Below are 56,640 nucleotides of genomic sequence, written 5' to 3'. Positions count from 1 at the left end.
TTGTCCGATCAAGGCGGTCTGCAGCTCATGCAGCATACCAGTCAACGCCACAACACGGTTACGCAGGTACAGATGCATGTCTGTAGCCACCTGATCGTTGCGGCTGCGGCCTGTGTGCAGTTTGCCGCCGACAGGTCCGACTTCGTCGATCAGATTTTTCTCGATATTCATATGAATATCCTCATCCGATACAGAGAACGCAATGCTGCCTTCACGAATGCGCTCCAGCACCTTGTTCAAGCCTGCCTTGATCGTCTCCACATCCTCTGCCGGCACGATGCCGCATTTGCCCAGCATGGACACATGCGCAAGGCTTCCCTGAATGTCCTCCTCAGCCAGCTGTTTGTCAAAACCGATGGATGCCGTATACTCCTCCACCAATGCGTTGGTCTGCTTCGTAAAGCGTCCGCCCCATAACTTGCTCACAACACTTGCCCCTCTCTGTTTAAGGCAGAGGGCCGCTTCCCGCTAGAAAGCTCCCTGTTTCCCGGTAGTCACGAGAAACATCGGAGCTCCCAAGCATGAAAACGGCCTTCAGCCTGTTCATTACTTCTCGATCCATACATCTGTACTTGGTCTATTGCCAAATCCATGAACAAACCATGCTGTATGCTTCAAGTCGCATGTCCCAGCCCGCGTGCTTAGTGCAAGCATTCTGTCTACACGGGCCCTTGCTTGCGAGTCTTATTGATTCTGGTTCACACCGGTTGCCACTTTCAAACGCAGCGCGTTCAAGCGAATAAAGCCGGTTGCATCGCCTTGATCATACGCTTGCGTTGGATCGGCTTCCATCGTTGCGATATCCGGATTGTACAAGCTGACCGGACTCTTCACGCCTGCTCCGATGATGTTGCCTTTGTACAGCTTCACGCGCACCGTACCGGATACGTTCTTCTGGCTTTCGGTTACCAGCGCTTGCAGTGCGAGACGCTCAGGCGCAAACCAGAAACCGTTGTAGACCAAAGTGCTGTAACGGGTAATGAGGCTGTCACGCAGGTTCATCACTTCACGGTCCATCGTGATGGATTCCATTTTGCGATGAGCGGTAAACAGGATGGTTCCCCCCGGAGTCTCGTAGACACCGCGGCTCTTCATACCCACGAAACGGTTCTCCACCATATCCACGCGACCGATGCCGTGCTTGCCGCCCAGCTCATTCAGCTTCTCCATCACCTGCAGCGGACTCAGAGACTCTCCGTTTAGGGCAACGACATTCCCTTGTTCAAAAGTAAGCTCCAGATACTCTGCCTCATCCGGTGCATCTTCGGGAGATACGCTGAGCAGGTACATATCCTTGCTGTCCTCTGCACTTGCATCGAACCAAGGGTCCTCCAGCACGCCGCTCTCATAACTGATGTGGAGAAGGTTGCGGTCCATGGAGTAGGATTTGGCTGCCGATGCCGTTACCGGAATGCCATGCGCTTCCGCGTAAGCAATCATCTCCGCGCGTCCCGGGAAGGAGCTGCGGAACTCCTCGATACGCCAAGGCGCAATCACTTCAATGTCCGGTGCCAAGCCAGCTACGCCCAGCTCGAAACGGACCTGGTCGTTCCCTTTGCCGGTAGCTCCGTGCGCAATCGCTGTTGCCCCTTCGGCGTGTGCGATATCCACCATGCGCTTCGCAATCAGTGGGCGTGCGATGCTGGTACCGAGCAGGTACTGCCCTTCATACATAGCACCGGCTTGGAACATCGGGTAGATGAAATCATTCGCGAATTCATCGCGCAGATCGTCGATGTATACTTTGGATGCGCCGGTTGCCAGCGCTTTTTCCTCAAGTCCGTCCAGCTCTTCCTTCTGGCCGATGTCAGCCGTGAAAGCAATGATCTCCGCATCGTAAGTTTCTTTCAGCCACTTCAGAATTACGGACGTATCCAGGCCACCGGAATACGCCAGTACGATTTTTTGTTTTGCCATGGTTAAACTCCCTCTCTTTGTTACTAACAACCCTATCGTTCATTATACTAAAGAAAACGTCCGCAGACATTTTCATAGAGAATGCACCCTCTGCTATAAACGGCGTTATGCCATCAAAGCAACCATCAAAGCCTTCTGGGCATGAAGACGATTCTCGGCCTGATCGAATATGACGGAGTTGACGCCGTCGATCACCCCTTCGCTGACCTCTTCGCCACGATGGGCCGGAAGACAATGCAGGAACAAATAATCCGGCTTCGCCGCCTTTACAAGTTCCTCGTTCACCTGATAGTCTGCAAACGCAACTTCCCGCTGTGCCTGCTCCTCTTCAAAGCCCATGCTGGCCCATACATCCGTATAGATCACATCCGCATCCTTCGCGGCTTCGATTGGATCCTGCGTAATCGTAATGCTGCCGCCGGTTTGTGCTGCGATATCCTCGCTCAGCTTCACAATGCCGGCATCCGCCTCGTAGCCCTTCGGACTGGCAAGGGCCACATGCATGCCCATCTTGGCTCCGCCAATCAGAAGGGAATGCGCCATGTTGTTGCCATCGCCGATGAAGGCCATTTTGAGGCCTTTCAGCTTGCCCTTGTGCTCCAGCACCGTCTGCAGGTCCGCCAGCACCTGACATGGATGTGCCATATCACTCAGACCATTAATGACCGGAATGGAGGCATATTTCGCCAGGTTCACCACATTGTCGTGTCCGAAGGTACGGATCATCAGGCCGTCCAGATAGCGGGACATTACCTGGGCCATATCGCTGATCGGCTCCCCGCGTCCAAGCTGAATATCATTTTTGCTTAAAAAGAGTGCATGTCCGCCCAGTTGGAACATTCCCGTCTCGAACGAAATCCGTGTCCGCGTGGACGACTTCTCGAATATCAAGCCGATCGTCTTGCCTTTCAGCGGCTGATAGACTTCACCGTTCTTCTGCTTGCGCTTAATCTCGATAGCCGAATCCAGCAAGAACTGAATTTCTTCCGTGGAGTATTCATCCAGCTCTATCATATCCCGCCCTTTCAGGCTTAATTCCTTCACTTGTCCGCTTGCGGTCATAAACTTAAATCCTCCTTGCCGTATACTGTTATTGTCAAAGCTACATATAGGATAACGGCTCTCGTTATGCTTGCTGAACCGCTGAATGCTCATGAATCAGTTCTGTAATAATGGATACCGCCTGATCGATTTCTTGTCTTGTCACGTACAGATTCGGCAGCAGTCGAATCACTTCCGGTCCCGCTGTCACGAACAGCAGTCCGCGGCTCTGTCCTTTCAGTACCAGCTCGCCAACCGGCTCCGCGCATTCGATCCCGATCAGCAGGCCTTTGCCCCGAATGGCCTTCACAAAGGGATGACCGCCCAGGCTCTCGTTCAGCTTCGCCATCAAATATTCTCCGGCGTCCGCCGCGCGCTGCGGCACATGATCCTCAATCATCGTCTCGATGGTAGCCTGGATGACGGAGCTCGCAATGGGTGTGCCGCCAAACGTCGTGGCATGGCTGCCTGCCGTGAAGGCTTCGCGCAGATAGCCTTTGCCCAGCATCGCGCCGACCGGGAAGCCGGAGCCAAGCCCTTTGGCTACGGTAAAAATATCCGGCTTAATGCCGTAATGCTCATGCGCAAACAGCTTGCCGGTACGGCCCATGCCCGTCTGAACCTCGTCAACAATCAGCAGCAGACCGTGCTTCTTGCACAGCTCGGTCACGGCTTGCAGGAACTCCGGCTCCACCGGATGCACGCCGCCTTCCGCCTGCACCATCTCGATCATGATGGCTGCGGTATTGTTGTTAATGGCAGCTTCAAGTGCCGGAAGGTCATGCAGCGGGACGCTCTTGAAACCAGCCGGCAGCGGAAGGAAGCCTTCCTTCACCTTATCCTGGCCGGTAGCTGTCAATGTAGCCAGCGTCCGTCCATGGAAGGACTGGGTAAACGTAATCACCTCGTAGCGCCCCGTACCCTTCACCTTCTGATGGTAGCGGCGCGCGAGCTTGATGGCTGCTTCGTTAGCTTCCGCTCCGCTGTTGCAGAAGAAAACGGCATCAGCACATGTGTTTGCTGTCAGCAGCGCTGCCGCTTTTTCCTGGCCGGGAATGTGAAACAGGTTCGAGACATGCCACAATTCATCCAGTTGGGCCTTCAGCTTCTCTTTCACTTTCACGGGAGCATGACCGAGATTCGTTACCGCCAGCCCTGCCATGAAATCAAGATATTTGTTGCCTTGATCATCCCATAGCCAGCTGCCTTCTCCTTTTACCAGGGCGATTGGATATCTGGCGTACGTCTGGAACAATGAGCTTTCATTCGCTGCTACGATACCGCTAACCGCTGTTTCTTTTCCCATGACCTTCACACACTCCTTTGCATTTGGACAAAACAGGTTCATCATCATGAACTCTGACTGCCCTTTCATCACTACGCATGCGGATTGTTCTTCCGATCGCTGTTGCCCCCAGATTTTCTATTAAAATGGCTACAACTGTTAAAATCCTGGGGCAAAGGCGACCGCGTTGCTTCTCCAGAACAATTCCGCCTCCTCCGTTGAGGTCGTTCTATTCGTAAAAACTCAATCTGTTCATTTATTATGACATCCGCACAATACGCGTTCCCAGCACTTCTCCACCAAGGACACGGCTCAGTACGTTCGGTTCGCTTCCGTTCACGATGACAACCTCGCTCACTTTGCCATGGATGCAGCTGATGGCCGCTCTGACCTTGGGAATCATCCCCCCGTAGATCTCGCCCGTGCCGATCATGTCTTCAATCTCTTGCACCGTCACGGTCGGAAGCACCCGCTTCTCGCCGCCCGTCCCCTTCATGATCCCGGGCACGTCGGTGACAACAATCATCCGCTTGACCCCCAGATGGGAGGCAACGGCGCCAGCAGCCGTATCTGCATTGATATTGTAGCGCTGACCGGATGAATCCACACCAATCGGCGCAACCACAGGCATGTATCCCATCTTCAGTACACCGCTCAGTATGGATGACTTCACCTTCGTTACATCGCCAACCCAGCCAACCTCCGCATGGTTCGTAACCGGTTTGGCCTCGATCAGTCCTCCGTCCGAGCCGGACAAGCCGATAGCAGAGCCGCCCACGCTTTGTATCCGTCTTACAATCCCTTTATTGATAGTGCCTGCGAGCACCATCTCCACAACGTCCAGCACATCCTCCGTCGTCTTGCGCAGTCCATTCACGAACTCGGTCTCGATACCGAGTTTCTCCAGATTGCCGGAGATGGCAGGACCGCCTCCATGAACAATTACAGGATGGACTCCCTTCTGCTGCAGCTCCTTCAAATCCTCGAAGAAGCTGTCCGGAAGTGCAGCGAGCGTGCTGCCGCCGCATTTCATGACAAAGGTATCTGCCCCCGATGTTTGGACCGGCAACGTATCCTCTTGATCGATCGTGCTCTTCATATCCGTCTCCTCCCGATCTATAGGTGATTTATCTACGTACGGTAAGCCGCATTAATGCGGACATAGTCATAGGTCAAGTCACAGCCCCACGCCGTGGCTGATCCATTCCCGATATGCAGCTTCACATCAATGTCCACGGAATCGCCCTGAAGGTAAACCAGTGCGGCATCCTCGTCAAAAGCAACCGGTCTGGACTGCTCCAGCACCGAAATTGGACCTATGGCAATATCAACCGTCTCCGGGTTGACCGGACGACCCGCACGACCTACAGCCGCAATAATGCGCCCCCAGTTGGCATCTGCCCCGAACACCGCGGATTTCACCAGGCTGGAGCCAATGACCGTCTTGGCAATCGCTTGGGCATCATCGTCACACTCGGCACCGTTCACGCGAACCTCGATCAAGCGGGACGCTCCCTCTCCATCACGCGCGATGGCCTTCGCCAGCTGCTGGCACACATAGTGGAAGCCCGCTGAGAACGCATCCCAATCGGGATGTTCCGGTGTCAATGCCTCGTGCTCCGCCAGGCCGCTGGCCATCGCAATCAGCATATCGTTCGTGCTCGTATCGCCATCCACGGTTATCATATTAAAGGTCAGGTTGGTCGTTTGGCGCAGCAGCAGCTGCAGCGCTTCCTGATCAATGACCGCATCTGTCGTCATAAACCCGAGCATGGTTGCCATGTTCGGGTGAATCATCCCCGATCCCTTCGCTGTTCCCGCGATGGTAACCTTTGTACCGTTGACTTGGACGGTGACGCAGGCTTCTTTTTTCACGAGATCCGTTGTCAAAATCGCCTGGCTGAAGCTTTCCGCTCCTTCACTCTCGCCACTGAGATGTGCCGGCAAGCTGGCAATGCCTGAAGATACACGATCCATCTTCAGCAGTTCGCCGATGACTCCTGTCGAGGCTACGGCCACATCGTCTGCATCCAGATTGAATTGCGAAGCCGTGTTGGAACGCATCGTATATGCATCCTCTTCACCCTGCTTACCCGTGCAGGCATTGGCGTTCCCGCTGTTGACAACAATAGCGCGAAGCTTGCCATCCTGCAGACTCTCACGCGTTACCTTCAGCGGTGCCGCCTGAAAAAGATTCGTTGTATATACCGCAGCCGCCACGGCAGGCACATCACATACGATGACACCCAGATCGTTACGGTCTGTTTTCTTAAGTCCACAGTGGAGGCCGGCCGCCTTGAAGCCTTGCGGCGTTACAATGCTACCCCCTTCAATTATCGCAAACGTATTCTCTCCCATGTCTGTATCCCCAGCCGCTTACGGATAAATCGGCGTAAACGTAAGTCCGAGGCTCTCCTCCCATCCCATCATCAAGTTCAGGTTCTGGATCGCCTGACCGGCCGCACCCTTCACCACATTATCAATAACCGATATAATGGTCACTCTGTTTGTTCGTGCATCCACCGCAAATCCGATGTCGCAATAGTTCGAGCCGCTCACTTCTTTTGTTGCAGGCCATACCCCTTGCTCACGGATTCTCACGAACCGGCGGTCTTTGAAATACTGGCGGTACAGCTCAATGAAATCCTCTTCCGTATAAGGACCGTTCAGCGTTGCATACATAGTGCTCATAATGCCACGTGTCATCGGTACGAGATGGGTCGTAAAGGTAACCGTGATCGGTTCACCCGCCACCTGAGTCAACACCTGCTCAACCTCAGGAATATGCTGGTGCTTATTCACCTTGTAAGCTTTGAAGTTCTCGTTGATCTCGGCATAATGGGACGTCAAACTCGTTCCCCTTCCGGAGCCGGACACGCCGGATTTGGCGTCGATAATCAGCGAAGAGGCATCGATCCATCCCGCGCTGATGGCCGGGATCAGTCCGAGCAGGGTCGCTGTCGGATAACAGCCCGGATTGGAGATGAAATCCACATCGCGGACCTCCTCGCCAAACACTTCGCATAGGCCGTATACCGCTTTTTCCAAAAGCTCCGCGCTCGGTGCCGGGTGCTTATACCACTGCTCATATATCCCTCCGTCTTTCAAGCGAAAATCGCCTGAAAGGTCAATAACCTTAAGGCCAACTTCCAGCAGCTCCGGCACCAGCTTGGCGCTAACGCCAGAAGGTGTCGCGGCAAACACCAGGTCAGCCACCTCTGCGATTTCCGCTGGATTTACACCATCCAAATTCCGGGTGACGATATTCGTCAAATGCGGAAAACCATCCGATATGGGTGCCCCCGCACTCGATGAAGAAATCACCGACGTAATCTCAACTCGCGGGTGTGATTGCAGCAAGCGGATCAGTTCCACTCCCCCGTAACCGGTAGATCCAACAATGGCAACTCTTAATGTGTTTGTGTCCGTCATATCCTCATCCTCTCCCCCAGGAACAGCTATAGGACCTTAGGCAAGGTCCCATTCAGCCAGTCCCTTCATCTCTACATCTTACGGATACGGTTCATGCTTCCGGTCGATTCCCGTTGTTCCCCGAAATCTGTATATCTTAGGTGTATAGAAACAAGTCGAGCCGCTGCGAATGCTCCTGAAATGCTTCTTCTTCATGAAGCTGCTGCTGTCAGGCGGCCCTTTACCTTGTTCGGAATGTTTCCGTGTCCCGCATTGAATTGTGGCTCTCTTACTAACAAGTTTCCCATTGACCTATCCGTCTCATAAATATGTATTATTATACGACCGTATTCATATAAATACAATGGATTATTCAAATTTGGTCCAATTTTCATGCATGCTCCATGATCCTTCAACCTTTAATTAGCCGATTCATAATCTTCTTTTAGTATGGAGAATAATTTAAGGTCCCAATGCTGCCCCTTGATCTTGATCCCTTTTCTTAACGTGCCCTCATAGGACATGCCGATCTTCTCCATCACACGCTGGGAGCCGATGTTCTCTGTAATGCAGCGGGCCTGGATGCGTACAAGCTCCATCTGGCCAAAGCCCAGCTTCAGCAATGCAGTGGCCGCCTCTGTCATAAGTCCTTGTCCCCAACAATCGCGTGCCAGTACATAACCGATCTCGGCACTCTGATGCCCGGGCTTCCACCATACAAAATCCACCGTCCCCACCATACGTCCGCTTTCCTTCAGCTCAATCCCCCACGGGGCGATATCATGCTTCGCATATTGGGCCAGTATAAATTGAATGAATCGCTTACTGTCATTAACGGAGCGGTGGGTTTCCCAAGTTACGTGTTTTGTAACCTCATCATCGGAGGCATAGACATACATCTCGTTTGCATCCTGCATCGATACTCTGCGAAGACGCAGACGTTCTGTCTCCAGCACTGGCAAATTACCATAGATCTGTTCAATCTCCATCATCCCCTACCCCCTACAAGTTTAGTTTCCATTATATGCTCTTTACTAGAAAAATAAAGGAGAATTCAAGCCTGCCGCTACTGGGGGTGGATGTTGGCCCCATAAGAAAACTATCTGTCATTGTATCTTCACAGAGGGCAGACTGCGTTAGGGAAGATTTTTTGCGATGATCGAACTTCCAGCTTCACTGAAATCGGATTCGTCTGAAAATAGAAAAAGAGACAGTGATATACACCGTCTCTTCCTATCGCCGAGAATGTCTCGGCCGCTGTATTCTATTGGCTTACGCCTTAATATTGCGGAATCCTTCACCCAATACCTCATGCGCATTGCTGATAATTACAAAAGCATTCGGATCTACCGACTGGACCACTGTCTTTAGACGGGGAATCTCGCTCTGCCCGACTACCACCATCAGGACGGTTCGATGTTCACCCGTATAGCCTCCCTCAGCGGTTAGCTTGGTTAATCCCCGGTCCAAATCCTCCAGAATAGCCTTCGTTATCGGCTCGTTATGATCGGATATAATGTAGGCCACCTTGGTAAAGCTGAAGCCAAGCTCAATGGCATCAATCACTTTGCCTGTAACATACAGTCCAATCAGTGCGTATAACGCCTGCTCCAGTGACAGCACCAGTGCTGCCGATGAGATCACAATCGCATCCAGCAGTACGACACAGAGGGAGAACGTCAGACCGCTGTATTTTTGCAAGAGCTGTGCCACGATGGTCAGCCCGCCCGTCGACCCCCGGCCGCGATAGACCAGCCCCATCCCGATACCGACCCCGATTCCTCCATAAATGGAGGCCAGAAGTGGATTGGAGGTTGGGATTGGCCAGTCCTTGGTCAGGAAAACAAACAACGGCAGAATCACGCTGCCCAGCAGGGAACGAATGCCGTAATCGCGTCCAAGCAGCCAAAAGCCGAGTACAAACAATGGGATGTTCAGTGCCCACTGCGTAAAGGCCGGTTCAATGCCGAGCCATGATTGCGCAAGAACGGACAAACCCGACACGCCGCCGGAGGCAATGTGATTCGGGAGAAAAAATAAATTGAATGACAGCGCCATGATAAAGGAGCCGATGATAATAAAAATTGCGTCCACCGTCTGCCGAAGGGGACCGTTGATCGGAATCAGGGGTTCTCTTTTTCTTTTGTTAATCGATGGATTGCCAGCGGATTGCGCCATAGTTCTTCAAATCTCTCCTCAACGTCCTACTCGACTTCCTGCTTGATCTGACTGCGCAAATAGCCATCGATAAAAGCATCCAGATCTCCGTCCATGACGGCTCCAATATTACCGGTCTCCACCTGTGTACGGTGGTCCTTAGCCATACTGTACGGATGGAATACATACGAACGAATCTGGCTGCCCCAAGCGATTTCCGACTGCTCGCCGCGAATTTCCGCCAATTCCTTCTTCTGCTCCTCGATTTTGCGCTCGTAGAGCTTGGAACGAAGCATTGTCATCGCACGCTCACGGTTCTTGATCTGAGAGCGTTCATTCTGACACGTCACCACCACGCCGGTTGGCAAGTGAGTGATCCGTACGGCCGAGTCCGTCGTATTGATATGCTGACCCCCTGCGCCACTGGCACGGTAGGTATCAATCTTCAGATCCTCGGTGCGGATATCCAGCTCGATTTCATCGTTGATTTCCGGTACCACATCGCAGGATACAAAGGAGGTATGACGGCGACCGGAAGAGTCGAATGGTGATATGCGAACCAGACGATGAACTCCTTTTTCCGCTTTTAAATATCCGTAAGCATTGTAGCCCTTGATCAGCAGCGTTACACTCTTGATTCCCGCTTCGTCGCCTGGCAAGTAATCCAGTGTTTCCACCTTGAAGCCGCGCTTCTCCGCCCAGCGGGTATACATTCGGTGCAGCATTTGGCCCCAGTCTTGCGACTCGGTTCCGCCCGCTCCGGGATGCAGCTCAAGGATGGCATTCATTTTATCGTAAGGCTGGTTCAACAGCAGCTGAAGCTCAAATTCCTCCACGCGCTTAACCAAGTCCTTAATTGTCTCGCCAATTTCTCCTGCAAGGGAGTCGTCGCCCTCTTCATCCGCCAGTTCAGTCATAACAACAGCATCATCGTAATCCTGCTGAAGTTTTTGATACTGATCCACGGATGATTTCACAGCATTCATCTCAGCAATGAGCGCTTGGGCTTTTTCATTATCGTCCCAAAAATCCGGGGCAGCCATCTTCTCCTCAAAATTCTCAATCATTTCCTGTTTGAGATCTAAGTCAAAGAGACCCCCTAAGATTGGTTAGTTTCTTGCTGATTTCACGCAGGTCCTGCTTCACACTTGGTTCGATCATGAGTCCCTCGTCCTTTCTTATCTATACGTTATCGTAATAACTTCAGTATACCCTCTCCTGCATGGAAAACGTTCCATATTCAAGAGAAAATTTATGCGACTTTACTAGATATTTCGTTATTTATTCAGATAAACTCCCTTAAGCGCAGCAGAGGTTTCGGATCGCTGTGGATAAGACCACAATGACCGGTTCATCTGCTGCTCTTAAGGGAGTTGAAAAATCAGCGCCTATACACAAGGCCGTTTTATGAAAATGTAGCTTAAGCGTTCTGTCCGTGGCAGTGCTTATACTTCTTGCCGCTGCCGCAAGGACATGCATCGTTCCGGCCGATCTGTTCAGCTACTTGCACTGGACGCTTCTCGGCTGGCTCGCTGCTGCTGTTCGTGGATACCTTGTTCTCCTCCACGACAGCCTGACGCTCCTGGTTCGTTGCGATCTGCGCCTTCATGATGTACGTTGCCACTTCCTCTTGAATCGTAGCGATCATGGCATTAAACATCTCAAAGCCTTCGAACTGGTATTCGCGAAGCGGATCGGTACCGCCGTATGCACGGAGATGGATACCTTGACGCAGTTGATCCATCGCATCGATGTGATCCATCCACTTGCTGTCTACCGCACGCAGCACGATAACTTTCTCGAACTCGCGTACCATCTCTTCACCAATCGCCTCTTCACGTTCTGCATACTTCTTCATCACGCGCTCAAAGATAAATTCCGTGATTTCTTCCGATTCTTTGCCCCACAGATCTTCGCGGGTAATTGCACCCTCGTCCAGCAGCTTGCTGTTAACGAAGTCTGCCACTTCTTGCAGTTCCCAGTTCTCCGGAATATCATCGCTGCAGTGAGCCTGAACAACCCGTTCAATGACCGGCTTCATCATCTCAACAACGATTTGCTTAATGTCTTGGGACTCCAGAATCTCGCGGCGTTGTTTGTAAATGATCTCACGCTGCTGGTTCATCACGTCATCATATTGAAGAACGACTTTACGCATGTCGAAGTTATTGCCCTCAACCCGCTTCTGCGCGGATTCAACCGCACGGGTAATCATCTTGCTCTCGATCGGCTGATCTTCTTCAAAGCCAAGACGCTCCATCATGTTCAGAACGTTGTCTGTACCAAAACGTTTCATCAGTTCATCGCCCAGGGACAAATAGAACTGAGTGGATCCTGGGTCACCTTGACGACCGGCACGACCACGCAGCTGGTTATCGATCCGGCGCGATTCGTGACGCTCCGTACCGATAATGTGAAGTCCGCCAATATTCTGCACGCCTTCACCCAGCAAAATATCCGTACCGCGTCCCGCCATATTCGTCGCGATCGTTACAGATCCCGGCTGACCGGCGCGTGAGATGATTTCCGCTTCCTCTGCATGGTACTTCGCATTCAGAACTTTATGCTGAATGCCTTTGCGTTTCAGCATTTCCGATAAACGCTCGGAGTTCTCAATCGAAACCGTACCCACCAGGATCGGTTGATTCTTTTTATGACGTTCCACGATCTCCGTAACAACTGCCTTGAACTTGCCTTCTTCGCTCTTATAGACAACATCCGGCATGTCGTTACGCTGATTCGGTTTGTTTGTAGGAATCTGGAGCACTTCAAGACCATAAATCTTCTTGAACTCTTCTTCCTCTGTCTTCGCTGTACCGGTCATACCTGCCAGCTTGCGATACATACGGAAGTAGTTCTGGAAAGTAATCGTCGCCAGTGTCATGCTCTCGTTCTGAACCTCGATGCCTTCCTTCGCTTCAATCGCCTGGTGAAGACCGTCGCTATAGCGGCGTCCTGCCATCAAGCGGCCCGTGAATTCGTCCACGATAACCACTTCGTCGTCGGTGACAACGTAATCCACGTCGCGGCGCATAATCACGTTCGCTTTCAGCGCTTGTACAATGTGGTGGTTCAGTGTTACATGGTTCTGGTCATACAGGTTTTCGATACCGAAGGAACGCTCCGCCTGGGCAACACCCTTTTCTGTCAGAGCTACGGATTTGACCTTAATATCTACGGTATAATCCTCTTCTGCCGTCAGGCGCTTCACGAAGCGATCCGCTGCAAAATACAGCTCGGTCGATTTCTGAGCTTGTCCCGAGATGATAAGCGGCGTACGCGCTTCGTCAACCAGGATGGAGTCCACTTCATCAATGATACAGAAATAGAGTGGACGCTGAACCATCTGCTCTTTGTAGAGGACCATGTTGTCACGCAGATAGTCAAAGCCGAACTCGTTATTCGTTCCGTACGTAATATCGCATGCATAAGCATGCTGTTTATCCGGGTGTTCCATACCGCTCAGGTTAACCCCAACGGTTAGACCCAGGAAGTTATATATTTGCGCCATTTCCTGGCTGTCACGCTGTGCCAAATAATCATTGACGGTTACAACGTGAACCCCTTTGCCAAGCAGGGCATTTAAGTAAACCGGCAGCGTACCCACAAGGGTCTTACCTTCACCGGTCTTCATCTCTGCAATTCTGCCTTCGTGGAGGGCCATTCCTCCGACCAGCTGTACGTCGTAGTGACGCTTGCCGAGTGTTCGTCTGGAAGCCTCACGGACTGTCGCAAACGCTTCGGGAAGCAGTTCCTCCAGCGTCTCACCTTTCTCGATCCGCGCACGGAACTCCTCGGTTTTCGCTTGCAGCTGCTCATCGGAGAGCTTCTCAAAATCCGGTTCCATTTTGTTGATTACATCGACCGTCTTCATGAGACGTTTGACATCACGCTCGTTGGTGTCGCCGAAAATCTTTTTGACAAGTCCTAGCATGGTTAACCCCTTTCGTGCAAAACAAGTGATAGAATCAACTTCATTAAATGCCAAAGGGTTAAATGATGAAATCGATTCATTGATTCCTTATGATGGTCCCATTTCATGCAGGCTAAAAAGCCTGTCCCGTAAAATGAGGGTTTGCATAAATTGTAACAGTTTGTAAGGGATGCCGCAACAATATGTGCTTTCACAAGAGATGTCTGTTACGTGAAGCCCTACTCTATGAGACGCGAAGACGTCCTGAAAAGTTGCGTGGAGCATTTACCCAGTCGTCGGCAATGGGATTATATTCATTATAGTAGCAAAACTCTACATCTAAATAGGTGTAAAATAGACGTCCATATATCCAAATAAAGAGCCCCACCCGCTAACGCGGATGAAGGCTCATCTTACAATTTCAATTTCATTTAAACCGTTTTAATGTCGAACCGAACCTGGCGCCTCTGCATTCCTTGAGGAATACCGCTTGAGACTTAGTCCCGCTCGATCAATCCGTACTTGCCGTCATCACGCTTGTAGACGACATTTACTTCTTGTGTGTCAATGTTGGAAAATACGAAAAAATTATGGCCTACCATGTTCATCTGCAGGATCGCTTCTTCCACGTCCATGGGCTTCATGGTAAAACGTTTCGTACGGACTACTTCGTAGTTGTCCTCGTCGTACTCCACTTGCTCTGCATCCATTTGACTGGTTGCCGCTGCCCCGTTCTCCGCAATGAGCGTCTTCAGTCCGCCTTCTTGCTTGATCTTGCGGTTCAGCTTGGTTTTGTGCTTGCGAATCTGACGTTCCAACTTGTCCACAACGGCATCAATGGAAGCGTACATATCGTCGCTTCGGTCTTCCGCACGCAGTACCACGCCTGTGAGCGGAATGGTCACTTCCACCGTGTGCAATCCTCGAATGACACTGAGTGTAACGTATCCTTCGGAGGTGGGGGGTGCATCAAAATACTTATCTAGCCTGCTGAGTTTCTTGTCAACATAGTCTTTCAAAGCATCGGTCACATCAATTTGTTGACCTCGGATAGTGAATTGCATTGGGCACTCCTCCTTTGCACCTTCATTATAGCATTTTGTTAAGCCCATGTAAAAAGACAAAATTGTGAATTTTAGCACAATATTTATCGGAGGTCGGATACAAAAAAAAGACCCCGGAAGTTCCGGAGTCTTGGGCTAGCGAATCTCCAATTGTTAACCATCAATACCGTTTATGTAGGTCGGCTATGCCGGGATGATTAGATTTTGATTACGTTAGCAGCTTGCGGGCCACGAGCGCCTTCAACAATCTCGAATTCTACGGATTGTCCTTCTTCAAGAGTCTTGAAGCCTTCGGATTGAATTGCGGAGAAGTGTACAAATACGTCGCCGCCGTCCTCAGTCTCGATGAAGCCATAACCTTTCTCTGCGTTGAACCATTTAACTTTACCTTGCATGCACTAACATTCCCTTCATTGTCAAATAAAGTGTGACACTAATTGTCCACATTTCCGACTATAGCACCCGTCCAATCCAGTGTCAATTACCAAGAAAAAGGTTTTCTGCTGCAGAAAAAACAGAAAAATGTCGACTTGGCTTAAACACTGAGTTATTTAGTACTGCCGAAATATGCTTTATCAATAATTACCCAGCAGGGAGGGGGGGAAACATCTAATTGCCAATAAATCTGACAAAGGAATCAAGCTATGGTTTTCGCGCCCTCCAACCATCACCTGCCACTGAAAAATCCGTCTCCTGGAAAAAGGAACATTCTTCAAGAAAATTGGAGAGTCTGTACCTTTTTTGCTGTATAATCAAGAAATCATGAAAAGCAGGTGAAAGCGGATGAGACGCTGACTATATCTACGTCTCATCCGCTACAATCCTTTCCGCAGGTAAATCGGTTCTAGGATTCTCGGAACTTGTGCAATCCGGAATTCAGTTTAATGCTGCATTAGTTTGTTGAGAATACTTGCTTATGTTCCACCTTAAAATCGTGGAACTCGTCTACTTAATGAAACTGTTAAGTTTTTAAAAAGTATTTTTGGAGGAAATGACCTCCTCGAAAAGAACATTTAGAGTATAGACCATAGAATTATAGCTCAACAGGAGGATATATGGAGAATTTGATTTCATTGTGCATGATCGTAAAAGACGAGGAAAAGGTGATTTCACGCTGTTTAGATAGCGTGCAAGGACTTGTCGATGAGATCATCATTATTGATACCGGTTCCGTTGATAATACAAAGACAGTCGCTCGAAGGTATACTAACCATGTCTATGACTTTGAATGGATCAACGATTTTTCTGCCGCCAGAAATGCATCATTACGTAATGCCACCGGAAAATGGATATTGGTACTAGATGCAGATGAATACATGAACTCATCCGATATCGAGGGATTAATAACCGACCTGCAGGCAACTCCCACTGACAAAGATTCTCTTAAGTCATTCATGCTGCCTATCCATAATTTTACCGGACAAACCGTTGATCCCTCCAGAGTAATGATCTCGCAAGGGGCTCGAATATTCGAGAATCAAAAAGGGATATACTACAGCAACCCTATTCACGAGCAACTCACTTCGAATCACCGTAAAATTACATTTAATGATCTCCCTTATCCGATCTTTCACGACGGATACACAGAAATACGAGTCGAGAGTCACAACAAGACAGAGCGCAACCTGTCCATTCTAGAGTCTATGAAGACAGAAGAAAAACTTCGCGACCCTTACTTTTGTTTTATATTGGGAAATGCCTGTACGAGCGACAATCAACTGGAAAGAGCCATCCAGCTTTATCGAACAAGTATTGCTTCGAGCGCTCCTAGTCATTCATGGTATGTCCATTTGCTAGATAACTTAATTTCCACTGAAATAAAATTAAATAATTATGTCGAGGCATACCATCTCATTCTACAGGCAATGACAGAATACCCCGAAATTTCCGATTATTATTGCCATCTTGGTATTCTTTACGAACAATTCGGAATGTTTCAACAAGCTATCAATAGTTTCGAACAAGCTTTAGCCCTCGCCGAAATGGCGGTCCATCAAAATCGCCCCTATTGGAATGTTCAACCTTCCTACGGTTCTACAGTTCCGCTGCAAATGTTGTTCAATTTGCATGTTCAATTAGGAAACAAGACGGACTCTGTTCGATACGGTGTCCAATTGCTTCAAATTCAGCCTAAAAACTATACGGTTCTACAACAAGTATGGGAGCTGCTTATCCAGGCTGAGCAAGACGAAGAAGCCATTATCCGGTTGTTTCAAACGGTTTATCCTAATCCTAAAGCCATTGAATACGCCGCCTTATTCATCGTTGCACTACGAACCGGCTCTCGATCGCTTAGTTCATATTATCATAAGAAACTGGTAATAGATGTTTCTCCTAATGATGCTTTGACCTATCATTTACTACAACATGAAGAAAAACCGTTCAAACTTACGATTGATATGAAGTTAGATGCTTCTATCGCCTTAATGGCCGCCGTTCTATATAATGATCCACAATATTTAACAGCTATTACTGAATACCGGGATTCTGCACTAGAGCTTTGGACCCATCACAATGCTCTTCTAGCAAGTCCGGATATTCCTCCTCAATTAACGGATGCCGCATCAGAGTTGCTTGCTAAGACACTTTTCATTTTATTAAGATATTCATATAACGACATTTATTTTCACTGGCTTCAGTCGATGGCAACCGCAGATACAATTAATATACTTGCTAATCTAATGTACGAATTTGGCTACTATGAACCAGCAGTTGAATTGTATGCGATTCTATTGGATAATGAGGTATTATCTACGAAAGGTATGGTTTATATAGGACAATGGCATTTTATCAGTAATAATTCTGATGATGGCTATTTGTTCGTAAATAATGCGTTTGATCACGAAGAAGATTTATCTATAATTGGCTGGGTTTTTAACTATTGTTCCAAAAACCAATATGAACAGTTTCTTAAACGTTATCTCGAAGCTTTTCCTAACTTTATTAATCTTCCATTCTTGATACAACCAGCAAAGAATTTATAGTACCACCGAACAAAGAAGATCGGGTTGAGGTATTTACCTCAACCCGATCTTCTTGTGTTGTACGTTATTAATTATAAGTGTAAGTGACTGTATTGCTCTCGAGCGTATCTGGATTTACAACCCTCACTAAAACTTCACCAGTGTTGCCGATTGGAACTGTAACTCGGATTGTAGTCGAACTCGTGTATACGACAGTAGTCGCTTCTACAGATCCGAAATACACTTTTGGTTTATTCTTAAAGTTTGTTCCATAAATGTATACGACGTTGCCTGCTTTGCCTGTTACAGAAGAAAGACTGGTAATAACTGGAGCAACTGCGGCCGGAATATCTGTATAAGTAAATGCAAAGGTAGCTGATTGCCCACTCGATAAGCTCACAACTAATGGCACTTGTCCAACCGTTGAGCTAGCTGGCACTGTCACTCTTAAACTAGTTGAGTTTACATAAGCAGTGGTTGCATTGACACCATTAATACTTACGGCAGCGGATGTATCGAAATTGTTGCCGTTAACATAGATAGTCGCCCCGCCTGCACGGCTTGCACTTGCAGGAGAAATGCTAGTGATCTCCGGCAAGATTGGTAAGTACTCAAATCCGCCTGCCAATGTTTCCGTTCCGCCATCCTTATTCGTAACAGTAACATCAACAACTCCTGTCGTTGCTGTTGCCGGAACAACTATTTTAAGCTGGCCCGAATTAATATATGTTACGCTAGCATTTGTTCCGCCGAGGGTTACAGTTGCGCCACCACTAAAATTTTCACCATCGATATACGCAATGTATCCACCTTTGATGGATCCCTGATTTGGGGTTATAGCTGTAATATTAGGGTCAGAGATGATTGGCATCGTATATTCATAGCTTTCTGGTAACAACGCAGTTTGATCTTTATTCGATACTATAACATCAACTTTACCTGCCGCTGCAACAGCTGGTACAGTTAGGCGAAGGGTTGTTGAATTCACATAAGTCGCATTCACGTCATTTGTACCAAACGTAACTTTAGTTACGCCATTTACGAAATTGGTGCCGTTAACATATACCGTATTCCCGCCTGTTATCAAACCAGTATTCGGTGTTACTGATGTGATCGTAGGTGTCGGATATTCAATTGCGTTATAAGTATAGCTTTGTGGTTTTGTGTACACTGCTCCTTCAGCAGTACGAACGGAAACATCTACTGTTCCTGCTGCATCGCCTGCCGGAACAGTCACTCTCAATTGAGTTGCCGATACATACGAGGTTGATGCATCTTTTGAACCAATAACAACTTTCATACCGCTTTTAAAGTTGTTACCGTTCACATAAATCGTATTTCCACCTGTTACCACACCATTGTCAGGTGAAATCGAAACGATTTCCGGATCTGTTGATGGAGGAGTATCATAGGTAAATCCCCCTGTCACAGTAACGGTAGTTCCATCCGGATTCGTAAGCGTAACGTCAACTGGACCTGCCTCTGCGCCAATCGGCGATTTGACAGAAATTTGTTCGGACCCGTAGTAATAGAAGAGTGGAGTCGTTTTATCGCCAAATTTCACAGTCAGGCCATTCATGAAATACTGTCCCTTAATCGAAACGATCGTTCCACCTACAAGCGGTCCATTAGCGGGAGTTATAGAAGTAATAATCGGATCAGTCTTATATTGGTATTGCGCTTTCGCAACTTGATTATCTGGGTTTGTTACACTTACATCTACCATCCCTTGCTTCCCTGCAGGCACGGTTGCCGTAATTTCAGTGCTGCTGACAAAAGCTACATTTGTAGCAGCAGTAGAGCCAAATTTCACTGTTGCTCCAGACACGAAATTTTGACCTGTAATGGTAACTGTCTCACCGCCGTTCGGATGTCCGAAAGGTTCTGTTACAGCGGTTATTACTGGGGCTGGCAGTTTAACCGTAATATTTACGCTTGGAATGCTCTTCGTCCGGTTAGCTCCAGCATAATCTTTGTAAGTGATACTTGAGGTATTCAACGAAGCCGGGAAAGTGCCCGCTTTCATTTTATCGACTGGACGGATCTTGTACTTGAATGTTAATGCGCTATTTTTCAATTCATTGAATTTCCATGTCAATGTATTGCCTGTCACCGTAGGTTTAGGAATATTATCCTCGAAGGATCCAGGTACAATCTCAAAATCGTTACCAACTATATCTGTCACAGTAACATCATAAGCGCTCGCCATGCCAATTTCTTTAACGATAGCTGCATAAATTTGGTTAAGTCCTTTTGAACCAAGAACAAAGTGATGATGAGTTGCAGTGGTTGCCATATTTTTCATGAGGACGTTCGGAGCACTAGTAATAGGGTCTTCGTTAAGATTCAGAAGAGCAATTGTATAGAATATAACCCCTTCATCCTTTGCAGCTTGTGCCCTCTGAAGCGCGTAATCAAACGGATCAGTGTTCTTCGGCGATTCTGTCGCCGCTCCATCCGTCATCAGTACAATTACCGGCTGAGCTTCTGTACGGTGGTCAGCCAGCAATGCGACCGCTGCATCGATTGCATTCCCTGTAGCGGTTCCTCCGCCAGAATTAATTGTATTAATGTAGGACTTCGCTGCATCTTTATCCACCGTGAATGGAAATGAACTTGCGGGGGAGGAGAAATCAACAACCGCTACTCTATGTTTAGTCATATCCATTAGATCGACGAACCCTTTCGCCGCTTCCTTAGCATTCGTCATTTTGTCTTCCCCATTATTAGGGCCATACGTTGGGGCCATACTGCCCGATTTGTCAATAATAAGTACAACGTCATTAGGCATGACCACATTAGCAGGCGGAGTTCCTGTAATGTTGAGCGCAATTTCCGTTTCCTCTTGTGTTGTGATTTTTGTTGGATTTGCTGATTTGGTAACCGTTACATAATCATTGATCGCAGCCTCCCCTTGTTGCGGAGCGGCGATTAATCCATATAACGCGAACCACACAGCGAAGATTATCGTGAAGCATTGTTTAAACTTCTTCATAAGCATTTTCTCCTCTATTAAAAAGTAATAGCAAACGGTTCGATGTTTACTTATTGCTGACTATCGATAAAGTACCCTACATGCTGCGTATATTCGCCAAGATAGGCACTTTTAGATTTTCGACTCTCATTTATTCGGTTTAGTTCCATTCTCGCTGCCTGTCGTTTCTGCGCGAAGGCTTCATTATTCATCTTCTCTAATTTAATGCATTCCAGTAGAATGCTCTTATCCGACTCCGTATATGAGAAGCCATTCATTTGAGACAACTGATCGATCTGCTCTCTTAGTTGGGCTTGATCATATTGAAGAGAATGAAGCGATTCATAGTCCGCTTCATTCTCTAGATCCAAATCGCTTATCGCTCGAGTTATGTCCCTTAATTCCAACAACAAATTCTCCGCGGCGCTCGATTTCATTAAACTCCCACCTGCTCGCCATTCGAAATTAATTTCAGGGCTTCAGCCCAAGTGTCTCGAAGCTCGGTAAGAAGTTGGATGCAATCCTCTGCTGATTTAACGTCAAGCTTGACATTCGCTTCGAATAGTTTCTCATTGATATAGGTGTATAAGCTGTACAACTGCTTCGATATTTCATACTCCATGATTAGAGTCGATTGAAGTTCGTCTATAATGTTTTGCGCTTTCACGAAATTCAAGTGCTTGCCTTCCATATCATGAATCTCTATACTCTGAACAGCCAACTTTAAATACTTTATACAACCGGTATAGAGCATTAATGTGAGTTGACCCGGCGACGAAGTTTGAATTTTCGTATGTAGATAGTTGTATTGTGCCTGTAAGTTAATTTTTCTCACCTTTTTTCGTCAATGATTGCCCCAACTGAAAGTTCCTTCAATTTCTCAACAAGATCGATAAATTTCTCAGAAGGTATTTCGTGAATGACCTCTTTGTTCTTGTCCAAAATTTGGACAATTACTTGATTCGTGCTTTCATGGACTTTGAATTGAAACGAGTGTTCGGTACCTTGAGCTGCCCGGTTTGCTTTCTCAATCGCATTAACGAGGGCTTGCTCACTAACCGATAATATGGAATTCTTACTCTTTAACTTCAACTCTTGATATTCTCCACTAATACGAACAATTGGAACAGTTTCTTTTATCTTTGATGACTGAACTGGCTGCGCATGAGTTGTTATCTCCATTCCCTCACAGCCTTCCTTTTATGCAAATTGTTGTGATAACCAACTAGACTGAGCATTGCTTTGTGATATCGCCTTTTCCATTGCAGCGAACATTTGATAGTAGCGATCTTCACGTTTATTAAGTTGTTCGTTTTTAAACTCGACTTTGTTATCAATTTTGTTCATTTGATAAATCAATCCCATGCTAGTTACATTACCACCGCTTATCTTCCTCGTAACAGAGGTGACCGCTGTGTTCATTGCATCATATGCACGTTGAAATATCCCTTTTCCTTGAGTATCAGTACCTTGTGCCGAGAACAGAGAAATAACCGCTTCCGGGTTCTTCTCTACCGCTTCGCGCAGTTTGTTTTCGTCTAGGATTAGCTTGCTATTCGTTTCTGATGATGCACCAACAATGTACTTAGGCGTTGTAATTCCGATCTCACTCAATGTATCAAATTCGGGATCAACTCCCGATACTACCGCCGAAGTCAAACCTTTCAAAGCGCTTAACGCACTTTTCAAAGCATCATCGTTACGCAGGATCCCGCTCTTTGCTTTGGTTTCCCAGTTTTTAATATCCGTTTCGCTTAACGCCGCCTTCTCTTCGGAAGTGAGCGGTTGAAAACCACGGTTCACTTTTTCTGTCAATGCCCCGCTAATGGATGAAATCGTGTCGTTATATTTGCTTACAAAGTCTTTGGCCTTGGCAATGATCTCATCCGTACTTAAACGTACTGTGTTGCCATTTCCGTCAGATTTATTCCATCCACCAGAAAACCGCAAAGAAGATACCGATTCGCGCAAGGTAGAGAACTGTAAATTGAAGCTGGTATAACTCTCGACCTTCCATTCCATCGTCTGCTTCTTCTGTAATAGTTTGTTAACAGGGATTCGTTCAGCCTTCATGAGCTCTTTAATCATTGAATCGGTGTCTAGTCCTGAAGCTATTCCGCTAAGTCGTATTGGCATATGGATACCCCCTCTTGTTTATTGAATTGACCTCTAACTCTATATATCGAATGAACATACTATAAAATTTAGATTTGCATAAAATATATCTGTTCTATTTATGTTCAGCCTCTTACAGAAAAAGAGGTCCACAAATCTCGTGGACCTCTTCCGGTATCAAGCAGAATCTTAACGAAGCAATTGCAGTACGCCTTGCGGTGCTTGATTCGCTTGTGCCAGCATTGCCGTGGAAGCTTGTTGCAGGATGTTGAATTTCGTATACTTCATCATCTCTGCAGCCATATCCGTATCACGAACACGCGATTCTGCAGCTTGCAGGTTCTCGGCATTAACGCTTGTGTTGTTGAATGCATGCTCCAGACGGTTCTGGTAGGCGCCCAGGGTGGAACGAGCTGTGTTAACTGCTGTGATCGCAGCATCTACTACTCCACGTTCAGTGGCACCAGTCGCTTGGTCAGTAATGGTACCGAAAGTAAGGGTAGTAAGGTCAATACCAGACAAATCAAGAACGATTGCATCTGCGTCACTGCCAGCGCTTTGAATTGTAACATTACCAGCAGATCCGTCAAGCAGCGTAATTCCGTTGAACGAGAAGTTCGTCGCATTGCGTCCGATCTCGTCGCCTAATGCTGCGTACTCGAGTTGAATAGCTGCGATATCATCGGTGCTATACGTTCCGTTGGAAGCTTGAGTAGCAAGTTCCTTCATACGAGTCAGCATGTCGGAAACCTCGTTCATCGCACCCTCAGCCGCTTGAACCATCGAAATACCGTCTTGCGTATTACGCATACCTTGATTCATGCCTTTGATTTGCGAGCGCATTGTTTCAGAAATCGAAAGACCTGCAGCGTCGTCAGCAGCACGGTTAATGCGGAAACCGGAAGACAATTTCTCACTGGACTTGCCTTGTTGAATGTTGTTGAAGGACAGGTTGCGGTGAGAGTTCATCGCGTTAAGATTGTGGTTAATAATCATTGATTATTCCTCCTTGAAATATGGATTTCACATCCTTGTGAATTGGGCTTTTCGCCCTATAATATATATCGGAGCTATCTTAGGATTATTTATAGCAAACTTCAGATTTTTTATTGTTTTTTTATTGTTTTTAGTAAATTTACGTTCTTCACAGTTGCACTCGCTTCTAAATTGGTAGCCTGGACCTCTTCAGCAAGCTCTTTTCTCAAAATAGAGACATCCGCTGGCGCGCTGATTCCTAACTTTACGCTTTCTCCATCAATGGAGGAGACAAAAATTTCAATCTCATTGTTTATTAAAATGGTTTGCCCACGCTTTCGGGAAAGTACCAGCATTATTCTTCTCCCCCTTGTCCTTGATCATCCGCGAACAATGGACTGTTCGTCTTGTACGCTGTTTGTTCATGAAATACATGCTGTAAACCGACTTTTCTGGAAACATTAATAATGAGAGGAGCCAATAGATTTATTGTAGACGCTTGCTGGGGATCCCGGATAGTGACAATAGATAACACTAAAATTTCTTCAGGTCTTTCTGTATTCAATCTTTTCTTTAACAAATCACTTAACTGTAATTCATAGTTTTTATACCATTGAAATGGGGGCGTGACAAGAAAAGATAATTCCGGATTTTCAATGCTATTTAAATAGGCAAACGGCGTTTCTTCTACTGCTTCCATGACAAAAGTGTCCAATTCATCAAACCCTAGAATGCTTCCTTGGAAGGAAACTTGAATCCCGTTAAACTGACTAAGCATTTGATCGCCTCCTATAAAAAAAGCTACAGCCTATAAGCTATAGCTTTTTTTTCAACTATAAAAGTCATACTCATTCACCCACATACTCAGTGAATTTTTGTTTCTCATATAAATATTAGCAACAGCCGCTTCAAAGGATGCTTGGGGACGTTGCGGCGTATATTCAATTTGCGTAACTTGATCGCTCCACTGAACATCCAGTTCAGTTGGAGCGTAATGAACATCAACATTTGCAACAGAAGCTTGCCCATTATACTCAATGGTTGACTTCTCCTGGACTCGGTCTGCCATCATATCAGCAATCTTACTTCCCGGTTTTGTAAATTGGGCTAATCGGTTCCCTTCCTCCACAATTCGTGACACGTTGGTAAGGTACTCCTGATCCATCTGACTAAATACCATATTGCACCAGTCCAAATGATTCCCTTTCCCTAAAGCCATCCAGGCTTTTGAACTATCAACCGTCAACTTCGCTGGAGTTCGTTGAATGTCCATTTTTGCCGTTTCAGTCTCGATCTTCAAATCGCCGGGGGGAGACTCGATACTTAACTTCGCTTTACTCGTCTCTATACCGATTGAAGCATAGGTTTGGCGAATTGAAAGCCTTAATAAATCCATCTGCCTACCCCCGCTTCTCTATATAATAATATTATTATCGAAGATAGTCTAGCAAGCTTATCTGCATGATCTTCGCGCTAGTTGCTAGTGATGCTTGATACACGCTTTCATCTTGCTTAAGCTTCATAATTGTTTCAGCGTAATCAGCATCTTCTACCTTTGCTTGCATAGCGGTTAGATTTATCTCCAGATCGCCTAATCGATTGAAGATAAGGTCCACCCTGTTTGTCTTGGCTCCAATCTCTGATCTCGTCTCGTTAATCTTTGATGTGCGACTGGATAAGTTATCCAATTCTGTTTGAGCGGCAGCTTTATCACCGATAGTTAATGCAGCTTGAACTCTATTCAAAATACTGAATAGATTATCTGGGTCTGATGGTTCCCCAAATACATCTTGACCTGTAACGTTAATATTTAAGGTTGCCCCTTCTGTAAACTTATATGTGATTCCATGAAGATCTGTACCCTGAGTAGGTGCTAGAACTTTGTCGTATGGCGCTTGATCAGTTAACTGGCCATTAAAGATATACTTATCGTTAAATTTACTATTGCCTAATGAAATGAGTTGCTCGTAAATTTGTTTCAGTTCAATGTTAATTGCATCTAATGCCTCTTGGGGATTAGTTCCATTGACAGCATTAACAATTAATTCATTTGCACGTTGAGAAATCTCATTGACTTGTCCTATCACCGTGTCCGTATATTCCAACCATGACAGCGCCGTGTCCGCATTTTTCTGATATTGATCATTAAAAGACAATTCGCTCCGGTATCTTAATGAATATGTAATCCCGACAGGATCGTCAGATGGTTTATTTAACTTCATGCCTGTAGAAAGCACATTCATGTTTCCATCCATTCTCACTAGATTCGTATTGATATTTCGCATCATTTGCAGGTTCATCATACCTGGTGTAACACGTAAAGCCATGAACTATCGCCTCCTCTATCTACCTACAACGCCCATGCTGTTAATGATTTTATCCAGGTTTTGATCCACAGTGGTCATAAAACGGGAAGCAGCTCCATAAGAGTGCTGCAACTTGATCAAATTCGACATTTCTTCATCTAAAGAAACTCCGCTTACCGATTGTCTTCTGGAATCAACCTGATCTACTAGTAGCTGGTTATTATCTTGTTGTCTTAAGGCTTCCCGGCTCTGTACACCTAACTGCCCCATAACAGCTCGATAATAATCGTCTACTGTACCTTTCGTTATCCCATTGTTACTTGCTATGGCGTTAAATGTAAACGGCCGTTCTCTAAGCTGAGACATCAATAAAGCAAGCGTATTATTTCCTTTCACTACCTCATCACCATTAGTGCCAGCTACAACTCGCAGTGAGGAAGCAATTTTATTAGGATCCTGGACAATGGCATTATTAACGCTAAATGAGGCAGCCGTGATTGGCCCACCATCCTTCGAGCTAAAGAAGTCTCCGGCAGCCTGAGCGGGTGAAGTAAATAGATACCCAAGTTTATGAAGTCCATTCAAGCCTTTGACAGTTACTGTGGTATCCGCGGTTAATGTTCTTGTAGTGCCGCTATAGGTTACATTATTTAACACTGTTCCTTCAGGGAGCACCGATCCTGCGGGAATTGTAATCGTTACATCGCCATTTGCAATCGTATTCGCCAATTCATTTAATTGGTCCAGGTAATCTTTCACGATGCCATCTCTCGATTTAATGATACCGAACAATTCCCCGCTATTCAGAGTATTACCGGCATATGCGGTCTCTAGTTGGGCAGGGGTAACAGGGACAGCAGCGTCTCCGGCGACTAATTCAAGCCCGCCCACAGTAACCCGGTAGCCTGTTTCTTCCTCCACTACAGTTACATTTGCCATACGGGATAATTCATCAATGATGAGATCGCGCTGATCCCTGAGATCATTGGCGTTGTCACGAAAGCCCTCAATGCGGTTAATCTCATAATTCAGCTGAGCCACTTGAGTTGTCAGAGTATTAATATGATCTGCATTCACGTTAATCCCCTGAGTCAAATCAGCCTGCATATCCGTTATTTTCTTGCTGGTTTCGTTAAAGGCCTCCGCCATGGCTAAAGCATTTTCCCTAACGATCTTTCTTGAAGTTACGTTCTCAGGGTCTTTACTGAATTCAGACCAAGCCTTCCAAAAATTATCGATAACCGTTGTCAACCCAGACTCAGAAGGTTCGTTAAAAATCGTTTCCAGTTTAGAGAGTGTTCCTGCTTGTACTTCCCAATCACCAAGAGAGCGATTGGCGTTCCAGTATTGTTGATCCAAAAACTGATCTCTTACACGTTTGATATAATTAACTTCGACACCTGTGCCCAGTTGGCCAGGAGATATCGAGTTATACATTCCTGGCATAGCCAGCGGACGTGAAGCGATCAAACCTACAACTTGCCGTGAGTAACCAGGAGTGCTGGCATTTGCTATGTTATGACCGGTCGTGTTCATACCTGCCATCTGAGCAAAGAGGCTGCGCTTCGCGGTTTCAATCCCGTGAAATGTAGATACCATGTGTTCTCTCCTTAATAAGTGCCACGCTACGCTTTGGCATCAAAAAAATTGTTTTTATTCGAAAGAGCTGGTGGAGTGTCCGTAGGCTTCTTATAAATCATTTCCTCATCCACACCAACGATTATATTTAAAGAGAAGTCAATAAAATGCAGAGACTGCTCAAGCAACTGGGTCGTTAATTCATTCTGCCTTTTTAATATCATGGCGTTACTCAGCAAGCTATCACGGGTCTGCATAAGCTCTTGCTTTTCGTTCGGATCAAATACAAGCCGCAATAGCTCGGTTACGCTTAGACTCAATTGGGAACGTATTCCCTTTTCCTGCAGGAAAAAATTCACTTGCTCCACGCGCTGCTGTTCCAGTTCGTTCATCTGTCTTAACAACCGATTTTCAATCGTCATCAGCCGAGTCAAGTTCGACGAATCATTATCAATGATTGCCTGTTGTTTCTCTTTACCGACGTCTATCATTTCAAGATGGACATCATTTAACTTCGTCATTGCTAGAATGACATTCTGAACACTCACTTGGACTCACCTGATTTATTGTAGGATTGAAAATACGGGAGCAATTTGTCCGCCAAACGGTCGACGGGCACCTCATAAGTACCATTAGCTACGGATTCCTTCAAACGCTGAATTTTCTCCGCGCGCTCCGGATCCTGTACTTTACTCTGTGCACTCAGTTCCATCGCCTCCGGTGAGATAGATACTTCATCCTTGCGGCGCTTCTTCTTATCGATATGCTGCATCTCCCGAGATTCAATATTCCGTTGATACGAATTGATGCCGTTCACACGTCCCGATTCGTTAATCTTCACGTCAAATCACCTCACTTAAAATAAAAGACCGATAAGCTTTACTAAGTTTATCGGTCGGATATGAAACATTGTTAATAGTTCAAAAGTTAGTATTTGCGCAGTTTATCTACTGCGCGGTAAGTCTCTCTATCTTTTCCGGACCCAGGCTGATGTTCCTGGTCTCCTGCAGCCGCCTGCCTAAGTTCTCTCGTTAATCGCGTCCGGCAGGACTCGCACATGTTGCTCTCGCGAATCAACGTCCCGCATACTTCGCAAGGGTAAGCCATGTTGGGCGCGTTCGCAATCGAGATCCGGCCTTCCTTGATAAACTTCGTAATCTGCCTCATGGATACTTCCGTAGCCTCAGAGACCTCGTGAATGGTAGCACCTCTTTGCTCACGAAGGAAGGTTGCGCATTTCTCGTATTCTTTTTCAATAACCTTCATGCAGTCCTGACACATTTCCCGAATATTAACGGTATATAACTTGCCGCACCGAGGGCAATTCCCCAGATTCATGCTCAACAACCTCCATGCCACATAGAACCTTTGATACCCCTAGATTACCTTATCTTAGGCCTTACGTCTATCGTTCAAAAAGAGAATCCACACATTTTTCTGATTTCCGGTATTTACGAGCGGGCCCAGGTTAAACTGTAGATCTCTATCGGCATCTCCAGGTTTGCTTCATAACTCCGTAAAACCTCTGCGCAAGCGTTAATCGTACTTCCTGTTGTGTAGATATCGTCTACCAAAAGTATACGAAAGGGACCTTTCATACGGGAATGCGAGGTTCCAGCTGGAGAAGGGATGCGATTGGCGGCCTGCCTGTTTATGGCCCCTAGCACATCGGGTACGTGCTGCACTGCACCGAACACCCCTTCCATATCCTTGAGCCGATCCATCCGGCTCTTGAAACTCTGCTTATCCGTGTGGCGCTTTCGCTCCAGCAACTGGACATAAGGAAGCTTTATTCGAAACGCAAGCCCATGGGCAAGTACTTCGGCTTGGTTGAATCCCCTCTCTCGAAGCCTTTCATCACTTACCGGAACCGAGGTGACGGCATGCACATTCCATGGTTCGGCTCGAGGGTTCTTTAACCCCCTTTTATGTAAATGAATATTCGTTTCCCTATGAAGCAAGGCATATGCGCGCAGCAGCATTTCTGCCAGAAGCGGAGCGTAACGCTCGTTCCCACGATATTTATACTGTGCTAACCACTCCCTCATCTGCGCATCGTAGGTCACCGCACTTCGGTTCAAAATAAAACTTCTTTCGCTCATGCTCATTCCAAACCTATTGCAGTCTGGACAACCAATCCCTCGTCCGCATTGCAGGCATCGGGGGTTAACGATCCAAGGGATTTGCCTGGAACAGCCATAGCATATCCCTGGAAGCTCTCGAGCAAGAGAAGCGCTTTTACCACAAGCGAGACAGGTTTCGTTCATCGGCTTGAGCAAACGATGCATATGACCAAGCAGTTTGGCGAAGACGTCTGACATCAAATACGACAGCCCCTCTCCTTTTTGGAATGGTAAGTTGGATTTATTTACAGATACAAGAATTTTCAATAGATTAGTCAACCGTACTGCATAACATCCGATGGTTACTCCAGAGAGTACAGTCTTTCTACAATCACTATAGCAATCCTGAACTGAAGATCATGAAGTGTATTCCAACTACAGCCCTCACAGTTTAAGACATCCAACAGTCATCGTCACCATATTCCGACAAAAACAGCGCCAGCCTACACGCTTAGAGTTCCTAAGACTCCATGGACAAAATCCGTCCCTATTCCTTGATCCCTACTCACTCGACAATTGGTCGAATGATCGTAAATATCCGCCTTTACCGGCGATTCGGTTCATTGCCTTGATTTGCCGAACGGCCGAGCTTTGGCACCGAGTCCACTGGGGTGCTGCAAATACCACCCGCCCTGCCGGATCATCCTTGGATCGACCCGCGCGACCAGCCATTTGAATCAAAGCGGCCTCATCAAAAAGCTCGCTGTCTGCATCCAAAATAAACACATCACTCTTGGGAACCGTTACTCCGCGCTCGAGTATCGTCGTTGTCACCAGCAAACGAATCTCGCGGTTGCGGAAGGACATCACTTTGCTTGCCCGATTCGGATCGATGGATGATGTCCCTTCAATCGGTGCATTGGGAATCGCCTTGCGGAGCAGCTCCAGAAAAGGCTCGATATGCTTAATGCGGGATACAAACAGGAACACCTGAGCGCCGCGGGAAAGAGATGCACTTAAATTACGAACCAAACCCGGGGGAAGCTTCTTTTCTTGCAAGCATCGGTTCACTGTGGGAATTTTAAGCTTATGTGGAACAGGCAGCGGATGACCATGAAAACGCGCGGGTACTTTAGCATGAGGCAAACGGCCTGCTGCCGCCTCCCGCTGCAACGGCGCTGGCGGGGTGGCTGACAGGTAGATATATTTCCCTCCTGCTTTGCAAGCCCCCTTGGCCGCATAATCCAGCATCGGATCATTATGATAAGGGAATGCATCGATTTCATCGATAACCACCAGGTCAAAAGCTCCCCTAAAACGCAGAAGCTGATGCGTCGTTGCCAGCGTGATGCTCCCCCGCTTCCACCGATCCGGACTTCCTCCATATAGCGTAACTACCGTCTCCTCCGGAAAAGCCTTGGATAAACGGGGCGCAAGTTCCAACACCACGTCCCTTCTTGGCGCAGCGACCAACACGCGGCCACCTGCGTCCAGAATAGACCGCAAAAGCGGAAAGATCATTTCGGTATAATTTAGCTTCCTATTATATAGGACCTGTTAGGGAAATCGGCTTTTCTAATAATCCTCTTCGGATACATTCAGTTTAGTTCTTGTGTAAATATGGTCAGAATATGGTCACGAAACGCAAACAGCGCTTTTGAGTAATAAATAATAAAAGTCCCAGAGGAACATTCCCCTAGGACTTTTGTTATTAATTATGCTACTTTGCTCTGTGCGTTTTTCTTGCTCAGTATACCCATAAACCCACCGATAATGAAAAGCACTCCAGACAGGATATAGAACATCGAGATGCTAATAAATCCTGCTACTCCACTTACAAGCATGATAACTCCTGCGATTTTCGGTTTGGCTTTCGCCATAGCAGCACCGATTATTCCCAAGATACTAAACAGCATGGCTGATACCGCCAATCCGATGATACTAGACGAACCACTGTCCGAAAACGCTGCATCGACCCCGCCTATAAAAAGAGCGATAATTGACGCGATAATACCAAAAATACCTGCAATTAGACCCATCGCAAACATGGTGATTTCCCCCTAAATATTAATTCAAATGTACTATACACGATATTCCTAGATTATCCAATACCTTTATAAAAAATCTATTTATAGTAACCAAGTCATAGAAATACTTACCTATACCTGTTATACTATTGGTTATATTTGGTGATATGGGGGAATTGAAGTGAAAGCATCAATAAAGTTAGGGGCATTTCTAATTGTTGGGTCTTTGATGTTATCGGCTTGTTCCGAAGCAACTATCGAAAAGGTCGAGCCAGCTTCTGCAGCTGAACAAAAAGAGGACACTGCTAAATCCGTCGATAAGCCGGCGGAAGAGCAGCCAAAGGAAGAAGAGAAAGCCAAGCAGCCAGAGGTATTTAAAGTTGGTGAGTCGGTTAAATTCAATGATCTTGTTATCACGGTGAACTCTGCTAAAGATCATAAAGGATCGGATTTCGAAAAGCCTGCTGACGGCAACGTTTATAAAGTTATCGATGTGACCGTTGAAAACACCGGAGATAAAGAAGAAGCCATTTCTTCTATGATGCACACCAGCATGGCTGATAGTGATGGGTATACATATAACATCATGATCGCTTCTTTCGTTAAAAGCCAATTGGATGGATCGGTTCCTCCGGGTCGTAAATTAAGAGGAGAATTGGCATATGAAGTGCCGAAAGATGCATCCGGATTAGAGTTTATTTTCTCTGATCCATTCAGCACCGGACAAGCTATTTGGAAAGTTAAATAGCAAACAAAAAAAGACCCCCACCGGCTTGAGCTGGCAGGGGTCTTTCCACGTTAACTCTCATAACGGAGATAAGCGACGTCCATTGGGGAGAAACGTAGCTCAATATGAGTATATCCGTTCGATAATGATTTATACCTTCGTGTCGATTGTCGCTGTCTTAGTTTTGTTATCCCAGCCTATTTTTGCTCCAAACGCCTCGCCTACTTCCCGGAGAGGAACATAAGTTACACCGTTCTCCAGCTTACCATCTTTGATCTGTTTGCCGTTTACAATGACGTTTACCTTGTCGTCCACCACAGCACCTTCCTTCTTCTTCAGTCCGAGATATTTTGCAATCCCTTTTACATGTCCATCAATCAAAGCGTTAATAACTTCTTGCCGCTTCAATTTGGCTGCATCGGACGCAACGTCTATAAACAGGTTCTCTGTCAATACGGCTGGCATACGGCTTTCACGGCACATATGAAGGTTCTTAGCCTTTTGTCCGCGGTCGATTACACCAAATGGTTTCAGCGCCGCCATGATCTCAGTGTGAAGAACGTTTTGCAATGAACGAGTAGCGGTTGAAGCGCTTGTATATCGGAACGATTCAAAACCGCCAGCTCCACCACCAGCGTTACAATGGATGGATACAAGGAGATCCGCACCGGCTTTATTTGCTGCGTTTGTACGTTCAGACAGTTCCAGGAACACATCAGTAGACCGAGACATCGAGACTTGAACACCTTCGTATTCTGCTTCCAATCGATCCTTTACCCCAAGAGATACCGTTAGAGCGATGTCTTTTTCTTGAAGTCCGTTGCCGCATGCTCCCGGATCCTTACCACCGTGACCGCCATCAATCCATATTTTCTTCATTATCGGTCTACCTCCTGACTCACCTCAGGCAATCCTGCCAAGCTCGTCAGAAAGCTGATGATAGTAGCCAGTAAAACAGTGCCACCTACCACATACCAATCTACCTCATTAAACACTGTAGTAGCACCGATCACACCGATTGCCGTTTGGGCTGCTGTTTTAATTGCTCGGATTCCTGCCGCTTTTATCCATTTGCTCATTTAAAATCATCTCCCTATTATTTTAGTGCTGCCAGTTTGAAGCCAGCCCACACCGCTGCAACAAGACCGGTCGCCGAACTGGCAATAATTACGCCGTAAAAAGCTCTCTTAACCCACTTCCGCCCCTCTGCCTGATCTTGCTGCACTTTCAACGCCTCGTTGGCCTTTCGCAAAGCTTCTTCTGCAATAACCTTGGTTTGACTCTGCTCCATCTCAATAGTGGTTAACTTGTCCTTTACTTGCTGGGCACAGGCCAGTGCTTCTTTAGATGTGTCCCTGACTTCTGCAACCGATGGTACCAGAGCGGCCAGCGGCTTCAATGTCTCTTCGATTCTAGCAAGTTGTATCTGCAGACCAACCAATGTATTTACATCTTGCACGTCACCCACCCCTTGTGTTGTATTCATTCCCCTCGTCCCCCAATCATTTCTCTGTATTAAAAAGAGCCCCCGGACCACCCAGGGGCATAAAAAAGACGCCTTGCGGCGCTGCTGGTGAAACTATTCTTCGATCAGGAATTCCAGACCGCTGTCAACCAAGATATCGCGTACGCCTGGCTGCAGGGATGTCGGTACCTCGCTGAACTTCGTCTTGTCCAGGATTACACGTTGTGCAAAAAACATCGCCATCATATCGCCTCCACCTCCTTTCCAGAGTATCCAGTAAAGGAATCGGCGTATCACTGGTAAACCTGGATGGCCATCTCGGCGATGACATCCTCAATGAATTCCGTTCTTTCTGTCAAAGCACTGTTTTGTGCTTTCAGCAAGGTGTTTTCTTGTCTCAGTTCCTCTACTTCGACAGATAATGGTTTTCGTGGCTCTTGTGGGATTCCCGGATTAGCCGGATCAAGGTAAACGAACTCAAGTTCTAGCGTTTCAGGATTTACCCTCCCTAGAAAGCCCTCAGCAAAATCCTGTTCAAGTTCATCAGGCTTAAGTTTGATAATTCCGACACTTTCAGGAATCCGTTCCATAAGCTTTGGGATATTACTAAACGGATTCCGCTTATTTTCATATTCAGGATCACTATGCCACACTTCGCCTGTTTCATGTAAAATCTCACCCGTTACTTTATCAAAATAGATCCAATTCCCGAATCTAAATAATTGGTTATTCAATGGATACCCCTCCTTTAACCCCAAGCTTCCCACCTAATATCTGTAAAAGACGCAATGCCAGTTGTCAGAAATCTAAAGGTTTGTTGTATGCTACTGGCCCCATCAATTTTAAAAAAATCTACAGCATTAAAGAAACCAGTAATATAATCTCCCTGAGTAAACCCATATCGCATAGTACTTCTTCTTTGTCCTGCTGTACCTTCCTGGATTCCTGATCCGATTATTATCTTGGGTAAGAATCCAATATCTACATTTCTTGTTGCATCCCTCTCCATGTTACTCACTGTACCGCTCGCGTACCTCGGCCCCTCAATTAAGGAACCAATTACTCCGAAAATATCCACACCCGCTCTAATATTAGCGCTAATTAGATCAGGATCACCGAGTATTGTAATCAATGAAGAATAGTATCCGGCTGCTTTCGTCTGGTTCGTTGTTCCTGGCGTCACTGTTCCGCCAGCTCCCCGGTTCGGCATCGTCCCCGCCGTACCCGCGATGGTCGTCCCTGCCAGCACCTTGTCAGCAGGAACCGGAACCCCTTTTATCGTAATCGCGGTTGTGTACCGCCCGGCTGCTTTTGACTGATCTGTTGCGCCCGGTATAACAGTGCCGCCTGCGCCTCTATCAGGGATCGTACCTGTAATCTTACCGCTAGGACCGTAAGCTGTTTTGCCGCTGATTATATCCCCAGATGCTGCCGTAGCGTCACTCGTATCTGTGCCTGTAGGAATAGAGTGAATGCCATTATCAAGTTCTTCGAATGTCGCAACCTGCCCTTGTTTGGAAACCGTTCCTTCCTTGGCGATGATGGCGGTTTCCAATCGGTTTTTACCGTCAACGCCAGATTGCTTTAAACCATCGATTTCACTATTAATCGTCGTAATGTCAGACTTTTCGGCCGCCTTTTGCTGGAGCTCTTTCAGTGATTCAGCCGTCAACGACATGAACCAATTTAACCATGCGGCAGGCGGTTTGTCGTTCACTTGCCATCCTTCCTGTTTTTTCGATTCAGGAGGCTCCACACCGGGCGCGCTCCAAGTTGGTGCCTGTTTATCAAAGGCCAAGGTAATCCCTCCTATATTGGTAATGGGTAATCGTTACCCGGGATATAAACTTCTCCCAAGGTCCCGCCCGTTGTCATTGCCTCGTCTGCAAATCCGGTCGGTCCGGTTTCGAGCTCCGCATATTTCGAAGAGAATTGAAACGTGCCGGTTAACTCGATTTGAGCCACCCGAACACCAGCAGCCACCGTTTTTTGAATGATCTGACCAAACTGCAAGGGAGACATCCCCACTTCATTCAGCCGTTTGGTCGGGACTTTGATCAATGATATCGCAGCCGGTTCCGGCTCCGAAGGATCATTATATTTCGGGACAATACGGATGTCAGAATACGGGCAGTCCAGCGCAAGGGACAGAACCTGAATGATTGTGTTCACGTCCGTTTTGGAAAGGTTACGCGCAATTTTGGATTTCAGGAGCACACGGTAAACTTCGTCCGTGGATGCCCCTCGCGTTTGCACGATGTTTTCCCCGATCCGGTCCAGTGTGGTGCCCTCTGCATCGTCAATAGAGCGCCATTCCCGGATACGTTCAAGGCTGTCATTTACCTGCTGCATTTGGCCGTGTAGAATGCCGATCAATTTCCCAAGATTACTATGTGGGTCCTTATTGTAGGCATCGGCAAATCGCCGCAGCATATCCTTAAAGCTAAACATGGCTGGTCACCTCAATATCAGATGCTTTCACCTGCGCGACTTGGAAAGGCTCTATCGCAACATTGCCCGTTCCCATCGCTCCGCCGCTCCCTACCCGGATGTCAACATCTTCAACGCCGGTGACACTGTACACCGCGCTGATCAGCCGCGTATAAACCACTTGGGCGCCCATGTTTAAGCCGTTGTAATAGCTGCCGCCGTCCTCGCCACCGACATACCGGACCAAGGCCGATCGTATTAAATCATCACCATTCGCCGGGTAACTGTCATTTCTGGTTACATCCACTTCGATTTGCAAGGCGACTTCCTCCGCCCGGCTGAATTTGACGATATGCGGATATCCGCCAAGGTCCATGACTTGCATGGAAATGTCGCCATGGGATTCAATCCCCGCAGCTCCTTTGTCAAATATTGTTTGGGCTATGGTTTGATCGTCGCCCCCAAGAACATACGCTTGATACGATTTCGCAGGGCGTCCGGCGCTGTCCGTCTGTATGGTGTTATTCTCGATCACGGCAGCCGCACGCACATTTTCCAACCGTAGCAGCGCGCCCCGAAGGGCATCCAAGGAAGCAGCGCCGCCCCCGGCCACCGCCTGATCCATCCGGTCTCTAAACTCGTCATCCGTTTCCTTCTCCCGTCCACCTTGGGTGCGCTCCGGGTTCGTCACGGCTGTGATATCAGGATTCGGATTCACAATAATGGTGATCGACCCGGCAGCTACATTGCCATTTGAACCGGGCTCTAAGGCTTCAACCGGCACGGTCGCCATGCCGTCGGCACCCACCGTGAAAGGTTCCGTTGTTTCAAAATAAATACCGGTTTCCGTGGCAACCTGAAATCCTGCATCCTCGGTCCGGCCCGGAGTCCCCGAGATTGTAACGGTCCCGGTCGCCCATTGTTCCAATATCCGCGTGACTCCTGAATAAGGCCCTAACCGGTCCAGATTGTTACCTTGGGCCGTGTTCTTGTATCCGCTGTTATATACGTCCTCGGCGGTGCCCCAAATCATCGCCAAGAACCATGCAAAAAGCCGCAGGATGATCCCCAGCGGCGAGCGTTCAGACGTATTAATGTTTTCGCCAAAAGCTTCCTTGGCCTTGTCCTCGATTTCGTCATACAAGTCTTGGAATCGCCGCCGTTTAAATCCGGTTCTATCCAGCACCGACAATCACCCCCTCTTCTTGAATCGTCTCCGCATCCGTCCCGGTTGCCGTAAATGTAACAAGCATCGTCCGGGATTTAGGATTGATGGTGAACTCCACATTTTCCACCGACTGGATCCGGGACTCCTGCAGCAATCCGGCTGTCAGTTCGTCCATCATTTGCGCTTCATTGACGTCTTTACCAAGGAACATCTTAAAATCAATTCCCATTTCCGGGTTTAGAAACCATTCATTTTTATTGGTTCCGATGCCTAACCGGCAGCACTGAGCCAATTCTTCGGGGCCTTCGATCGTAGCCAGCTCGCCGCCGGTGAACACAAGGTCCCCGGTGTCATCCACTAACAGTGAAATCATATGAACACCCCCACTATTACGGCGTCATTGATGTCATGCGCCCGGGTGCTGTCCGGCGCGGCAACTTGACCACGTAATGTATTCTTAATCTCCCGATCCGCACAAACCACATAAACCACATCGCCTTTTTCATAGAATGGTTTTTCGACTTCGATATCCGGTCCAACCTTCCGTTTTCGACCAAGAGCCGGAACAGATTGAATGACGGCAGGCGTATCGTCCCCCATTCTCACAAGGGGCTGAACATCCGCCCGGCATGTCGTTTCGTCGAACGTCACCACCCGGCACGGAATCGCCACATGTACCCCGGCCATGGCCCGGTTAACGAATCCATCTATAAGCTTGGATAAAGTGCCGGCCGCATCCGCTTTGCTCATAACAACGCCTCCATCTCCGTTGAAAAATCGCCTGTCCGGCTGATGTGATGGCTACCGCTTCGAACATGCAGCTTCCCGCTAAACTGTTCGCTTTCCAGATTGATGACCGAAGCCGTGGTAATACGGTACTGCAGCTGAGATTTCACGTTATACCCTTTTGCGCCGTTGTCTTCGAAATACTCGGGGGACTCGATTAATCCGGTTTTCTTGGTCAGATTAAATACGCTATCCCCGCCCTTTCGGAGGCTGCGCACATACAATTTTCCTTTATTGATGTACACCGATGTACCGCAATCCTTCGCCACCTTGGAAATGATTTCAGTTACTGGACCCTTGGCCGTGTAGCCGTCCTGATAACGGTAATCCTGGTTGAGTTGCATTTGAGCTACCGGTAACCCGATATACCGGGCCATTTCCTTAATGATATGGCTGGCAAGTGTTCCTTTGGCGTAGGCGATTTCCTTGACCACCCGCTTGGACAGGTCTTCCGAATCAAGCACGTTGATGATCGTGATTTTGTCCACGCCGTCCCGCTGAGTCTTCACACTGGAAATATAGCCGTGAAGAACGACCCCGGAATCATCCCGGTACCCGGCATTCATCATCAGCACTTTGCCGCGCTTGATGTTGTTCAGCGTGTCACTAGAAAGATTCCATATCTTGATCTCCGCCTCATTCGGCAGCGTATCGTTATCAAAAGGGATTGTCGCTTCGATGTTGAAATCATCCATAGAAAACTTCATGTTCTCCGTCATGACTTCGGCCACCCGACCGAAATTATTCATCGTCCTCACCTTCAATCACATATAAAAAGACGCTTTTCCCGAGCGTCTCCCATGTCACAGTTTTACTTTTGTCTGATTCGTCAAACGGCACGATCGGCAGCTTGGGGAATCGGTTGTCCATGATGTCATAAAATAGTGGCATGCCATAGATTAGCTTTTCACCGACGGCCAAAACCTCCCCGTCACGCTCTAGGTCCACCGTGAAAAAGTCATACTCGGCATTGTAATGAACCTCAAAAGTGAAGCTCTCTTCCGCTAGTGAAATATCAAAGCGATAGGGGATTTGTTCTTTTTCAATGTCGATGTACTCCATGCTTCACCTCAATTCGCCCACGGGCTGCCCGGCTTAAATTTGACCTTCTCCACTTTCTCTTTTGTCGATGACTTGGACGTTTTGCTCTTAGAGCCCTTTTTGCTCGATGTTTTGGACTTGGCCTTGCTTTTCTTCTTGTTCTTGGTCTGCTTGGTCCCGGAATTGACGATTTTAACCGTTTGGGCCTTCACTGGTAATGGCAAGTCGTTAACGTAAGATGTAGTAGCAACTCGGATTTCCTTAATCGTCAACGAATAAGCAAACCCGGTTGCGTTTTTGTAGTTCCTAGTCGGCGCAAAGCCCGTAATCAAGCCCGAGAAGGTCGTCCGGCCAACATACCGGACGATGGTCCCTTTCTCGCTCGCTTCCTTGAGAAACGCTTCAAACTTGGCCGCGTTATCGACCACGACCCCGTTCAAGGAAAGGACGCGCGGCTTCCGCTGCACATGGTCCGTGACATCGATATCCTTTTCCACCGGCTGATCCGTAACGTCAACGGAAAAGTCATACGATTCATCTTCAACCAAGAGATAATGCCCGTTAATGGTTGCCATTAATCCGTTGCCACCTCCAAACCGTTTCGGCGCATGACGCTTTCAAATAGAGCGTTGATTTCAGCCAGCAGCACCGATTTTTCTGCCGGACCAACCGAGGATCCGTTCAAATTAATGTTCAGGCTGATCTCTTGCCGGGATGTTGCGCCGCCTGTGCTGCTCGCTCGAGCCGGTGCCAAGGATGTTTCACCAGTGCCGGCCGAATACGCCTTGTTCTCTTCTGCCGTCAGTACCCGTTCACCTTCATGCAGCTCCGCAACATATCCATCAAAGGGCACATTCGCAAGACCGTTGGCGTGGCTGCCATCGACCGGGATTTCCGGGATTTCTGGAATATTAATTGCGAATTCCTTGCCGCCCAGCCAGTCCGGCAACTTAATCGATAACGCATCATTGATTTTAGCAATCATGTTATTTATCAGGCCGGTGATGAAGTTGACACCATTTGCGAAATTGTCTTTGACTTTAGTCCACATGTTCGATAGTCCTGTGGATATACCTTCCCATGTGCTTGTAGCCGTGTTCTTGATCTTATCCCAGGCTCCCGTAACCCACGAAACGATGTTATCTGCAATGCTGGTTATGGTGCTCCAGATGGTATTCCATGTAGAGGTGAAGAAACCGACGATTGCGTCAAAAACAGCCCTTGTCATTGCGCTAAAGGCGTTCCAGTTTGCCACTACCGTATTGACGATACTCATAACAACTGAGGTAATAGCATTCCAGATGATAGTCCCCCAGGTGACAAAGAAGTCGCCGATCGAAGTGAAGAGGCCGAACACCCAAGTTTTAAAGGCGTTCCATACCGTCGTCAACCACGTGCTGATGGCTCCCCAGTTTTTGAACACGAGGATGATGCCAGTGACCACAGCCGCTAATGCTAAGCCCACGGCAATGAACGGAAGCAACGGGGCGACAGTGGCCCAAAGAGCAGGCGCTAAAGAAGTTAACAGCACCGCTGCAAAGATTCCGGCTGCTGGTCCGATAATGTCAAAGTTCTCCGCGAGAAACTTCACAGCTTTAGCGGCCGCATCAAATCCGACAGCTAATTTGTCCATAATCTCCCCGCCCACTTCGGTAATCTTCGGCATGGCTTCTTCTAGCCAATCAGAGAATCCGACAAGGTATGGAAGTAATTTATCGCCTAATGGTTTCAGAATCCCTGTTTCCATCTGACGACCGATACGTTCAAACGCTTCCCCAGGAGAATTCATTTTGATTTCATTTAATTCGTTCATCGTATCTTTGGTCATATCAAATTGAGACTTCGCCGTTCCCATACTGCCAATAATAGCGGCCTCTAGGTCTTCAAACTTGGTGCCGAATAAATTGATGCCCACTGTATTTCGTTCTACGGGATCCTCGATGTCGGAAATCATTTGTACAATTTGAGAAAATGATTTCTTTGCTTCCGGCCCACCAGATGCAATAGTCTTCATCATTTTATCTGCATCTAAACCCAGCATTTGCATACCGGCGATCGTGGACTCTGAATTATCTTTCGCCATGATGCCGAATTCTTTAACGGCATCGGCTACCAAATCCACGTTCCTAGCTCCGCCTTCTGCACCCGCCGCCAACGTGTCAAACATTTCATCAGCCGTGAAGCCCAGTGTCTTAAAATATACGGAATACTCGCCTACGGTATCCAACAGATCACCAGAAGCATCCAACCCTTTTTGTGTGCCTTGAGCAATCAGGTTATAGGCTTCTGTATTGGATATACCGAAGTTTTGTACAGCATTTTGCGCCGCATCAATGGATTCCTTTACTTCATAACCAAATGCATCCCGGAGTAATAACGCCTCTTTTGTTGTGTTTTCCAAAGCTTCCCCGGTTAGCCCTGTTACTTGCTGGACACTGGCAATGGCGCTTGCAAGGTCTTGCCAGTTTTGGCCGAAATTCTGATTGTACAGGTCCGTAGCAATTCCCTTGGTTTCCTCCATCTGCTCGTTCGTCATTCCGGTAGCCATTTGAATGGATCTCATGGAGTCATTAAATTCATTGGCCGCATTTAATGCCGCGATACCAATCCCACCCACGGCAACAGCGGTTGCCCCAGCTGCAATTCCAACGGCAGCCCATTGACCTTTCATGGAATCAATTTGTTTTCCTGCCTTCTTGAGTGCTGAATCCGCCACTTTGAAGCCAACAGCGAACATCAAATTACTAATAACGGCCAATCAACACACCTCCTTCCAAACGAAAAAGGAGCGCCCAGAGGGCGCTCACTTCTTTTGTGTTTCCTTTTTCTGTTGTTTAATGTGGATGTCTAAGGCGGCATTCGCCTCCAAGATGTCGTCATAGTCCATCTTGTCTAAGTCGCTGTACGTAATATTCATATCCGATAGGAGCAATCGCCACATGGACCATCTTTCATTGGCCCTTCGCTCAGCTTCTTTCTTACTGATCCTGCTCATTCTCATCATCCTCGGAATCTTCATCGGTGCCGGTAATAAAGGCGAATGCCGCATGGACAACCTCGCCCAACTCTTTATAACCTGCTGGGTCCTTGAAGTCCTCCAACTTCACTTTTGGTTCAACCACAACATTGGAGAGCATTTCTTCCGATAGTCTTTCGTCCGAAGCAACGCCGTGTTTATTTTTAATCCGGTCCGTGATTTTAGTTACCTGACGAACTCCCGGAAATTGAAAAACGTAGTTTTTTCCAGATTTAGCAGTGAAGGTTTTTTGTTTGAAATTAGACATTGTAAATACCCCTTTTCATGATTTTGATTTTTTTAACTGATGTCTGCGTCCATGCATTGGACTTCGTATTCCCGGTCACCGGCTTCGGTACCGTAAGACCGTGAAGCCGGCTTCTTGATGTAAGCTTCAGTGACAGTGACCGTTTCCTTCGGCTCCCCGTTGTAAATCATGGATACCGGCACTAGATCACCGGACTTCGCCAACCCATCCAGCATAGCCACTTGTGGGCTAGTAGAGAGTAAGGTGATGGACATGGTCGCCAATGGATTGTTTACCTTTGATCGCACTACATCACCTTGAGCACCTACCTTCGTCTCATAGTTATCTTCGTCCTTTTCGAATTCGATCATGTCCTCCGAAAAACCCGTAAGATACGTGCCGTTGACCACAACCGTCAAATCATTCGGATCGTATGTTTTTACTGACACTTCGTTCCCCTCCTTAGTAGGTTACTACGCCTTTGATTGTGGTTTCATGGATCGCCCCAGCCAGTTCAAAAGCAAACGAGCCTCCGTTATAAACCCGGCTGGCCCGTTCAAGCGGTGTCGTTTGTTCCCGTGTTTTAAACGTTGTGCTGTATAATCCGACCCCGTCCGACCCCCGGGCGATAATGCCTTGATTCACACAACGCTGCAGCACCGTACGGACCACGCCTTCGATTTGAGCGATGCCCGTATTGTCATAGCCAATCTTCCGGTCCCGTGCATTGTTGAACAGCTTCTGGACCTCATATTCCAGCGTGTGAATGACAAAGTGTTTCGAATGGATAACGTCGATGTACTCACCGGATACCGTCTTGCCTTCCGATGTCACCGGGTCGCCCGCTTTGGTTACATAGGTAATAGCTCCAAGACTGTGTATCTCCCGCAGCTCAGCCGCCGTAATATCCAAAGGCTGAATCCCTTTCAAGCGTTGCCCCTTCCACGTGATGCTTCCTACCGGCTTCGAACCCGCTTCCCCGACCAATGCCGCCTCCGGGTAATTGTCGATGTTCGTATGATAGAACGCGAAGGTGTTTTTATAGTCCTTGGCCTTAATGGACGTCAAGTCATCCTTGCTGCTGGTGCTTACCGCAAACTGTCTTTTCCCCGCGGCATCGATCGCATCGGCAATGGCCGTGATGTCTTCCAATGTGCTGCGCGTGCATACGGCAAAGTACCAATCCTTCTCGAAAATCGTAGGCAAGAAATCATCCCACGTCCCGGCCGTCTCCCGCAGCATCACCGCAATCTCCGGCGGGCGGTTATCCTGATCAAGAATGGCCTTGGCTGCTTTGTACACCTCAGATGTAGGCATAAACTCCGTGGCAACTTCGGACAATTCCGTGTAAGTTTTGTAAGGCTTGGCCGTGGCCGATGTGCCGATAATCAGCGGCTTACCAAAACCGACGACCGGCGAAGGCTTTTGGATATCAATAATAACCGTTACGTCTTTAATTGCTGACAATGGTACCAGCTCCTTCTATGTTTACTTTTTCAATCGTGTAAAGCTTTCTTTTGGACACATCCGGCATGCGGAACACCACTTCGAACCCCTGCCGCCGCTCCCACTCTTCCCCTATGGCGATGTCCCGATTTTCTACGTGGCCGACCTCGTGAACGATAATCCAAAAGGCATCTTTCAAGATTTCACGGCCATCGGTTCTGAACCATTCCCGAGCCAGCAGGGCATTGTTCATGCTGGTGGGATGATCATCGGCGTACGACATAAAAGAGACGGTGAATTCCACCGTCTCCACTTGTTCGATATGATCGCCTTTGTGTACCTCAATGGGGAATCCGCGAACTTTTTCAAATCCGGGTTCGAAATGATACGTCAGAAACGCCGTTTTCGGGATGCTGCTGCCGCCGTTCATGTTAATCACCTGCAGGCCGGTGTACCCTGAAAGCTCATTTACCAGCAGCTTACGGATTTCATTGTACGGGATCATTGACAACCCTCTTTTTCGCGATGTATTTGTTGGTATCCCGGTAATCTCGATCCTCCGGCACGTCGATGGTGTATTGATTATCTTGATATTCGATGAGATCGCCGGGATCGTGCCGGTGTGACGTATAGAGCGCTCGGTCTTCCGCCGTGTAGTTCCCGCCCTCGGCCAGTTGTAAATCCGCCGAGACCGGTTGAAAAAGACCTCTTAACGGAACCCGTACGGGCTGGGCCGGGATCGGGTCGCCGTATTCGTCATAACCTTGGTCCTCGCCCGGTCGTACCAGCACGTAAGGCTTTTCATACTTCTTCACGATAGAGTTAAAACGAAACATCAACGCCGACGCCCTCCCTTCTTCTTGACAACCACAGCAGTAATCGACTCCCGAAGCTGTTCTTCATCCCGCAGAATCTTCTTGTTTCCCTTCCGTCTCGCATAGAGTGGAGATAGTGGGGGCGTCCGCATTTTATCGAAGTTCTTGAGCACCCTATCCTTGCCGACATCGCCGATCTTTCGCAGCAAGTCATCCGTTTCAAGGTTTCCGGTCACCAGTTCGACAACGCCCTCTTTTACCACGCGAGAAATCGGGGTTTGCGCCTTCTTTTTACCCGCTCCGATAAATGAACGGGCTGGGATGCCCGCTTTCAATGATCCGTATTCGTGAATACCGGCGATCATTGCAAGTTCTTCATCGCCCTGCGCACCAATATGAACCTCTTTGGTGACCAGCTCCTGCAGCGCGTCTATGATTCCCGGCAGATACGTTTCCTCTGTGACCTCGATGTTTGCCCGCCGGTAACTCCGGCGTTTCTTCTTCGGCATGTATGATCACCTCATAACTGAATCAGCGCTTTCACTACGTCCGGAAGGCCTTTACTTTCGTCATAGGTCACGGAAATATCACCGACCCGCTCCGACTTCACACCCGGGGAACGTAGAAGCATCTGAGCGAACATGATGCAGGCCAGTTGGATATTTTCCGGCAACGTGGCTTCCGGTGCGCCCGCCTCGTCGCTTGGTAGGATGTACCCGGCCAAATACTCGACATCAATCAAACGGGCGCCACAGGGCCAGCCAGAACGCCGAAACAGCATGCCGTTTTCCGACTCAATCACGAAAGAACCGGAATCCTGTTCCTCCCCCTCAACCTTGAGCATGGAAACGGAATGAACGGGAAAGTTTCGGAGCCGGAGGAATTGCGTTCCAGAGCCGTCCAGCGTTTGCCGATATGGCTTGTGTTCGTAGCTCCGATTTGTTTCCCGTTCAATAGCTGCCGACGCTGCTTTCAAGGCTGAAAGAATTTCAAGGTCCTGTGTGGTATCATCCAGAGCCACCCCAAAGAAGGGCTTAGCCTTTTTCAGACTTGCCAGCATCTTTGCCACCATCCGTATCCTTCGCCGCCTCTTTCTTGGCCTCGTCGATCTCGGCTTTGGTTGCTTCCTTCCCGATGACGTCCGCGGCTTTCAACAGCGCAGCCCTGTCTTCGTCCGCTTCATAGATAGATCCTTTGGAGATGACTTCATCCGTGTTCTTGTCTACAAAGTCGTTCGTGACGTGGTAAAACTTCGTTTTCTCTGCCATGTGTTCCACTCGCTTTCAAATAGAATTGAGCCCGGACTATGCCGGGCTTGATGATTAAGGTTGTGGTACGCCCAGCTTGACGAACGGTGATACCTCGTAACCGTTAGCAAGGGTGAATGGACCATTTACCCATGGTTTGCCGTCCACGTTCCAGAATGCTTTGATAATCGTCTTGTTCTGAGTGAACAGCGGAGCGTCGGAAGCTTGAATGAAAATGCCTGCGCCGTCCTTGATAACGTAGTAACCAAAGTCCGACAATGCGAGATCACCAGCCGTTCCGAGAATCGGCGAGCTTTCTGTGAATCGGATCGGATAGCCCAGCAAGGTACCACCCAGCGCGTTAGCAATATTCGGCTGGAAAATCAGGCTGCCGCTATCGTCCTTCATCGTCAGAAGCTGAGGAAGGATGGACTGCGAAGCCGTCCAAACAAGGTTTCCGCCAAGTTTAGCCTGCGCGAGCATGCCGACGATATCGAGATAAGTAATCACGTTTGCTGTCTTCCGGGCTACCACCTTCGCGGCCGGAGAGTTCAGAGCACCCAGCGGTTTACTCGTGCCGTTACCGTATAGGAATGCTTGATCTTCTGCGGCTGCAATTGCACCGCGAAAGAGACGTGTCACGACCTCATTCACGGCCGGGGCGTTACGCAAAAGTTTATCGGTGACTTTGATATGCGCAGCGACTTCATGCGGATTCAGTGTCAGATCACGGAATTTTGCATCCGTTTCCGGCTTCTCGTCACCTTCACCGATCCACGTTACCTCAACCCCGCCGAAGTTGTTTGATCCCGTGCCCTGATCCAAGGCTGGAAGCGTCAAGCTTGCATCCGGGGAATTGTCCGCAGCTGGAATAACTACTGCGCGTGGCCGAACAATCGCCTGTTCTGCTGAAATTTCGAAAAGCTGCTGCGAGTATTGTGGAGGCACAAAAATACCGCCTGTCACATTCGCACTGGCAGCCAATTCACGATATTCTTTCAATCGTGGGTCGTTCGGATTCGAACGATAGGTTGCGATGATTTCACCAAAATCTCGAAATTCTCCTTCGTGTTGCTCATCGTCTGCTGTACGCTTGGTGCCGCCTGCGGACATTGCTAATGCCTGCGCCCGCTCTTCCATTTTAATTTCGCTTTCAAGGTCCCGAGCCTCGCCTTCCAAAGCAGTGAATTTCGTTTCTTCTTCATCCGTGAAACTACGCTTTTCACCTTGCGCGCCTTGGATCATGGAGCGCATTTCATCTTTCTTGGCGGCAAGCTTCTTTCTCAGTTCGATCAGGTTTTTCAATTCGATCATCTCCCTAAAGGTTAAGTTTTTTCATTCGCAAATCGAGTTCAAGCATGATCATGTCAAGTTCTTCATCCGTGTAGGCCAAGAGTGATTCATCACTATGATTGCGGTTTTGGAACACTTCTTCGGCGGATCGGATACCAACAGTTGACTGCGGATAAGCCGGTGTTGTGACCGGGCTTACTTCGAACAACTCTGCTTCGGTTATGGTGCGAATCGGCATGTCGCTGTTCGTCTCGTCCCATTCCTCCACAGTGGAGCGAAAAATAAAAGACGACCCGCGCACGTCACCGCGCTCGATCGTCTCCATGTGTTTCTCCGCCCAGCTCGGCGGCGTAATCTCGTATCGAAGTCCGATGTCATCCTCAATCAGAAGCAGTGTGCTCGGTGTCCTTCCTAATACCTCTCGGGAATCGTGCTGCCACGCTGCATAGACATCAGGATTATCGGCAAGGCATTTAGAAAAGGCCCCGCGCTTGAATTTCTCTTGAAACATACCAAAAATCGGACGTGATAACTGATCCCAGCGGACAGCATATCCGATAATCTTTGTCGGCTCGCCATCAACCTTCCGCACCTCCGGCTTGCTCCCCGGTAGCACTAGCTCCCGCTGCTCCTTCTCGTTCTCCTTCATCGTTATCACCTCCCTTCAATGCTTCTTTTGGTGCAAATTTGCCCTTGTAATATTCGTCCAAGAGATCAAGCGGAACCATGTTTAAAGGTACAAAATAACGATCTCCGCCGGGGATGGGGTTCTCGTTTTCCCTCTCGCGAATGTCATTCTGTGAAAACGCTCCAAGATTAAACATTTCTTTATAGAAAGCAGCTCGCGCTGCGGAATCCCCCCGAAGATAACCTTCGATGAGAAACTCAGCATACAAACGTTTCTGCTCGGTTCCATCAAACAGCTTCCAATTGATCGTTTGTTCCCAACGGATCAACCACGGCCGAACGGAATGGACGATAAAATCCGTGCTTTGATGTTCAATGTTGGAGAAGGTGGCCCGCTCCAAATCGGCCATCATGTGCGGCGGTACCCGGAAGATGCGAGCTATTTCAAGAATCTGAAATTTCCGGGTTTCTAAAAACTGCGCATCATTTGGCGGAATGGTGTTTTTAGAGAAAGACATCCCTTCTTCTAGCAACATAAGCCGGTGCGATTTGCCTAACCCCTCATATTTTTCTTTCAGGGATTTGCTTAAGCGTTCAAAGGCTGGATCCGAAAGTGTGCCGGGATGTGTAACCACCGCGCCAACATTGGTACCATTCTCGAAAAACTCCGCGCCGAATTGTTCGGTTGCAAGAGCAAGTTCAATCGCCTGTTTCGCCCATTGAATAACCGATATTCCCTTTTTGCCGTCAAAGCCAAGCCCAGGAATATGAAACATGGCATAATCAGGGACGTTGTGCTGCTTCCCATCTGCGGTGGTTACCCTAAAGAACGGTTCGCCCGCTTCCGTCTCCATATGCTCGACGCGATGGGGTGGAATCGGCCACAATGCCACGATATCCCCGCGGTTGTCATACTCGATTTCGGCATAGCAGTTCCCCCATAAAAGAATGTGGACCATCATGGTTTCCCGGAAGGTGAAGGCCGTCATCCTCGGGTTCGGGGATCGCTGCAGCAATTCACCGATTCGATGGTTTACCCGCTCCCGTCCCCTCGGATTCAATCGCTTGTATACCGGCAGCGGCAAGGAGGCCACCGTCTCGGACAGGATTCGAACACAAGTCAAAACGGCTGTGCTCCGCATGGCCGAGCTCTCGGTAACGTATATTTTCTTTCCGAATGGGATCCCCAGCGCTTGGTACAGCCACTGTTTCGGATTGCTTAAGGTGCTTGAATCGCTCCGTTTCTCAAGGAATCGTGAAATAATGGGAATTTTCAGTGTTCTCACCCCCTTCCTGATTTAAATGGTCCGTACGCCCCTATCCTCATAGACGGAACGTTTGGTTTTGTTCGCCATACAGAGCTTGTGGGCGTCAATCACGGCGTCAATCGGGTCAATCCGCTTTGTCTTAGCGTTCGGGTCCTTGTCTATCTTGATTTCCCCAAAGCTGTTGGTGACTTTCTTGGCGTTGACCATGGACCACGTCAGTAGCTTATTGCTGCGGTCATAAATCACGTTGCCCGCTTCCACCTCAAGTTGAAAATCAACGGTGGCATCGTTCAGACTCCGGGCGCTCTGCGTGACCTCTACACAATCCACGCCGAACTCTTCCAGATCAGATAAAAAGGCATCCGCATTATGTGGGTCATAAGCGATGCCTTTTAATTTCAGGTTGTATTCTTTTATCAGGTTTTTGTAGTACTGGATGATATATTTATAGTCCGTCTTCACACCGCCCAAGGTTTCGGTTACGGTAATCAAATCATCCATAATCCACATGTCATACGGAGCATCATCCGACTGCACATGCTCGTCAACTCTGTTCAACGGCATGAAGCTATGAGAGTGGATATAATACTTCCGGTGCGGTCCATAATCATCCAATGGAAATTCCAAACAACCGGATGTCAAGTCACCACCAGACGACAGGTCAAGGCCCAAATAACACTCACGGCCGCGCATGTCTTCCAACGTAGTGTCGGATTCGCAGTTTTTCCAGTGCTCCATGTTCATGTATTGGTTATCTGCGAATTGTACCCAGATGTTCAGGCCCTTTGTCATGAAATCCCGGAGATCGGCGCCGCGCTTTTTCTTCGCTTTAATGGCATCTCCGCGCAAACTGGAAAGCGTTTCTTCGGTCCAGAGTGGATTCGCCTTCGGCCAGTTCGCTTCGTCCCAAATGTCATCGCCTTTGTCCAGTTCACAGATAAAGACGAAATGCGTTTCGTCATCATGGAGCCCGGCCAGAATCATCTTCCCATACTCGTATTCCTCGTAGCATGGCAGATTCAGGTCGAATCCGGCGGTCGTGATGATGGAGGTTAGGCACTGTTTTAATTTGCGCTGGCCCCCTGTCAGCAGCTTGTACATTTGGTTTGTCTTGTGTTTGTGATATTCATCGACAGACGCAAAATAAGGCCGGAAACCGTCTATCGTCTCGGTATCTCGACCTATCGCCTTGATTTCCCCGCGGGTAATATTGCAGAGAATCGTACTTTTATATTCTTTGGAAGTGAATAGCCCCTCTTCATACTTGCTGCCCCCGAGTTCCGGGTCGGCATTGATGAATTTAAGACATTCCTTCAAAACAATGCGCGCCTGATCTTCTTTAGTGGCTGCGCAATATACTTGCGGGTAATTATAGCCGTCAAAATTCCCGTAGAACAGGGCCGGAACCGCGTTCCCGAGCGATTTCCCGTTTTGCCGGGCAACCTGAACATATGATGTGCGGAATCTTCGGTACCCTTCCATGTTCAGCCAGCCGTTCCAGCTACCGAAAATGAAGTCCTGGAAGCCCCATAACTTGAGCGGTTCGGGTTCTTCCCCCTCCGCAAGCGTCAAGCTTTCCGCGAAATCAATGATTTCATGGGCTTTGTCCGGGTCAAAAACAAATGGAAATTCGTCCGTCCCTTGCCGTTCAAGGTCCCGAAGGTGCCTTTCGCAGGCCTGTTTCTGCGTCTCACCTGCAATAATCCGGCCAGAAACTACTTCCTTGGCATACGCTGTGACCCGGTCAAGCTCGGTTACGGTGTTGTAAGGATAGATTTGGGAGCTATACACCCCGGCCGCCCCCGAATTTACTGAACTTGCTTGCAGGCTTTTCTTTCTCCTTCGGTTTCGGTACGTTTTTGATCTTCGCTAGAGGATTCAGGAAAAGACGGTCCTGCATTTTCAGGAGCATGTCCATTTTCTTGTTGACGGCCGTCTCGATCTTCAAGATCCCTTCGATGGAGGCGAGCTGTGATAGGTACAGCTGCGCCCGCCCTTCAAATTCCTCGATACCCTCCATTTTTTCGAAATAATCGTTCAAAATGTCTTCGTTGATCGCTATATTTTCGATGCGTTGATATTGTTTTAGTAACTTTTCATATTCAGAATACGTCTTGCAATACATCGCCAGCAGCCCCACATCCGAAGACGTTAAAAGGTCCACACCTTGTTGGGAAGCTGCCTTGTATTCCTTTAAACAATCCTTCCACATCTTATAAGCGATGGTGTCACTCTTCACGTATTCCGGGGGTTTCAGCTTGTCGAGCTCCGTTTTCCCGAGCTTGATTTCACTCTCTTGCCGCTGCCGAATTTGTTCTTTTGTCAGCCGGTTCGGATTCCCCGCTGCGAGGTGCAGATCAATCGGTTTTCCGTTCCGTCCCATCGGGTTCACCTGCCTTTAAGCGATATGGTTTAAATGAGCATATTCACCAAAATAAAAAGCAGCTGCCTTGTTGTAGGCAACTGCCGCATCCTGCTCATTTTCGAAATATCCCAAGTGTTTTTTCTTACCTTTTATCTCGATTTGTGCTTTCCATTTATTAAGATTCTTGTAAAAATAGACACCTTTATATTTAGATGTCCCTGCTATTCTTTTGGTCCTGTTCCTAATATTCTTACTATGAGAGCACAAGCGAAGGTTCTCTTTACGATTATCTAAACAATCATGATTGATATGATCAACAACCAACTGATTATCTGGACCAAGGATCAACCTGTGAATCCTAATCGTTGTCTCCTTGCCGTTTCTTACGATCCTAGTTTGAATATATCTATTCCCTTTTACCTCGCTAACACACCATGTGTGTTGAGAAATCAAACTAAAATCGTCGACGTCGAACAAAAACTCGACGCCTTTTTTTGTAACGCCGACCATGTAACCATCACGTTCAAAGAATCGATTTTTACTTCTCATCAAGGCCTCAACCTCTCAAAAATATATAAAACGAGTTTTTACGCGAAATAAGGGGGACGCGGTCAACTAGCAAAAGGACCGCAGAGATTCGACCCCCCTCCCCCTTGTGCACCCTTGGACGTGTGTTCGGGAGGGTCGAGGCATGGACGCCTCTGTGCCCCCTTTAAATTCGTCTCAGAAGGTGCAACAAATAGACCTCTACACACATTGCTTTGGTGTACAAATCATTTAGCAAATGCTCCCCTATTATTTTGAGCTCACGCACAATGTTATTTACTTCCCACTCTGTTCCCATCCGTCCCTATCTCCGATCACCAACGCATCTCTAAGGACACTACTAAGGCTACCTTTAAACATATTGTCTGCAAGATCGACGGGCATGCCAGCATCAACCGCATCTTGTAAGGCACCGCCCATCTTCTGTATCAAGACTTCATACCATCCTGCAAACTGGACATTGAACTTTAACTCTACGTCAGCCAGCCCTTTATGCTCCCGCTCCTGTTGCATCAGTAATCACTCTCCTTTGTACTATCCCATTGCCGGTGCCGCGTCGATATGATTTTCTCCGATGCACGGCAGCGCTCTATTTCAGTGTTCTTCATCGCACAGATACGTTCCCACTTCTTAAGCTCTGCAACTGTCTTGTCTTCAAGAGAAACACCGCGCAGCCTATCCCATGCGTTAAGACGGACGTATATGCGGTCATTGCTGTTTACTTTAGTCCCAGGGATATAGATGCCGATAACAGATGTTCTGGGACTTGTTACTTGTACTCCCGTTATCGACCACTTGAATATGTCAATTTGTTTAACCGTCATTGCCGCAATCCTCCTTGATCAATATTGTTCCAACGCTTGTAATTCCGAACTCTATAGGCTTGAGTTGCGCTAACGCCGTATCGACGGCCGAGCTCCTTATAACTGACTCCTTCTGCTCCGTCTTCTCGTATGGCCCTTACAATGTCCGGCGGTGTAATATGTCCGCCTATCCCGCTTCCATTTGCTCTCGTACCGTGGTGAACAGCATCCATATAGTTATCGAATGCCGTTCCCCATTCTAGGTTCTCGGGAGCGTTATCTAATTGATTGCCGTTGAGGTGCCTAACAACACCATTATCATATGGAGAACTGCCTTTATACGCAGATATGACAAGACGATGGACCAGAGTTTTCCTCTTGATTCCATCGTCTGCTGTAACGGTAACGGTTAAGTATCCATCTTGATTCACATAACCTTTTAATGTTCTCGGCTCTTTTCGTCTAAATGAAATTATTTCGCCTCGGTCATTTGCAAAGTAACCTTTATGTCCTGGTATGGGTTTCATCTAAGCCTCTCCTTTTGGAAGGGTTGTTGAATCCTCCATCTTCTCTCGCCGTCTTTTGGCTATGGTGACTATGGCAGCGTGCCCGCCAATTGCTTTTATCCCAGAACAAATTCTTATCGCCGCGATGTGGTATTTCATGATCAACATCAGTAGCGGGTGTCAGTTTGCCCAAAGCGTAACAGTCGATACAAAGCACATTCTCACGCAAGAACTTCTTTCGCTCTCGCCGCCAATGATGATCATATCCCCGCTCCGCTGATGTGCCCCGCTTCCGGTCATAGGATTGCTTTGGATGGTCTTCACAGTAACCGGTTGTGGTTAGCTTCTTACAACCTGTGTGACGGCAGAATTTCTTAAGAGCCACTTGTTACACTTCCCTTATAATCCAACGATCGAATAAATGCGGATGCTTCTCTTTGGATGGATATAGTCGGAATGAATCTTCTTCATCTTTTTCCGTTTCTATATTCTTTGTGATTTTATCGATGGTGTACATCTTCCCTAACCGATCTAGCGCGTCCATTGCACTATGTAACTCTTCACGAGTAAATACCATTTCTGAATACCCCACCTTGTACGTCACCCTTTCAGGAGAAATAATAAAACCTTGTTATCCGGCCCTCGGCTTACGCCTGGGATTATTCAGTCGCATTGATGCCCTTCGGCCAAAAAGAAAAGAGCCGCCATTATAGCGACTCATTCTTTGAAAGTTTATTCGATTCTAAAGGCCTTTGCAGGATTCGAACCTACCAATGCCATGAAGGCCATATTAAAAGCCCGTATTTATATCGCGCCCGGGCGGAGTGCGTTTGGAGTGATCTTACCTCCTTCCCCGCATCCATACCGCCGCGATAAACGCTCCAGATTGCCGCAAGGCTCCCTTTTCAGCACAGTCGAGTCCTGCGACGATAAGGGGTAGCAGGGACACCCGAGCGTTTAGCTCTATGTCCCTACTTTAATATGTTACCGATTTACAAAGGCGACGCTGTACAGACGTAAAACAGACACGATTTCAATCTATATCATGAGTCAGTTTCAATGTTCCGGCGATGGCCTTTACACCATCCCGAACTTTTCGGTCTAACGAACGATCAGTGAACCGACTCCATTTTGATACTGCCGCCCACCGTTCGTGACTTTCAATAAATCGGTAGTGCATGATCTCTCTAATCTCGTCATCGAGTATGCATTGAATGGCTGTTTCTAATGCCTCTGTCTTGCGCCTGTATTTAGCCAATACCTTCTGCTCGATGTCGTTTAAAGCGGGCTTCTGATTCAGTACAGCGATTGTACGGCGCATCTCGGGATATTTCTTGAGCTGCTGCCGAACATATTTGATTTCATCCGCCGTAGCTCTCGGGAATAGTTCCATTTGCTCCACCGTCCCCATAGGGTCACCCCTTTTTAAATGTACTCAAATAGATCCGCCTGCCCTTCCTTCTCAACCTCCGCTGCGTCACAGATTAAACCTTGTTCTACCCATTCAGACGGCGCTTCATGTTTGTAATCCGGCCAAATCGGATCGCCTGCCCTTGAGTATTTAGGATTCTTCTCTTGTGCTTTATCAGTCCAGACCCAATAGGATTGAGCTTTTACTTTCACGCCGTTCGACCTCCAAACACTGCCTTCACCAGCCATTTGAATTGCTTGCGCTTTATCCTCCGGTTTTTTGTCAGCAGGTATATCCTCGCCCTTGATTTCAATGTCTCGTATTCTAAGCAGTAATGAACGAAATCCATAATGATTTTTTTTATGAAGGCTTTAATACGGTTTATCAGCTCATACACGACCTTTTTGATTCTTTGCCAGAACGCCATGATTTCTGCTTTTGTTTCGTCGGTCATTGCTCCCTCTCCTTCGGATAAAGGACATCCAATATATTTCGCGCAATGACGAAAATCTCATTATTACTCCACATTGCCTGCTCCTTTATATCCTCTAACCTTTCTTTTAGCTTCTGCTCACGCTCTTTCACTTCTACCAGTTCCCGGGCCTGATTGTGAAAACGCTGCTTGTCTGCATAATAGTCACAGTTGATACGGGCTATTTCTTCTTTGGCTGCAGCGGCTTGAAGTTGCCAATATCGATATGCTGAACCCGGTTGAACCAATACCAACGAATCGATGTCATTCTGCCATCCGCTAACCCCGACAAGCTGATAACGGTTATGAACGTCCTGAATGCTTGATATTTCATGTATAGATCCGTCTCGCAATATTACCGAGTCGCCTTTTTTTATTTTCTGCTTGTCTTTACTCATTCCCAATCACTCCCCCTAATCCTCGAAATAGTATCCGTGATTTGGGTAATAACCGGCTGCCTGTTGCACACCGTTTACCACATCCGCAATCAAATCCGCCAGAACGTTCATTTGTTTGTCTGGAAGGGATTCAATAAGTCGCTTCTCCTTCGCTCTAAGCTTCCTACCTGCAGCGGATGATAATAATGTCATTACCGGCTCTAAACGTGCATCTTTCAGGCGCTGGGCTTCGGCCGCTTGAAATTCGGCGTTCTCTCTCCGTCGATACTCTTCCCAATCTTGATCGTCATACCAGAAATAAGGGCCGTATCGTTCGGTATAGACGTTGATCCATTGTTGTAACTCATCCTCGTTCGCATGAAAGCGTTGATTACAGATGCCATTCACTCGCATGCCGTTCGTTTTGACACCGCGGCCGTCCCGCGTACGGGGCATGACATGGTGCGTTTCCGTATCCGGTCGGCCGCAGCCGCACTGGCAAAGCCCACCCGCTTCCTCGATCAATTCCTTAACAACACTTGCCGGGAACACTGCCCGATCCGCACGGGATGGACGCCCTTTGTGATGCGATAGAATGTTTTGCCGCCAAGGGGCTATATCTTTCTTCTTTTTCGCAAATGCCATTGTGACTCACACTCCATGTTCTTGATGGGTTGAGACATTCTGATTCGCTGCTCTCACTTCATCGAAAATGGATTGGAGGTCCGAGCGGACCCGCGGTGTGTACCTCCGGCCCGCCTGTGTCTTTATGATCCCTTGGATCGTACGACGCCC

68 protein-coding genes and 1 pseudogene (1 of these 69 only partly in view) are annotated in these 56,640 nt (G+C 47.8%); 2 read left to right on the top strand and 67 right to left on the bottom strand.

Translation table 11 applies throughout. The features are described 5' to 3' along the window. The 13 genes from argH to M2277_RS25160 all read right to left on the bottom strand — a co-directional run. Positions 1-426 carry the start of an argininosuccinate lyase gene (gene argH, locus M2277_RS25220; protein WP_006213030.1) on the bottom strand. 990 nt of this gene lie to the left of the window's left edge, so the window shows 426 of its 1,416 coding nt (coding positions 1-426); its start codon is at positions 424-426; its stop codon lies beyond the left edge, outside the window. A gap of 258 nt (positions 427-684) precedes the next feature. Further along, positions 685-1,917, bottom strand: coding sequence for an argininosuccinate synthase (locus M2277_RS25215; RefSeq protein ID WP_280755897.1), 1,233 nt, complete (start codon positions 1,915-1,917; stop codon positions 685-687). Between the two features lie 105 nt (positions 1,918-2,022). Further along, positions 2,023-2,979, bottom strand: a complete 957-nt coding sequence (argF, locus tag M2277_RS25210) for an ornithine carbamoyltransferase (protein ID WP_280755896.1) — start codon at positions 2,977-2,979, stop codon at positions 2,023-2,025. 64 nt (positions 2,980-3,043) lie between these two features. Beyond that, the gene (locus M2277_RS25205; protein WP_280755895.1) at positions 3,044-4,264 is read right to left on the bottom strand and encodes an acetylornithine transaminase; all 1,221 of its coding nucleotides are present in this window, start codon (positions 4,262-4,264) and stop codon (positions 3,044-3,046) included. A 238-nt stretch (positions 4,265-4,502) separates the two neighbouring features. Then, on the bottom strand, positions 4,503-5,342 hold the full coding sequence (gene argB / locus M2277_RS25200) for an acetylglutamate kinase (protein WP_006213034.1): 840 nt from the start codon (positions 5,340-5,342) through the stop codon (positions 4,503-4,505). Positions 5,343-5,374: 32 nt separating this feature from the next. Beyond that, positions 5,375-6,601 (bottom strand): bifunctional glutamate N-acetyltransferase/amino-acid acetyltransferase ArgJ, encoded by a 1,227-nt coding sequence (gene argJ / locus M2277_RS25195; protein WP_036639901.1) that lies wholly within the window; start codon positions 6,599-6,601, stop codon positions 5,375-5,377. Between the two features lie 18 nt (positions 6,602-6,619). Next, the gene (argC, locus tag M2277_RS25190) at positions 6,620-7,675 is read right to left on the bottom strand and encodes an N-acetyl-gamma-glutamyl-phosphate reductase (RefSeq protein WP_006213036.1); all 1,056 of its coding nucleotides are present in this window, start codon (positions 7,673-7,675) and stop codon (positions 6,620-6,622) included. Positions 7,676-8,073: 398 nt separating this feature from the next. Beyond that, positions 8,074-8,643: a GNAT family N-acetyltransferase gene (locus M2277_RS25185; protein ID WP_006213037.1), complete on the bottom strand. Its 570-nt coding sequence runs from the start codon at positions 8,641-8,643 to the stop codon at positions 8,074-8,076. 283 nt (positions 8,644-8,926) lie between these two features. Further along, complete coding sequence (locus M2277_RS25180) at positions 8,927-9,832, bottom strand: YitT family protein (RefSeq protein WP_006213038.1); 906 nt, start codon at positions 9,830-9,832, stop codon at positions 8,927-8,929. Positions 9,833-9,858: 26 nt separating this feature from the next. Next, positions 9,859-10,972 (bottom strand): peptide chain release factor 2 gene (gene prfB, locus M2277_RS25175; protein ID WP_100086551.1). Its coding sequence is split into 2 segments (ribosomal slippage): positions 9,859-10,899 and positions 10,901-10,972, totalling 1,113 coding nucleotides; the frame shifts between segments, so codons are not numbered across the junction. Positions 10,973-11,231: 259 nt separating this feature from the next. Then, the gene (secA, locus tag M2277_RS25170) at positions 11,232-13,745 is read right to left on the bottom strand and encodes a preprotein translocase subunit SecA (RefSeq protein WP_006213040.1); all 2,514 of its coding nucleotides are present in this window, start codon (positions 13,743-13,745) and stop codon (positions 11,232-11,234) included. A gap of 476 nt (positions 13,746-14,221) precedes the next feature. Then, positions 14,222-14,788, bottom strand: a complete 567-nt coding sequence (hpf, locus tag M2277_RS25165; protein ID WP_006213041.1) for a ribosome hibernation-promoting factor, HPF/YfiA family — start codon at positions 14,786-14,788, stop codon at positions 14,222-14,224. Positions 14,789-14,985: 197 nt separating this feature from the next. Continuing rightward, positions 14,986-15,183: a cold shock domain-containing protein gene (locus tag M2277_RS25160; RefSeq protein ID WP_006213042.1), complete on the bottom strand. Its 198-nt coding sequence runs from the start codon at positions 15,181-15,183 to the stop codon at positions 14,986-14,988. A 660-nt stretch (positions 15,184-15,843) separates the two neighbouring features. On the opposite strand from M2277_RS25160, the gene M2277_RS25155 reads away from it, so the two are divergent. Continuing rightward, the gene (locus tag M2277_RS25155) at positions 15,844-17,772 is read left to right on the top strand and encodes a glycosyltransferase (protein WP_280755894.1); all 1,929 of its coding nucleotides are present in this window, start codon (positions 15,844-15,846) and stop codon (positions 17,770-17,772) included. 67 nt (positions 17,773-17,839) lie between these two features. Here the strand turns inward: M2277_RS25155 and M2277_RS25150 are convergent, their stop codons facing one another. From M2277_RS25150 to M2277_RS25070, 17 genes and pseudogenes are all read right to left on the bottom strand, one after another. Beyond that, complete coding sequence (locus M2277_RS25150) at positions 17,840-20,746, bottom strand: IPT/TIG domain-containing protein (protein WP_280755893.1); 2,907 nt, start codon at positions 20,744-20,746, stop codon at positions 17,840-17,842. Positions 20,747-20,796: 50 nt separating this feature from the next. Then, positions 20,797-21,162, bottom strand: a complete 366-nt coding sequence (locus tag M2277_RS25145) for a hypothetical protein (protein ID WP_280755892.1) — start codon at positions 21,160-21,162, stop codon at positions 20,797-20,799. Further along, positions 21,162-21,560 carry a flagellar export chaperone FliS gene (fliS, locus tag M2277_RS25140; RefSeq protein ID WP_280755891.1) on the bottom strand — a complete coding sequence of 133 codons (399 nt, stop codon included), beginning with the start codon at positions 21,558-21,560 and terminating at the stop codon, positions 21,162-21,164. Before fliS ends, M2277_RS25145 begins: the two co-directional genes overlap by 1 nt. Next, positions 21,557-21,907: a flagellar protein FlaG gene (locus M2277_RS25135; RefSeq protein ID WP_280755890.1), complete on the bottom strand. Its 351-nt coding sequence runs from the start codon at positions 21,905-21,907 to the stop codon at positions 21,557-21,559. The genes fliS and M2277_RS25135 overlap by 4 nt, the downstream gene beginning before the upstream one ends. A gap of 18 nt (positions 21,908-21,925) precedes the next feature. Then, a complete protein-coding gene (gene fliD, locus M2277_RS25130; protein WP_280755889.1) occupies positions 21,926-22,861 on the bottom strand; it encodes a flagellar filament capping protein FliD in 936 nt (311 codons plus the stop codon). A gap of 168 nt (positions 22,862-23,029) precedes the next feature. After that, positions 23,030-23,836: a flagellin N-terminal helical domain-containing protein gene (locus tag M2277_RS25125; protein ID WP_280755888.1), complete on the bottom strand. Its 807-nt coding sequence runs from the start codon at positions 23,834-23,836 to the stop codon at positions 23,030-23,032. Positions 23,837-23,946: 110 nt separating this feature from the next. Next, the gene (gene csrA, locus M2277_RS25120; RefSeq protein WP_076324016.1) at positions 23,947-24,171 is read right to left on the bottom strand and encodes a carbon storage regulator CsrA; all 225 of its coding nucleotides are present in this window, start codon (positions 24,169-24,171) and stop codon (positions 23,947-23,949) included. Beyond that, entirely contained in the window at positions 24,171-24,593 is a 423-nt protein-coding gene (locus tag M2277_RS25115) for a flagellar assembly protein FliW (protein ID WP_076324015.1), read from the bottom strand. Before M2277_RS25115 ends, csrA begins: the two co-directional genes overlap by 1 nt. A 51-nt stretch (positions 24,594-24,644) precedes the next feature. Beyond that, positions 24,645-25,211 (bottom strand): DUF6470 family protein, encoded by a 567-nt coding sequence (locus M2277_RS25110; protein ID WP_280755887.1) that lies wholly within the window; start codon positions 25,209-25,211, stop codon positions 24,645-24,647. 34 nt (positions 25,212-25,245) lie between these two features. Beyond that, positions 25,246-26,142, bottom strand: a complete 897-nt coding sequence (gene flgL / locus M2277_RS25105; RefSeq protein ID WP_280755886.1) for a flagellar hook-associated protein FlgL — start codon at positions 26,140-26,142, stop codon at positions 25,246-25,248. A 15-nt stretch (positions 26,143-26,157) separates the two neighbouring features. Then, positions 26,158-27,720: a flagellar hook-associated protein FlgK gene (gene flgK / locus M2277_RS25100; RefSeq protein WP_280755885.1), complete on the bottom strand. Its 1,563-nt coding sequence runs from the start codon at positions 27,718-27,720 to the stop codon at positions 26,158-26,160. A 26-nt stretch (positions 27,721-27,746) separates the two neighbouring features. Beyond that, complete coding sequence (locus M2277_RS25095; RefSeq protein ID WP_280755884.1) at positions 27,747-28,247, bottom strand: flagellar protein FlgN; 501 nt, start codon at positions 28,245-28,247, stop codon at positions 27,747-27,749. Next, positions 28,244-28,540 carry a flagellar biosynthesis anti-sigma factor FlgM gene (flgM, locus tag M2277_RS25090; protein WP_006213058.1) on the bottom strand — a complete coding sequence of 99 codons (297 nt, stop codon included), beginning with the start codon at positions 28,538-28,540 and terminating at the stop codon, positions 28,244-28,246. The genes M2277_RS25095 and flgM overlap by 4 nt, the downstream gene beginning before the upstream one ends. An 86-nt stretch (positions 28,541-28,626) precedes the next feature. Beyond that, complete coding sequence (locus tag M2277_RS25085) at positions 28,627-29,037, bottom strand: TIGR03826 family flagellar region protein (protein ID WP_006213059.1); 411 nt, start codon at positions 29,035-29,037, stop codon at positions 28,627-28,629. A gap of 113 nt (positions 29,038-29,150) precedes the next feature. Continuing rightward, entirely contained in the window at positions 29,151-29,801 is a 651-nt protein-coding gene (locus M2277_RS25080) for a ComF family protein (RefSeq protein ID WP_280755883.1), read from the bottom strand. A gap of 522 nt (positions 29,802-30,323) precedes the next feature. After that, positions 30,324-31,289: pseudogene (locus M2277_RS25075) on the bottom strand (helicase-related protein); the annotation flags it as partial. 188 nt (positions 31,290-31,477) lie between these two features. Further along, positions 31,478-31,810, bottom strand: coding sequence for a DUF4064 domain-containing protein (locus M2277_RS25070; protein ID WP_280755882.1), 333 nt, complete (start codon positions 31,808-31,810; stop codon positions 31,478-31,480). A gap of 160 nt (positions 31,811-31,970) precedes the next feature. Between M2277_RS25070 and M2277_RS25065 the strand changes: the two genes are divergently transcribed. Next, on the top strand, positions 31,971-32,537 hold the full coding sequence (locus M2277_RS25065; protein ID WP_280755881.1) for a DUF4352 domain-containing protein: 567 nt from the start codon (positions 31,971-31,973) through the stop codon (positions 32,535-32,537). Positions 32,538-32,666: 129 nt separating this feature from the next. Here M2277_RS25065 and M2277_RS25060 read toward each other — a convergent pair whose 3' ends face one another. From M2277_RS25060 to M2277_RS24880, 37 genes are all read right to left on the bottom strand, one after another. Continuing rightward, positions 32,667-33,395 (bottom strand): N-acetylmuramoyl-L-alanine amidase, encoded by a 729-nt coding sequence (locus M2277_RS25060; protein ID WP_280755880.1) that lies wholly within the window; start codon positions 33,393-33,395, stop codon positions 32,667-32,669. Next, entirely contained in the window at positions 33,395-33,595 is a 201-nt protein-coding gene (locus M2277_RS25055; protein ID WP_280755879.1) for a holin, read from the bottom strand. The genes M2277_RS25060 and M2277_RS25055 overlap by 1 nt, the downstream gene beginning before the upstream one ends. Before the next feature lie 17 nt (positions 33,596-33,612). Continuing rightward, positions 33,613-34,002 carry a hypothetical protein gene (locus M2277_RS25050; RefSeq protein WP_280755878.1) on the bottom strand — a complete coding sequence of 130 codons (390 nt, stop codon included), beginning with the start codon at positions 34,000-34,002 and terminating at the stop codon, positions 33,613-33,615. Between the two features lie 93 nt (positions 34,003-34,095). Next, on the bottom strand, positions 34,096-34,227 hold the full coding sequence (locus M2277_RS25045) for a hypothetical protein (protein WP_265576992.1): 132 nt from the start codon (positions 34,225-34,227) through the stop codon (positions 34,096-34,098). Between the two features lie 47 nt (positions 34,228-34,274). Continuing rightward, positions 34,275-34,715, bottom strand: a complete 441-nt coding sequence (locus M2277_RS25040; protein WP_280755877.1) for a hypothetical protein — start codon at positions 34,713-34,715, stop codon at positions 34,275-34,277. A 14-nt stretch (positions 34,716-34,729) separates the two neighbouring features. Further along, positions 34,730-35,779, bottom strand: coding sequence for a hypothetical protein (locus M2277_RS25035; protein ID WP_280755876.1), 1,050 nt, complete (start codon positions 35,777-35,779; stop codon positions 34,730-34,732). Between the two features lie 11 nt (positions 35,780-35,790). Then, the gene (locus M2277_RS25030; RefSeq protein ID WP_280755875.1) at positions 35,791-36,432 is read right to left on the bottom strand and encodes a hypothetical protein; all 642 of its coding nucleotides are present in this window, start codon (positions 36,430-36,432) and stop codon (positions 35,791-35,793) included. Beyond that, the gene (locus M2277_RS25025; protein WP_280755874.1) at positions 36,425-37,597 is read right to left on the bottom strand and encodes a baseplate J/gp47 family protein; all 1,173 of its coding nucleotides are present in this window, start codon (positions 37,595-37,597) and stop codon (positions 36,425-36,427) included. Before M2277_RS25025 ends, M2277_RS25030 begins: the two co-directional genes overlap by 8 nt. Next, positions 37,587-37,952 (bottom strand): DUF2634 domain-containing protein, encoded by a 366-nt coding sequence (locus tag M2277_RS25020; protein ID WP_280755873.1) that lies wholly within the window; start codon positions 37,950-37,952, stop codon positions 37,587-37,589. Before M2277_RS25020 ends, M2277_RS25025 begins: the two co-directional genes overlap by 11 nt. Further along, entirely contained in the window at positions 37,949-38,329 is a 381-nt protein-coding gene (locus M2277_RS25015; protein ID WP_280755872.1) for a Gp138 family membrane-puncturing spike protein, read from the bottom strand. Before M2277_RS25015 ends, M2277_RS25020 begins: the two co-directional genes overlap by 4 nt. Further along, positions 38,326-39,114, bottom strand: coding sequence for a phage protein (locus M2277_RS25010; protein WP_280755871.1), 789 nt, complete (start codon positions 39,112-39,114; stop codon positions 38,326-38,328). The genes M2277_RS25015 and M2277_RS25010 overlap by 4 nt, the downstream gene beginning before the upstream one ends. After that, positions 39,107-39,427 (bottom strand): phage baseplate plug family protein, encoded by a 321-nt coding sequence (locus M2277_RS25005; protein ID WP_280755870.1) that lies wholly within the window; start codon positions 39,425-39,427, stop codon positions 39,107-39,109. The genes M2277_RS25010 and M2277_RS25005 overlap by 8 nt, the downstream gene beginning before the upstream one ends. 8 nt (positions 39,428-39,435) lie before the next feature. Continuing rightward, the gene (locus tag M2277_RS25000; protein WP_280755869.1) at positions 39,436-39,981 is read right to left on the bottom strand and encodes a phage baseplate protein; all 546 of its coding nucleotides are present in this window, start codon (positions 39,979-39,981) and stop codon (positions 39,436-39,438) included. Continuing rightward, positions 39,981-42,164, bottom strand: a complete 2,184-nt coding sequence (locus M2277_RS24995; protein ID WP_280755868.1) for a phage tail tape measure protein — start codon at positions 42,162-42,164, stop codon at positions 39,981-39,983. Before M2277_RS24995 ends, M2277_RS25000 begins: the two co-directional genes overlap by 1 nt. A 45-nt stretch (positions 42,165-42,209) precedes the next feature. Then, entirely contained in the window at positions 42,210-42,401 is a 192-nt protein-coding gene (locus tag M2277_RS24990; protein ID WP_280755867.1) for a hypothetical protein, read from the bottom strand. After that, entirely contained in the window at positions 42,385-42,690 is a 306-nt protein-coding gene (locus M2277_RS24985) for a hypothetical protein (protein ID WP_280755866.1), read from the bottom strand. Before M2277_RS24985 ends, M2277_RS24990 begins: the two co-directional genes overlap by 17 nt. 32 nt (positions 42,691-42,722) lie before the next feature. After that, the gene (locus M2277_RS24980; RefSeq protein ID WP_280755865.1) at positions 42,723-43,118 is read right to left on the bottom strand and encodes a phage structural protein; all 396 of its coding nucleotides are present in this window, start codon (positions 43,116-43,118) and stop codon (positions 42,723-42,725) included. A gap of 13 nt (positions 43,119-43,131) precedes the next feature. Further along, positions 43,132-44,136: a DUF3383 family protein gene (locus M2277_RS24975; RefSeq protein ID WP_280755864.1), complete on the bottom strand. Its 1,005-nt coding sequence runs from the start codon at positions 44,134-44,136 to the stop codon at positions 43,132-43,134. Beyond that, positions 44,123-44,620, bottom strand: coding sequence for a phage neck terminator protein (locus tag M2277_RS24970; RefSeq protein ID WP_280755863.1), 498 nt, complete (start codon positions 44,618-44,620; stop codon positions 44,123-44,125). The genes M2277_RS24975 and M2277_RS24970 overlap by 14 nt, the downstream gene beginning before the upstream one ends. Further along, positions 44,604-44,954 (bottom strand): hypothetical protein, encoded by a 351-nt coding sequence (locus tag M2277_RS24965; protein ID WP_481857786.1) that lies wholly within the window; start codon positions 44,952-44,954, stop codon positions 44,604-44,606. Before M2277_RS24965 ends, M2277_RS24970 begins: the two co-directional genes overlap by 17 nt. Beyond that, a complete protein-coding gene (locus M2277_RS24960; RefSeq protein ID WP_280755862.1) occupies positions 44,951-45,439 on the bottom strand; it encodes a phage virion morphogenesis protein in 489 nt (162 codons plus the stop codon). Before M2277_RS24960 ends, M2277_RS24965 begins: the two co-directional genes overlap by 4 nt. Positions 45,440-45,450: 11 nt before the next feature. Next, positions 45,451-46,002 carry a hypothetical protein gene (locus M2277_RS24955; RefSeq protein ID WP_280755861.1) on the bottom strand — a complete coding sequence of 184 codons (552 nt, stop codon included), beginning with the start codon at positions 46,000-46,002 and terminating at the stop codon, positions 45,451-45,453. After that, entirely contained in the window at positions 45,965-46,198 is a 234-nt protein-coding gene (locus M2277_RS24950) for a hypothetical protein (protein WP_280755860.1), read from the bottom strand. The genes M2277_RS24955 and M2277_RS24950 overlap by 38 nt, the downstream gene beginning before the upstream one ends. Before the next feature lie 54 nt (positions 46,199-46,252). Then, positions 46,253-47,482: a phage major capsid protein gene (locus tag M2277_RS24945; RefSeq protein WP_280755859.1), complete on the bottom strand. Its 1,230-nt coding sequence runs from the start codon at positions 47,480-47,482 to the stop codon at positions 46,253-46,255. A gap of 13 nt (positions 47,483-47,495) precedes the next feature. Continuing rightward, positions 47,496-48,119 carry an HK97 family phage prohead protease gene (locus M2277_RS24940; protein WP_280755858.1) on the bottom strand — a complete coding sequence of 208 codons (624 nt, stop codon included), beginning with the start codon at positions 48,117-48,119 and terminating at the stop codon, positions 47,496-47,498. Continuing rightward, the gene (locus tag M2277_RS24935; RefSeq protein WP_280755857.1) at positions 48,049-49,383 is read right to left on the bottom strand and encodes a phage portal protein; all 1,335 of its coding nucleotides are present in this window, start codon (positions 49,381-49,383) and stop codon (positions 48,049-48,051) included. The genes M2277_RS24940 and M2277_RS24935 overlap by 71 nt, the downstream gene beginning before the upstream one ends. A 12-nt stretch (positions 49,384-49,395) precedes the next feature. Continuing rightward, a complete protein-coding gene (locus M2277_RS24930) occupies positions 49,396-51,156 on the bottom strand; it encodes a terminase large subunit (protein ID WP_280755856.1) in 1,761 nt (586 codons plus the stop codon). Beyond that, complete coding sequence (locus M2277_RS24925) at positions 51,149-51,748, bottom strand: terminase (RefSeq protein ID WP_280755855.1); 600 nt, start codon at positions 51,746-51,748, stop codon at positions 51,149-51,151. Before M2277_RS24925 ends, M2277_RS24930 begins: the two co-directional genes overlap by 8 nt. Positions 51,749-51,763: 15 nt before the next feature. After that, positions 51,764-52,279: an HNH endonuclease gene (locus tag M2277_RS24920; RefSeq protein ID WP_280755930.1), complete on the bottom strand. Its 516-nt coding sequence runs from the start codon at positions 52,277-52,279 to the stop codon at positions 51,764-51,766. Between the two features lie 273 nt (positions 52,280-52,552). Further along, on the bottom strand, positions 52,553-52,789 hold the full coding sequence (locus M2277_RS24915; protein ID WP_280755854.1) for a hypothetical protein: 237 nt from the start codon (positions 52,787-52,789) through the stop codon (positions 52,553-52,555). Then, positions 52,789-53,100 (bottom strand): hypothetical protein, encoded by a 312-nt coding sequence (locus tag M2277_RS24910; RefSeq protein ID WP_280755853.1) that lies wholly within the window; start codon positions 53,098-53,100, stop codon positions 52,789-52,791. The genes M2277_RS24915 and M2277_RS24910 overlap by 1 nt, the downstream gene beginning before the upstream one ends. Continuing rightward, positions 53,097-53,606: an HNH endonuclease gene (locus M2277_RS24905; RefSeq protein WP_280755852.1), complete on the bottom strand. Its 510-nt coding sequence runs from the start codon at positions 53,604-53,606 to the stop codon at positions 53,097-53,099. Before M2277_RS24905 ends, M2277_RS24910 begins: the two co-directional genes overlap by 4 nt. 1,012 nt (positions 53,607-54,618) lie before the next feature. After that, on the bottom strand, positions 54,619-54,996 hold the full coding sequence (locus tag M2277_RS24900) for a hypothetical protein (RefSeq protein WP_280755851.1): 378 nt from the start codon (positions 54,994-54,996) through the stop codon (positions 54,619-54,621). A 14-nt stretch (positions 54,997-55,010) separates the two neighbouring features. Next, positions 55,011-55,208 carry a hypothetical protein gene (locus tag M2277_RS24895; RefSeq protein WP_280755850.1) on the bottom strand — a complete coding sequence of 66 codons (198 nt, stop codon included), beginning with the start codon at positions 55,206-55,208 and terminating at the stop codon, positions 55,011-55,013. Continuing rightward, positions 55,205-55,450, bottom strand: a complete 246-nt coding sequence (locus M2277_RS24890; protein WP_280755849.1) for a hypothetical protein — start codon at positions 55,448-55,450, stop codon at positions 55,205-55,207. Before M2277_RS24890 ends, M2277_RS24895 begins: the two co-directional genes overlap by 4 nt. Next, a complete protein-coding gene (locus M2277_RS24885) occupies positions 55,447-55,866 on the bottom strand; it encodes a hypothetical protein (protein WP_280755848.1) in 420 nt (139 codons plus the stop codon). The genes M2277_RS24890 and M2277_RS24885 overlap by 4 nt, the downstream gene beginning before the upstream one ends. A gap of 15 nt (positions 55,867-55,881) precedes the next feature. Continuing rightward, complete coding sequence (locus M2277_RS24880) at positions 55,882-56,490, bottom strand: HNH endonuclease (RefSeq protein WP_280755846.1); 609 nt, start codon at positions 56,488-56,490, stop codon at positions 55,882-55,884. Positions 56,491-56,640 lie beyond the last annotated feature (150 nt).

The organism is Paenibacillus sp. LBL (genome assembly GCF_029893715.1).
Classification (GTDB): Bacteria; Bacillota; Bacilli; order Paenibacillales; family Paenibacillaceae; genus Paenibacillus_AQ; species Paenibacillus_AQ glucanolyticus.
The sequence above is the reverse complement of the archived record's forward strand: the minus strand, read 5'-3'. Positions and strand labels throughout refer to the sequence as shown.

What these genes read in the sequence shown, in the direction of transcription:
- M2277_RS24925 (WP_280755855.1), bottom strand. Translation starts at nt 51,748, where the DNA reads ATGGGACGGAACGGAAAACCGATTGATCTGCACCTCGCAGCGGGGAAT.
- M2277_RS25085 (WP_006213059.1), bottom strand. Translation starts at nt 29,037, where the DNA reads ATGAATCTGGGGAATTGCCCTCGGTGCGGCAAGTTATATACCGTTAAT.
- M2277_RS25150 (WP_280755893.1), bottom strand. Translation starts at nt 20,746, where the DNA reads ATGAAGAAGTTTAAACAATGCTTCACGATAATCTTCGCTGTGTGGTTC.
- M2277_RS25070 (WP_280755882.1), bottom strand. Translation starts at nt 31,810, where the DNA reads ATGTTTGCGATGGGTCTAATTGCAGGTATTTTTGGTATTATCGCGTCA.
- M2277_RS24960 (WP_280755862.1), bottom strand. Translation starts at nt 45,439, where the DNA reads ATGCCGAAGAAGAAACGCCGGAGTTACCGGCGGGCAAACATCGAGGTC.
- M2277_RS25180 (WP_006213038.1), bottom strand. Translation starts at nt 9,832, where the DNA reads ATGGCGCAATCCGCTGGCAATCCATCGATTAACAAAAGAAAAAGAGAA.
- M2277_RS24950 (WP_280755860.1), bottom strand. Translation starts at nt 46,198, where the DNA reads ATGGCAGAGAAAACGAAGTTTTACCACGTCACGAACGACTTTGTAGAC.
- M2277_RS25205 (WP_280755895.1), bottom strand. Translation starts at nt 4,264, where the DNA reads ATGGGAAAAGAAACAGCGGTTAGCGGTATCGTAGCAGCGAATGAAAGC.
- argF (WP_280755896.1), bottom strand. Translation starts at nt 2,979, where the DNA reads ATGACCGCAAGCGGACAAGTGAAGGAATTAAGCCTGAAAGGGCGGGAT.
- M2277_RS24905 (WP_280755852.1), bottom strand. Translation starts at nt 53,606, where the DNA reads ATGAAACCCATACCAGGACATAAAGGTTACTTTGCAAATGACCGAGGC.
- M2277_RS25080 (WP_280755883.1), bottom strand. Translation starts at nt 29,801, where the DNA reads ATGAGCGAAAGAAGTTTTATTTTGAACCGAAGTGCGGTGACCTACGAT.
- fliD (WP_280755889.1), bottom strand. Translation starts at nt 22,861, where the DNA reads ATGCCAATACGACTTAGCGGAATAGCTTCAGGACTAGACACCGATTCA.
- M2277_RS24970 (WP_280755863.1), bottom strand. Translation starts at nt 44,620, where the DNA reads ATGATCCCGTACAATGAAATCCGTAAGCTGCTGGTAAATGAGCTTTCA.
- argJ (WP_036639901.1), bottom strand. Translation starts at nt 6,601, where the DNA reads ATGGGAGAGAATACGTTTGCGATAATTGAAGGGGGTAGCATTGTAACG.
- M2277_RS25010 (WP_280755871.1), bottom strand. Translation starts at nt 39,114, where the DNA reads ATGAATAATTTCGGTCGGGTGGCCGAAGTCATGACGGAGAACATGAAG.
- M2277_RS24900 (WP_280755851.1), bottom strand. Translation starts at nt 54,996, where the DNA reads ATGGGGACGGTGGAGCAAATGGAACTATTCCCGAGAGCTACGGCGGAT.
- flgK (WP_280755885.1), bottom strand. Translation starts at nt 27,720, where the DNA reads ATGGTATCTACATTTCACGGGATTGAAACCGCGAAGCGCAGCCTCTTT.
- M2277_RS25110 (WP_280755887.1), bottom strand. Translation starts at nt 25,211, where the DNA reads ATGGATTTATTAAGGCTTTCAATTCGCCAAACCTATGCTTCAATCGGT.
- M2277_RS25125 (WP_280755888.1), bottom strand. Translation starts at nt 23,836, where the DNA reads ATGATTATTAACCACAATCTTAACGCGATGAACTCTCACCGCAACCTG.
- M2277_RS24890 (WP_280755849.1), bottom strand. Translation starts at nt 55,450, where the DNA reads ATGACCGACGAAACAAAAGCAGAAATCATGGCGTTCTGGCAAAGAATC.
- M2277_RS24940 (WP_280755858.1), bottom strand. Translation starts at nt 48,119, where the DNA reads ATGAAGGAGAACGAGAAGGAGCAGCGGGAGCTAGTGCTACCGGGGAGC.
- M2277_RS25005 (WP_280755870.1), bottom strand. Translation starts at nt 39,427, where the DNA reads ATGGAGTACATCGACATTGAAAAAGAACAAATCCCCTATCGCTTTGAT.
- flgL (WP_280755886.1), bottom strand. Translation starts at nt 26,142, where the DNA reads ATGGCTTTACGTGTTACACCAGGTATGATGAACCTGCAAATGATGCGA.
- M2277_RS25020 (WP_280755873.1), bottom strand. Translation starts at nt 37,952, where the DNA reads ATGATTTCACTGTTAGTGGATGACACCGGGGACCTTGTGTTCACCGGC.
- M2277_RS25060 (WP_280755880.1), bottom strand. Translation starts at nt 33,395, where the DNA reads ATGAAGAAAATATGGATTGATGGCGGTCACGGTGGTAAGGATCCGGGA.
- csrA (WP_076324016.1), bottom strand. Translation starts at nt 24,171, where the DNA reads ATGCTGGTACTTTCCCGAAAGCGTGGGCAAACCATTTTAATAAACAAT.
- M2277_RS25115 (WP_076324015.1), bottom strand. Translation starts at nt 24,593, where the DNA reads ATGCTTAGTCAGTTTAACGGGATTCAAGTTTCCTTCCAAGGAAGCATT.
- M2277_RS25015 (WP_280755872.1), bottom strand. Translation starts at nt 38,329, where the DNA reads ATGAGCAAAGCGGATGCGGCCGGCACTTTATCCAAGCTTATAGATGGA.
- M2277_RS24880 (WP_280755846.1), bottom strand. Translation starts at nt 56,490, where the DNA reads ATGGCATTTGCGAAAAAGAAGAAAGATATAGCCCCTTGGCGGCAAAAC.
- M2277_RS24955 (WP_280755861.1), bottom strand. Translation starts at nt 46,002, where the DNA reads ATGGTGGCAAAGATGCTGGCAAGTCTGAAAAAGGCTAAGCCCTTCTTT.
- M2277_RS24915 (WP_280755854.1), bottom strand. Translation starts at nt 52,789, where the DNA reads ATGCAACAGGAGCGGGAGCATAAAGGGCTGGCTGACGTAGAGTTAAAG.
- M2277_RS25215 (WP_280755897.1), bottom strand. Translation starts at nt 1,917, where the DNA reads ATGGCAAAACAAAAAATCGTACTGGCGTATTCCGGTGGCCTGGATACG.
- M2277_RS25155 (WP_280755894.1), top strand. Translation starts at nt 15,844, where the DNA reads ATGGAGAATTTGATTTCATTGTGCATGATCGTAAAAGACGAGGAAAAG.
- M2277_RS24985 (WP_280755866.1), bottom strand. Translation starts at nt 42,690, where the DNA reads ATGTCTAATTTCAAACAAAAAACCTTCACTGCTAAATCTGGAAAAAAC.
- argC (WP_006213036.1), bottom strand. Translation starts at nt 7,675, where the DNA reads ATGACGGACACAAACACATTAAGAGTTGCCATTGTTGGATCTACCGGT.
- argB (WP_006213034.1), bottom strand. Translation starts at nt 5,342, where the DNA reads ATGAAGAGCACGATCGATCAAGAGGATACGTTGCCGGTCCAAACATCG.
- hpf (WP_006213041.1), bottom strand. Translation starts at nt 14,788, where the DNA reads ATGCAATTCACTATCCGAGGTCAACAAATTGATGTGACCGATGCTTTG.
- M2277_RS25050 (WP_280755878.1), bottom strand. Translation starts at nt 34,002, where the DNA reads ATGAATACAACACAAGGGGTGGGTGACGTGCAAGATGTAAATACATTG.
- M2277_RS25000 (WP_280755869.1), bottom strand. Translation starts at nt 39,981, where the DNA reads ATGGCAACCATTAACGGGCATTATCTCTTGGTTGAAGATGAATCGTAT.
- M2277_RS25055 (WP_280755879.1), bottom strand. Translation starts at nt 33,595, where the DNA reads ATGAGCAAATGGATAAAAGCGGCAGGAATCCGAGCAATTAAAACAGCA.
- M2277_RS24885 (WP_280755848.1), bottom strand. Translation starts at nt 55,866, where the DNA reads ATGAGTAAAGACAAGCAGAAAATAAAAAAAGGCGACTCGGTAATATTG.
- M2277_RS24920 (WP_280755930.1), bottom strand. Translation starts at nt 52,279, where the DNA reads ATGAGAAGTAAAAATCGATTCTTTGAACGTGATGGTTACATGGTCGGC.
- M2277_RS24910 (WP_280755853.1), bottom strand. Translation starts at nt 53,100, where the DNA reads ATGACGGTTAAACAAATTGACATATTCAAGTGGTCGATAACGGGAGTA.
- M2277_RS24990 (WP_280755867.1), bottom strand. Translation starts at nt 42,401, where the DNA reads ATGAGCAGGATCAGTAAGAAAGAAGCTGAGCGAAGGGCCAATGAAAGA.
- M2277_RS25145 (WP_280755892.1), bottom strand. Translation starts at nt 21,162, where the DNA reads ATGAAATCGAGCGCCGCGGAGAATTTGTTGTTGGAATTAAGGGACATA.
- M2277_RS25160 (WP_006213042.1), bottom strand. Translation starts at nt 15,183, where the DNA reads ATGCAAGGTAAAGTTAAATGGTTCAACGCAGAGAAAGGTTATGGCTTC.
- secA (WP_006213040.1), bottom strand. Translation starts at nt 13,745, where the DNA reads ATGCTAGGACTTGTCAAAAAGATTTTCGGCGACACCAACGAGCGTGAT.
- M2277_RS25030 (WP_280755875.1), bottom strand. Translation starts at nt 36,432, where the DNA reads ATGTTTAGCTTTAAGGATATGCTGCGGCGATTTGCCGATGCCTACAAT.
- M2277_RS25185 (WP_006213037.1), bottom strand. Translation starts at nt 8,643, where the DNA reads ATGGAGATTGAACAGATCTATGGTAATTTGCCAGTGCTGGAGACAGAA.
- M2277_RS25135 (WP_280755890.1), bottom strand. Translation starts at nt 21,907, where the DNA reads ATGGAGATAACAACTCATGCGCAGCCAGTTCAGTCATCAAAGATAAAA.
- M2277_RS25045 (WP_265576992.1), bottom strand. Translation starts at nt 34,227, where the DNA reads ATGATGGCGATGTTTTTTGCACAACGTGTAATCCTGGACAAGACGAAG.